A 56,682-nucleotide genomic window follows, 5' to 3' on the forward strand; every position below is an offset into this window, starting at 1 on the left:
GCCCCTTCCGATACGTCGGACAATGCGCCAGTCGCTCACCATCTGGCCGGGCTTCAAGTCCAAGGGATCAAAATCCGCGAACATGCCGCGCACCTCTCGCCAGTGGCTACAGCGTCACCTCGGGAATGGACAGACAGCGGCTCCCATCACCATTACACACCCGCACCGAGTGCTGCGCTCGCAGCCATGCTTCCCACTTACGCGCGGGCATCTCCACTTCCACGGCCACGCTCATCACACCGCCCGGGGAGATGGTTGCTTGCCCTGATAGCACCACGTGAGCGCGGCGCGGCTCCCCTCCTGTGGGCGTGACTTCGGCCCACGCAGGCGCCCACGGCTCCTCCCCAGTGTTGTTCACTTCGAGGACAACCACGCTCCACGTTGTCCCTCCGAGGCCCCAGCACTGTACGGGGCGAAGCTCCCCCCCGCGCGTCTCAAGGCACGCTTTCTCAAACTCTGCTCCCCTCATGCCTTTCTCGGTCACGAAGCCCGCGAGCGCCACGGCTGCCGGGCTCAAGGCAGCGGGCCGTGCCTTCAACGCCTCCAGCTCCTTGGCTTGCGCCTCGCACCGCTCGCGCGTGGCCGACAGTTCCACGCGGCACGCCTCGACGGTTTGCTGCGGGCGGCTCACGTTGACCAAGCCATCCGCTGTGCCCGGCTGCCCGGTCAGCAGGAACACGACGCTTGCGGGTGAGCCCTCGCGGTAGGTGACTCGCAACGCGAGCCATTCGCCAGTCCCGAGTGCCACGGCGGGCGAGAGCGTCACGCCTGCATCCCCCACCTCGAAGACAGCGAAGCGGGCGCGGCCCTCCACCTGGACAGACTCACGCAGGATCGGAGCGCCCAGGAGGAGCACCGTGACGGTGCCAGGCGCGACGTAGAGCACCGGGGACTCGCCCGACTTGCCCGTGAGAACGACGGAGCGTCCTGCGGGCGCGGCCTGTACCGTCGCTGTAAGGCCCACCAGCAGGGAGGCGAGCGCAAAACTTGGGGTGAAGGGTCGGAACAAGGCGGGGGAACCTCCCGGGTAGGCCCCCAGAGTAGCAGACAGGGGAGCGCCCCCGCGTCGAAGTCAGGCGCTGTCCATGCGCCATACGTCGGCTTCCTTTCCGCGTGCCGTTCACGGCCCCACCGCGCACGCCACGACTCATCTGCGAGGGTTCCACGCGCCGAGCAAGTGAGCCTGGACGCGGGAGACTCCACCGGGCGCAACTTCACCCGTCCGACGCGCGGGTTCCACTGGCCCACAGGCCTGACCCGATACGCGCATGGTGGCGCCGGGCGTGGGCCGTTGGTGGGCTCCGGTGGCACCGGGCGTGGTGCCGGTGGTGGGCTCCGGTGGTGCCGGTGGTGGGCTCCGGTGGTGCCGGTGGTGGGCTCCGGTGGTGCCGGTGGTGGGCTCCGGTGGCACCGGGCCGTGGCGCCGAGCTGCACCCCGTAGAAGTCCCGTAGAAGTCCCGTATGAAGTCTCGTCACCGCTCCGCGTCCGCCACGGTTCAGCCGCACCGTGCCCTGCACCGCGCACGCTCCATCCACCCGCCCGCATGGGCCCTTGGTTGCCCGGCCGCACGCTTGCCAATCACCGCTCGCGCTTCGCCCCGCGTCTGGACACAAGGCGCTGCGCTGTGTCACTCCTGCTGTGGGTAGTTCTGGGCAGGTTGGCGAGTTTGTGAAGGGCGGGCAGGGCGATGGGTGGGATCAACTCCCTGGAGGGGCAACCCTCCATGTGCGGCGCAGTCGTGCGCCGTTGGCTGGCCGGTGACACCACCGGCAGAAACGCCGAGAACACCGGCGAGAACACTGGCAGAAGCTCCGGAGACAACGCTGGGAACTCCAGCAGCAACGCCAGGGCGCGTCGCTGGTCACTCCAGGCGACGCCGCAGGAGGGGGAACGGCCATGAGCGTGTCCCCTCTGGCTGCGAACACCGCGCCCGCGTTTCTCACCGTGGAGGAAGCCGCCGAACTTCTGCGGGTGAACCGGAAAACCCTCTACGAGGCGATCCGGCTCGAACAGGTGCCCGGCGTTGCACGGCTCGGGCGAATCCTCCGCATCCACCGGGACACGCTGCTAACGTGGAGCCCCGGTAACAGCAGACCTGCGCTCGGAGAGACGAAGTCATGAGCGTCAGACTGCGGCAGTGGAAGACCCAGGAGGGCAAGGTGCAAGAGGCGTGGTGGGTGGACGTCAAGTACCAGCACCCCAGCGGCAGGGTGGAGCGCATCCGCAAGGCCTCGCCCATCAACACCCGCCGTGGGGCTGAAGAGTACGAGCGACAGATACGCCATGCACTCCTGACCGGAACCTTCGGAAAGGAGAACGGCGCGGGTCGGGTTCTCACCCTCGGGGAGTTCGTCCCGCGCTTCCTGACGTACAGCGAGAACAACAACAAGCACTCCAGCGTCGTCACCAAGCGGCAGATCCTGGACGATCACCTGATCCCCGTGTTCGGCAACACGCCCCTTGATGCCATCGGTCCAGCGGAGATCGAAGACTTCAAGGCGGCCATGCGTAAGAAGCCCTCGGGGGCGAGAGCACGGAAGGAAGCTCCCACGCGGGCGGCCCTCCTCAAGCGCAAGGGCTCCGGTGCGGTGAAGCTGCTCTCCCTCAAGTCGAACAACAACGTTCTGACGGTCCTGCACAAGTTGCTGCCACTGGCTCAAGAACAGGGCGTGCTCCAACACGTCCCGCGCGTCAAGCTGTTCAAGACGGACAAGCCCGCCTTTGACTTCCTCTCCTTCGAGGAAGCCGAGCGCATGAGCCATGCCGCTGAGCCGGAGTGGCGGACGTTGATCCTCGTGGCGCTCAAGACGGGGCTGCGGCTTGGAGAGTTGATCGGGCTCCAGTGGGCAGACCTGGACTTGCAGCGCGGCAAACTCAACGTGCGGCGCACCATCTGGCGCGGCGTGGTGGGACTGCCCAAGGGTGGACGGGAACGGACCGTGGACCTGCCCACGTCGGCGGTGGAAGCACTCAGAGCACATCGCCACCTGTGCGGCCCATACGTGTTCTGCCAGACGGACGGTCGCCCGCTCACCGCTGGGATGACCAAGCACCCGCTCCTGCGAGCGCTGTGTAGGGCAGGAGTCAGCCGCCCGAAGGGTTCCATTGGCTGGCACGACTTGCGCCACACCTACGGCAGCCACCTCGCGATGCGGGGCGTTGCTCTCAAGGTCATCCAGGAATTGATGGGGCACGCGACCATCGAGATGACCATGAGGTATGCGCACCTGTCGCCCGAGGCGCGGGAGAGCGCGGTGCAGGAACTGGATCGGCCCAGCCCCCAGCCGCGCGCCGCTCTGGGCTAGAGACGCCAGAGGGGCACACTGAGGTCACATGAAGAAAACGAGGACAAAGAAAAACCCAGCAACCCTTTAAGATTGCTGGGCTTCTCGGGATGGAGGCGGCGGGAATCGAACCCGCAGCCGGGCGATGGAAGATGGCCGCTCGCCGTGAGGACCCGTCAGACCTCCTCGTCGGGCAAGAGCGTGCGGAGCAGCGCGTCGTCGGGACCCAACGGACGCCAGCCGGGCGGCGGTGGCGTCGCACGGAGTGCAGCCCTGACCTGAGCAGCTCGTGCCTGATGTGTTTCAGGGGTGTAGGCGGACCATGAACCGAGCGCCTTGGCCACCTTGAAACGGTTTGCGTCGTCCATCACGGCTGGCCAACCATCGGGGAGGCTCTGGGCCAACATGCGCAAGAGCACAGCGCGCACGAAGCGTGTGACCTGTTTGCGCTGCTCCGCCTCCGCAAGCAACTCGCTCAGCACCTGTACTCCGACGACATCCTCCTTGCCCAGTTCCTCGGCCAACGCATACAGCGGGACCGCAGGGCGCGCCTCGGCGAAAGCGGTGAGCGACTCGTAGCCCGCTCGCGTACCGCTCAGACAGTCGGGTCTTCCAGTTGCCCTGCCAGGCACGTCCGTCGGTCATCGCCCTCTCCAGGGGGAATTCATCTTCTCCGAGGCCACCAACACCTGCCAGCGCGTGAGCGGGCCTGGGTACAGCTTCCCCGTGGGCGGGAGCACGTTCTCCGGCATCAGCCCCGACCGGAGCAAGCCGCCGGATGGGGTGGGGCCTGCTTCGACGTGAACACCGAGCGATGGACGGTGATCGGCCAGCCCTGAGCGCACACGCCAGCCCTGGCCGCACCCGGTCAACCCCGCCGGAGTGCGAGCCATGCGGGATAGTGTTCCTCGACCCAACCACATTGCATTCCCCAGGGCTTCTTCGCGGGGACCTTGGGGCTTCCGTTCGGGTTGATGTCCATGAGGCTCGCCATCGTCAGGTCCACGTCGAGCTGGATGGTACGAGGCTCGAGCGCACGGTGGATCTCCTCGTGCGGCACCGCGTCGTTCATCATCGCGAGTACCTGCTCGAAGCGCTCGAGGTGGCTCCGCATGTGGAGGAGCCACCACTCATCGAAGCGCATCGGCCGCTTTTCCGCATTTTCTGCGGGCGTGATGCCGGATTCGTAGCGCGCGTCGATCCAGACCTGTCCACTTGCTTCGCCGTGCACGACCAGCACCACCTCGATGCCGCAGCCGTAATCGGCGATCGTCAAGGTACCGTCGAGCGGTGCTTCCAGGGCCTCTTCCGCGAGCTCGAACGTGCTGACGTGGGGGAAGGGCCGGGCGACCCATCGAGACCGCGGATCGATCGGAAACACGCCGTAGTAAGGGCCGGGGCCGCCGTTCCCGATCTCGGTGAGGAATGCACGGTAGGGGGCGGGCAGCTGGATGCCATGCTCGGACTCGAACGCGGAGAGCTCGCTCTCCGACGCACGAGGGTTCGGCTTGTACTGGTGCCTCGACGCACCGAAGACCACCCGGCGTGCATCGAGCACGCTGAGCCTCTCGATGATCCGCTTCACCTCCGCCGTGAAGCCGTCGCTGCTCATGCGAGGAGAGTAGCCGCGGATGGCGCAGGGCTCAAAGGGGCTCGATGGCCGTCCTATTCGCGGCTGCCGCAAGCGCTGCGGCTGCCGCAAGCTTGTGTCTGGCCTGCCAAGGCGGCCCGATCGATCGTCCCATCGCACGCAGGAAAGCTTCGATATCTTCGCCACCGAGCGCCGCCGCCGCGTCGCGGAACACCCTCTCGCGATCGTACCAATACACGAACCATCCGCGCGCCTGCGCCGCGGTGGCCAGAGCCTCGCGATACATGACGGAGTCCGCGACGTTCGCCGCGCGGGTGTCGGCGATCCGCTCCTCCGTCGTCGGTGGAAGCCGCGGGCACACGCGGATTGCGATGCTCGCTATCGGCACGGGCACCGCCGCGGCCAGCGTCTCGAGGCTCTCGCGCGCGCCGAGCGTGGCGGCCTCGCGCACGCGCTCGACGAGCGCCACGGCGTCGGCGAGTGAGATCGCTCGCGCCCAAGAGCTGTTCAGGTAACGGCCTACCGCCCACGACCCTTCGTGGTGATACGGGTGCGTCGGCAAACCGTGGGTCAGGTCGATGCGCCGGCGATCGAGGAACTCACCGCTGGACGCGACCGTGACGAGCTCCGCCGAGTTACCGTGTTCGGCGACGCCGACGGTCGCTGCAGGCCGCACTCGCGCTCTCGCCACGTGCTCCTCCTCTCTGCCGTTCGTCATGGGGTACAGCCAGAACGTCTGTCGGATCCTTCATGTTCTGGTTATGTGCAGCAAAACATGCAAAACGAGCCTATTGACATAAAAATGTAAAACAATAGGGGCGCTCAGGAGGATTTCCTCGTGACGCCACACCGCCGTCGCGCCCTTGGCGCATCCATCGCGTTCGTCGCCTGCCTCAACGTCTCCCTCAACGCAGACGCTGCTCCCCGGCCCGTGTACGCGCCGAGCGGTGGGTTCGCGGCCCCGTCCGTGGAGAGCCGCAACAGCCAGTTCTACGGCATGTCGACTGGAAGCCTCGTCCCGTCGGCCCAGGGGAACGTCGCCACCGGTCCCTGGACCGCCGAGGGGCCGGCGCTCACCTCGAAGCACTCATGGGCCACGGGCGGCGGCATGTGGGCCCCGGACCTGGAGCGGATCAGCGCGGCCGAGTGGGTGCTCTACTTCGCAGCCCCCGTGGATGGGCTGGATGCCAACCAGCGCTGTATCGGAGCAGCCACCGCCAGCTCGCCGCTGGGGCCGTTCACCCCGGTCTCGGGCGGGCCGCTGGCCTGCCCGGGGCTGGCGGACGTCTCCACCGCGGATGACCGACAATGGGGGCCGCCGAGGCATGTACGTGGGCGTGCTCGGCTGGGACTCCAATGACAACCCGGTCGTCAACAGGTCGCCTGTTGCTGGCCGCTCCCGTTGCTCATGGCCTGTGCGGGCGAAGAGGACGGGGGCTGCATCAGATACGAACCCGAGTCAGCGGGGTATTCGACCCGGGACCTGCTGCAGGATGGCCGGCAGCCCACCAACGAAAACTGCATGGAGCTGTGCCAGGCGAAGAGCCTGCCCGACGTGGAGCGGTGCGGCGCGCCAGCTGCTGCCGGGGCTCCAGGTCCTCATCGCACAGGGACAGCGTGCACGGAGCCCCTCAGGGGGTCATGCCATGGGGCTGGGTTGCAGCCTCGTCCACGAACACGAAGGTCGCCTCGGCACGACAGATCCAGTCACCCGGATTGCCGGTGCGTCCGGGCGACACCGTGAGGCGCACACCGCGCAGCATCGCGCCACCGCCGTCCAGCACCCCACGGTGCAGCCGATCCACGGCGGAAAGCGGGAAGGGTGCTGGAGCGGCCCCCGAGCCTTCGACGGCGAGCGGCTCCGCGGTGATCGTCACCGGCGGGATGCCGCCATGGATCGGTACGAGCACCAGGGCTCTCGGGCGAGGGGTCAAGCTCAGCGTGAGCGAAGCTCCCGGCATGCACAGGTTCCAGTCGGCGAGCTTCGGCTCCAAGGAGTGCGGCTCGCCTTCGGTGAGCGCGTTGCGGTAGAGCGAGAACGTCCGTCCGGCGCCCTGCTCCCAGCGCGGCTGCACCAGGCGAAGGAGCGTGCCGTACTGGAAGAGCCACGGTGCGGGAGCCTCGGCGGTGCCAGAGGCGGGGAAGTCCAGGTGCTCCACCACCACCTCGGGGTGCTTCTTCAGCTCGCGATCCCACCATACGGTGCGGCGGTACTCGTACTCATGCGGGACGGGGATCAGCGCGCCCTCCCCCTGGAGCGACCGCATGAGGTAGGTCGTCCAGTAGCCCCCGAGCAGTGGCACTCCAGGCTTGTGCTGCTCGAGTCGGTGGGCGGTGGTCTCCAGCTCGAAGAAGTGAGGGTTGAGCACCGGCGGGGGCAAGGCCCATGCGCCGCCCGCCAGCGCCAGGGCCCCCAGTACGACGAGCACCCGAGGGCGCCAGCGAGACAGCCCCGGCAGCACCGCCACTCCGAGCGCCACCGTCAGGGCTCCACTGAAGGCTCCGAAGAGGTACAGCGGCGCGAAGTAGCGCGTCGCGTAGTCATTGAGCCGCACGTGGTTGATGGCGGTGAGCAGCACCACATGCGCTACGGCGAGCAGCCAGGTGGCCAGCACCAGCACCGCGCCTTCCAACAGCACGGCATCCCGCGAGGCGCGGGTGCGCAGCGTGCGCCACAGGAATCCAGCGGACAAACAGGCGCCCACCGTCCCCGCGATGAACCACGGCAGGAACGGCGAGCTCCACAGGTTGTCGGCCATGTTGCGCGCGTTCTGCCCCAGGTACTCCCAGTCGATGTGCAGGACGGTGCGGTTGTTCAGGCCGAACCGGTACCGGGCGAAGTCCAGGTAGCCGAAGCGGATGAGGTACTCCACCACGACGGCCGCCACGATGAGCAGCACCGCTCCGCCCCAGCGCCGCCAGAAGCGACCACCCGCGAAGACGTCTGGCGCGAGCAGTCGCGCACGCACCGCCTCCCCGGTGGCGAGGATGAGCAGGAGCGGGCCGCTCACGGTGGACGTCCAGATGGACAGAAAGGACAGCAGGAAGGTGCGGGCGCGGAACAGGCGGACCGTGCGGCGGGGGAGGGGACTGCCCTCCACCTGATCGTTGTCCCGCCGCAAGCTCCACCACGCGAGGAGCAGCGCCGTCAACTGCCACGGGTACACCTGGGCCAGCTCGAAGAGGGTGGCGCGCAGGGGCGTGTTCGCGAGGATGACGGCGGTGTAGAGGCCGGCTCCCAGCAGGCGGAAGCCCCGGCTGAGCGCGCCCATGACGAAGGCGCCACCGAGCAGCCAGGTGGTGAGCCACGCCTGCAGGTGCATGTACGTCCAGGTGAAGCCGAAGAGTCGGCCCACCAGGCGCGCGGAGAGGAAGGGCCAGGCGCCGAAGCGATCCTGGCCGTAGAAGTAGAAGTCGAAGAGGCTCCGCCCCGGCTCGTTGCACATCATCACCGGGATGGCGCAGTCCGAGTTGTAGAGAGGGACCTGCACCGTCTGCGGGCTGAGCACCTGGGTGCCGCGAGCAACGAACACGGCGAACAGGAGGATGGCGCCCGTCCCCCACAGCATCCGTGAGCGCCGCGAGGCGTGAGCCTCGGCGGCGGCAGGCGGGCGGGCGGGCTCTTCCGGGGACTTCATCGGGGCTGAGCGTGTACCACCGACCGGCCCCTGCTCCAACCGCGCCTACCGCGGGCCCACCGAGGTGGGGCGCCCCTGCTCACCCGCGGGCTGCAACGCTCCGTCGAGGGAGAACCTCATCGACCGTGAGGAGCCGGGGCAGGGAGGGATTCAGGAGTCGGTGCAGGAAGAGCCCCACGCCCGCGCTGCCCCCGCCGAAGTCACAGCTGATCCGGGCCAGGTCTTGCGAGGCAAAGGCGTATCCATTCTTGCGGGACATGCGGTGCGGAAGGATGGCCTCCGCCAGGTAGAACGCATTGTTCAGGTACCGCTCGTCTCCGAGGAACAGGTACATGTCCAACAGGAACTCGCCGTACCCGGCCAGTCCATACTCCCACCACAGCTTGTTGGTGTGCCGCTCGCTGACCGTATTGGCGCAGCGGTCGGCGAACCTGCGCAGCCGCTCATCCCCCGTGGCCAGGTAGCCGCGGAGCAGCGCCGTGCCCACTCCCGCGGAGCCGTGCCGCATGTGGGGTGACTTGGGCGCGGCCGCGGGAGCGTTGACCCGGGGGAACCAGAGGACCGACCCTTCGAGCTGCTCGCAGTGAGCCATCTCGAAGTCCAAGGCCTTGAGCGCGGCATCCAGGAAGCGCTCCTCCTTGCAGGCCCCGTGGAGCCCCAGGAGGAACAGCGCGACGCCGCTGTTCCCGTGGCCGAAGCCCAGGGGCATCGTGTCGTTGAGCTCCCAGTAGGCCCCCTGGGCATGCTGCTTCTGGGTGCGCAGCATGTGCTCGCCCGCGTCCATGGCTCGCTTCAGATACCGGTCCGCGCCCGTCCGCTGCCAGAAGGCGACGTTGGCCAGCCCCCAGCCCGCCGTGCCCCAGAAGAGGTCCGGGTGCTCGTAGAGGAGCTTCGACTCCGCGGCGGCGTCCATCGCCGCATGGGCCTGCTCCTCGAGCCCGAAGTCCAGGAAGGCCCAGGCGATGCCCGACAGCCCGCTGAACAACCCCGGAGGGTAGTCGGAGGGCTTGAAGTGGGCGCGCATCCAGTCCAGCACGGGGCGGGGGACTTCCCCGGTGGTCCGCTGGAGGAAGTAGGCCGTGCCCGTCGCGCCGTACGAGAGGTGAAGCGGGTTGGTCCAGTAGAGCTCGGGCCTCGTCGGCCACAGCCGGTCATCCCGGGTGTAGTCCGCGCTGCCGAGGATGAACGTCTTCAACCCTTCCACCGTCTTCGAGATCTCCTCGCGCAGCGCGGCGGTGGGGGCAGGGCGCTCGGGAGGAGCGTCACCCAGGATGACATACGGGCGGGTGCTCTCCGGGACCCGGCAGCCCTCCAGCACCTCCAGGACGCGATCCAGGTCCCAGCGCCGCTTCCTCTCGGGCTCGAGCAGCCCCACGGTGATGTCGTAGAGCTCGCCTGGCAGCTCGTAGTCCTCGAGCGTCTGCTTGTAGGAGGCCAGGATGCCTTCCCGGTTCAGATCGAGCCCGGGCGCGGTGAAGGACACCATGTCGAGGATGAGCGCGCCCATGGAGAAGTGATCATCCGCGGGGTGCGGTAGCCCGTTCTCGCGCTGCTCGGGTGAGGTGTAGCCCGGCGTCCAGTTCTCGATGGGGGCTTCGTTGCGATCCAGCTCGTAGGCGAACTCGAGATCGATGAACTTCATCTCGTGGGACTTCGTGAACATGACGTTGTTGCGGGTGATGTCCCGGAGAACGACGTCATGCGCATGGACGACCTTCAGCCCCGCGATGATCTTCCGGATGGTGTCCCGGATTCGCGTGAAGAGGTGCGCGGGGACCAGATCCGTGGAGCCATGGAAGAACCCCATGGAGTAGCCCCACAGGGACTCGGCGGAGAGCTGCTCCTGGACCAGGAACAGGTGCTCCCACTCCTTGAAGAGATCGACGAAGTTCGCGGTGTAGCCCGTCGGCCCGAGCTTCGAGAGGATCCGGCCTTCCTTGTGGAGCAGGCGGAAGCCCTCTTCATCCTCGTCGGTGCCTCCCTGGACGGGGCGGGCCTCGCGGATGACGACGTTCTTTCCCGTCTGGGTGTCCACGCCTCGGTAGATGCCCCCCGCTCCATGGAACTTCAGGGCCCCCTGGACGCGGTAGCGGTTGTTGAGGGGCACGCCAGCCCCTTGCTTCGGGCGCTCGATGGGCTTCCAGTCCGAGAACGGATCCGTGATCCACGGCGGAAGCTTGAAGTAGCCCTTGCGCTCATCCGAGACCCACTTTCCCTCTGGAGAGCGGATGACGGCCGTCCGCCGGCCCGAGGGATGGAGCACGTCGTAGCCATAGTGCTCGCCGTAGCGGTAGTAGACGACCTTGCTTGCCTTGTAGGGCCGGTCCGTCAGCAGGAAGGGACCCTTCATTCCCTGGGTCGCCGCGTCCAGCTGCTCGAGGAGCCGCTGGAACGATTCCTGGCTGTCGGGATAGATGGCGACGAACTTGCCCGCGCCCGTGCGCGGCATGTTCTTGTGTGAAGACAGCCGCAACATGCGGCGATCCGCGCAGAACTTGAAGGCGACCCGCTCCCTGGCCAGGATCGGCACGACCTTTCGCAGCAGCTCCACATCACTCAGCTCGGAAGCGGCCAGGTGGATCTTCCAGCCCTCGGCGAGCCTCGGAGCGCCCTCGGGAAGTCTGCAGTAGGTCCAGTATCCGCCTACCTGGAGTCTCCAGCTGTCATCCAGGTGGGGACGGACCAGATCGAGATACTCGGAGGACGAGACGTAGGACTCGATGCTCTCGTAATAGTCATCGTCGAGCAGCGAGTAGAGGAAGTCGGGGCGGTCGCTGAACATGCCTGCTCGGAGCTCTTTCTTCGTTCGTGAAGCGACCTGCCAGCGCTGGGCTCCAGGCTGGCAGGTCGGACCAACGGCTAGGTCTTGCTGCGGTGCGACGCGCAGCTCGCGGTCGAGGTGCAGCTGACCGACGAGGTGCAGGCGTCGGAGTCCGGCAGCTCGAGTTCGTCGTCGAAATACTGAAGCGCGAGGACCTGCTCCATGGCTCATCTCCTTGGGACTGGGGGAAAACTGCTGGGCCTGGGGCTCCCTTGAGCGCTCGTGCGATCAAGTTGCCCCGCACTCACTCTACGCGTAAAATTCAATCAGTGAAAGACGATTCTGAGGGAAAAGCTGGGTTTTGGGTTTTCCTGGGGTCCGTAGGGTTGGCGCGGACATGAGAACGGCCGCCGAGTGGCGTGCAAGTCTGGCCCATGTGCCAGAGACGCTGAGGCTCGTCTGGCGAAGCGCCCCGGGGGGCACCGCCGCGCTGGCGGGATTGACCCTGGTGGCGGCAGTGCTGCCGGTGGCGGTGGCCTGGCTGGGAAAGCAGATCGTCGACGCGGTGGTGGCGGGTTCGCGGGAGCGGACCCTGCGCTGGGTGCTGGCGGAGCTGGCGGTCGTCGCGGGGCTGGTGCTCTCGCAGCGGTTGCTGACGCTGGTCCGCGGCGGGCTCGGCTCGCGAGTCGCCCTGGACATCAACGTGTCCATCCTCGAGAAGGCGCTCACGCTGGAGCTGCAGCAGTTCGAGGATCCCCAGGTGCAGGATCAGCTCACGCGCGCTCGGCGTGAGGCCTCCTCCCGGCCCGTCTCGGTCGTCAGTCGGACCTTCGGCATCCTGGAGAGCGTCGTGAGCCTGCTCGGCTTCGCGGCGCTGCTGGTCACCTTGTCGCCGTGGGCGGTGGGGGCACTGCTCCTCTCGTCCATGCCGGCGACCCTGGCGGAGATGCGCTTCTCGGCGCGGCTCTTCCGGCTCAAGAGCACTCGCGCCCAGGACAACCGGCGGCTGTTCTACTTCGAGTACCTGCTGTCGGCGGAGGAGCACGCCAAGGAGGTCCGGATCTTCCGGCTCGGAGACACGCTGCTGTCGCGCTACCGGGCGCTGGGCGAGCGCTTCTACGAGGAGGATCGCGTGCTGGCGCGCCGCCGCGCGCTCTGGGTCTTCCTGCTCTCGCTGCTGGGCACGGGCGCGTTCTATGCCAGCTATGGGGCAACGGCCCTGGCCGCGGCGGATGGGCGCATCTCCCTGGGAGAGATGACGCTCTACCTGGTGGCCTTCAGGATGGGGCAGCAGGCGTTCCAGGCGCTGCTGGCGGCCGTGGGCGGCATGTACGAGGACAGCCTCTACATGTCCAACCTGTTCGGGTTCCTGGCCCTTCCGTCCACCCCGGCGCGCGGGGCGAGTCTCCTCCCGTCGGAGGCTCCTGGGGCGGAGCAGGGCATCCGCTTCGAGTCGGTCGGGTTTCGCTATCCGGACTCGGAGGCGTGGGCGCTCAAGGGCCTCAACCTGTTCATTCCCGCCAGCCAGAGCCTGGCGCTGGTGGGGCACAACGGTGCTGGCAAGAGCACCTTCATCAAGCTGCTGACGCGCCTGTATCGCCCCACCGAGGGGAGGATCCTCCTGGACGGTCGCGACCTCAACGACTGGGAGGAGGAGACCCTGCGGCGGCGCATCGGTGTCATCTTCCAGGACTACAACGAGTTCCAGTTCGTCGTGCGCGAGAACGTGGGGTTTGGGAGCATCGACCATGTCGCGGACACGGAGCGGGTGCAGCGCGCCATCGAGAAGGGCGGGGCGGCGGACTTCGTGACACAGCTCTCCCGGGGGCTCGACACCCAGCTGGGGCGCTGGTTCAAGGACGGGACGGATCTGTCAGGCGGGCAGTGGCAGAAGCTGGCCATCTCTCGCGCCTTCATGCGCGAGGAGGCGGACATCTTCATTCTGGATGAGCCGACCGCCTCGCTGGACGCGGAGTCCGAGAAGGCCGTGTTCGAGCGATTCCGGCTCCTGGCGGCGGGCCACACGACCATCCTCATCTCGCACCGGTTTCCCACGGTCCGGCTGGCCGACCGGATCGTCGTGCTCGAGGGGGGGCAGATCATCGAGCAGGGCCGCCACGAGGAGCTGCTCTCGGCGGGAGGGCGTTACGCTCGCCTGTTCAAGCTCCAGGCGGAGGGGTACCTCTGAGGAGGCGCCCTCCGGGGCTCTTTCCAGGCCTGGCCGAAGGGGTGCCCGGCGGCCTCGGCCATGCGGGGCACCCGGTCTCTGGTAGAACGCTCCTGCTTCTACGAAGATGGCCCGGACGGCTCGAAACCAGGACACGGGTGTCGCGGTTCACCGCCTCGAATGGGGACACCCAGACAATCCATGGCTCTAACACGGCAGACTGGCGCGATTGTTGCTCGGGGACCGCGCGTGCTCCCTCACCCTCTCAGCACACCTCCTCCCCAGGTTCATGGGTGGCTCCGCGTCGGCGTGCCATGTCTGCTGGCCCTGCTGGCCTCGGGGTGCGTGACGGTCTACCAGCCCCTCGTCTCGCTGCAGCGGCCGGTGGCGGTGGATCCGCAGCTGGCCAACTTCGAGGGTCAGCGCATGCTGATCCGCTGCCTTCCCGGGGAATACCTCCAGCCTGCTGACGCGGATCAGCTCTGTCGCAACGTCCGCTCACTCTTCACGAAGCAGGGCGCCGAGGTCGAGGTCGAAGTCCCACGCACGGGCGTGTCGACCCGGGACGATGGAGAGGCGGCCAGGGCCGACCTGATCGTCGAGATGAAGGCGCGGCTGGTGCACGAGGAGAACAGCGCGCTCCTGTGGACCCTGTCGGCGATCACCTTCACGCTGGTGCCCGCCATCACCGACTACACGTTCGCGCAGGATGTCCTCATTCGGGACTCCAGCGGCTTCCAGCTCGCCTCGGCCACCTTGCAGGGGCGCTTCGTGCGCTACTGCGGTGCGGGCCTCTGGGCGGTGAACAGCGCGCTGGATCTGCTCGTTCGCTCCGACGCGGAGGACCTCACGGGCGACGCGGCCAAGAAGGACTTCTCGCGAGACTTCCACGCGCAGCTCACCCAGCTCGCGTTCAACGCACGCATGCGCTCGCTGGTGATGCGCGGCTTCGAGGAGCCGAGCCGCGCTCCAGCGAGTGGAGCTTCCAAGTAGAGGCGGACGCCGATGGAGACCATCCTCATCATGCTCCTGATGCCTCTGCCGGTCTTCATGGGACGGGCGTACGACCCGGCCCCTGGGATCTTCCAGAGCAAGGAAGAGGCCCGGAACCTCGAGTGCTCCCGGCTCAGCCAGGCCGAGGCGCACGAGCGCTATCCGGGGCAGGTCCCCGAGCCGCCAGCCCGGGGCACGTGGGAAGTCACCGACGCGCTCGCGTGCACGCGGCGCTTCATGCGCAACGGCGAGCGGCCGGCCCGCGACGAGGTGGTCCTGTCGTCCCTCCGCCGGTCGGTGGGGGACATCACCCAGGCCGCGAGCGCCGTCGAGGCGGGGGAGCTCACCTGGCACGTGGATGCCTTCTATCCGGAGCCGGCGGTGGCGGCGAAGATCGCCGTGGCCGCCAAGACGGAGCTCGTCGAGCGCGGCCACAAGGTCTCGGACCGGGTGCCGGTGCTCGCGGCCGGTGACATCGCGGTGCTGTGGAAGCTGCCGCCGAAGCAGGCCTACCCGCTGGCCTGCGAGCGATACTTCGCCCAGGGCGTGCTCACCGAGCGGGACGTCTTCCTGGGGCTGATGATCGTCGACCCCCGGGAGACCGGGCTCCATGCCGGGCTGTGCGTACGGGGCGAGTGGAAATGGCTCCAGTGAAGCCCGCGCTCCTGTGCCTGCTGCTCGCCCTGCTGCCGACCGTCGTCGGCGCGGAGGAGTCGCCGCTCTCGGACGCCCAGAAGGCGCAGATGGAGGCCCTGCGCGCGGAGATCGCGGCCCAGATCCAGCTCCAGGCCTACGATCTGCTCGACGAGCTGGTCTTCGGCTGGACCGAGCAGCCCGTGTTCGCGCTGGAGACACCGGTGGTGCTCGCGGACGTCAGCGTGCCCGTTGGCTTCGGCAGCGGGATGCGGGCCCTCATCGAGAACCACTTCGCGTCCCTCATCGTGAACCACCCGAACACCCGGGTGGCGCTCACGCACTGCCCGCAGTGCACCTCCGTGGTCGTGCACTCCGGCGCGAAGGGCACCATCCTGGCGCGCGGGGTGGACGAGCCGGAGGCCCTGTCCAAGGCGGGGACCCTCTCGGGGGGCCGTCACGCCCTCTTCCTCGACTTCGAGATCGAGGGCGCCGCGCTGGTGCTGCGCGCGCGCATCACCAGCCTCGAGCCGGAGCTGCCCATCATCTATGCGAAGACGCTCTCCACCTCGACCTCCTCGCCGGCCCTGCTGCGCAGTGGAGACCGTCTGAAGAGCGCCTCGGAGGCGCGTCGCGAGTATGTCGATGCGCTGCAGGGACGAAGCCTGTACCTGATCCCCATCCGGATCGGCGTACGCACCTACGCCTCGAGCTCATCGGCTCCCGTGAGGGTGACGCCCTTTCCCTGGCTCCAGCTGGGCGTCGAGGGTTCGCTCACGCAGGCGCGCTCATGGCTGGGGAGCTTCTCGGTGGGGTTCAGCTGGGCGCCTGAGCTGCACACCGGCTGGCTGGCACAGGGGCGCCTCTCCCGGCTGATCTCGGGCTCGGCGAGCTCGTTGACGGGGCCGGATCTCTACGCGTTCGTCGGCGGGTCGGTGATCTCCATCCATGGCAACAACGCGCTCACCTTCCAGGATCAGATCCCGGATCTGAATGCGGTCCTGCAGCAGATCACGGGCCGGCAGCCGCAGGCGACGTTTGGCGCCTTCCAGCTGGGGCTCGAGCTGCGCCTCAAGAACCGGATCGGCGCCGGGTTCTACCTGGAGTCGCTGCCGGGGATGGGCAGTGCCCCCGCCATCGGCGAGTACCTGGATCTGGGCCTCATCAGCTTCCACTCCCTGGGCGTGGAGGTGTCGTTTTGCTTCTAGCGCGCCTCGCCCTGCTCGCCGCGTTGCTCCCCACGGTGGCCCTCGCCCAGCGCGAGGCGAGCCGCGAGGCGCTCTCACGCCTCGAGGAGACCCTGGCCATGCGGCTGGAGGACGGGGGCGTCGGGACCAAGGATCTCCTGCCGGCGATGGTCGTCAGCGTCAACCCGGCGTTCGAGGAGACGCGCACCTGGTACCCGACCGAGGCGCTGGGGACGTTGGTGCGCGTCTTCGGCGCCGCGGGGCTCCGCTCCTGCGAGGCCTGCATGGCGCCTCGCACCTATGTCCAGGAGGGCGTGGTCGAGCAGGTCTCCACGAACCTGGGTGCCGCGGAGATCGCCCGCCTGGATGAAGCGAACCGAGGCACCTCGGCGCCCGCGCGGACCGCTATCTGGCTCGATGAGACCGCCCAGGGCGTGTCGCTACGAATCATCGATCTGCGCAACAGCCGCATCCTGCTCGCGGAGAACTTCGACGCGGCGATGATCGGCCAGGCGCGTACCCGTCGGAACCTCTCGCTCGTCCGGGAGCTCGACCGGCGGTCCCGAGGCGACAGCATCACGCACGCCTTCTTCGACGTGACGGTGTACCCCGGGCAGCACGTCTCCCTCGACTGGGTGGAGCAGTGGGGTGACACCAACGCCAACCTCTCCGGGTTCTCGCTGTCCCTCTTCGATCCGGTGCTGGGCGTGGGGGGCTCCTACTACCGCGTCATTCCGAGCGCCTTCAACATCTCGGTGGGCGGCAAGCTGCTGATGAGCCTGCCCACTGGCCTGATTCGCGGCATCAGCGGCGAGGACGTGGATGTCATCGACCCGCTGCTCACGGCGGTCTTCATGGTCCGCGTGCCCATCGCCAGGTCCAACTACGGCATCACCTTCTCCGCCTCCACCAGTGGACGGGTGGGGGTCGGCTTCTCCCTCATGAACGTCTCGCTGCTGCCCTTCCTGCCATGAGTCGACTCCTCGTCCTCATCCTCAGCCTTCCACTCCTCGCGGCCTGCTCGGCGCGCAACTACACCTACTACCTCATCGAGCCCGCGCCCCAGAAACACCCGGCGCTCCAGGAGGAGGGGACGCTGACGCGGCCGCTCGGCTTCGGCTCCACCACGGTGATGAAGGTCCGGTGGAACGACGGCAACATCATCACCGAGGTGGATGTGCCGGTGCTGTCCACGGGACAGCGCGTCGTCATCGAGCATGGGGCCGGCAGCCCCGAGGTGAAGACCATCCCCGCGTCGCGGGTGGTGCCTCCGCCGCCGACCCAGGCGGACTCCGCGCTCATCGAGGCCTATCGCGCCCGGGGGCTGCGCATCGATGAAGGCGCTCCCGAGGTGAGCATCACCCGTGCTCGCACCCTCATGCAGCAGGCGGTCAAGGAGGGCAACTACCACCTGGCGCTCGAGTGGTGCGAGGCGGTGCTGCAGCGCTACAAGTCCCATCCGGAGTTCCTGCGCGCCAAGGCCTCGCTGCTCCTGATGATGGGGGAGCGCGACAAGGCCATCGAGATCTACGAGCAGGTCGAAGCGATCGAGAGCGATCCGGAAGTCCGCAAGAAGCTGGAAGAGCTCCAGCGCCAACGAAAGTAGGAGTCGAACGTGCAGATCATTGGCCTCGTTCTTCTGGGATTCATCGTCTGGTTCGGGTTCAAGGACCGTGGAAACGCGCAGGTCATCTCCGCGTTCGACGCCCACGCCCTCGTCATGGTGGTGGTGGGCTCGTTCTCGGCGGTGCTAGTGGGCTCCAGCCGCACGAACGCGCTGCGCACGCTCCTCTGCCTGCGAGAGCTCATCCCTGGCCTGCAGACCTTCGGCAAGCAGACCTCCGCGATGGAGCTCGAGCGGGAGCAGTTCTGCACGCTGTGGCGAGAGGGCAAGCGCGGCCAGGCGCTCGCGCTGGCCGAGAAGAGCCGCTTCGATGCCATCAAGCAGCTGGTCGATCTCATCCTGAACCGCGCGCCCGAGGTCGCCAGCTCCAAGGAGTTCCTCGAGCTGCGGCACGAGGAGATCAGCCGCTGGCAGCCGGCGATCCACAACTGGGAGATGCTCTCCAAGCTGGGGCCGGCGTTCGGGATGGTGGGCACCATCACCGGCATGATCCAGCTGTTCCGCAGCATGAGCGCGGACAACCTCAACATCGGCGCCGCGATGTCCCTGGCCCTGCTCGCCACGCTCTACGGAGTGGCCTTCGGCGCTGGCATCGCGGGGCCCATCGGACACCTGCTCAATGGCCTGCTCGATGAGCGGCTGGGGTTCCTGGAGCGGTGCGAGAAGAGCGCGAACGAGCTCATTGCGCGCGGCGGAGGCTTGTCGCGGGCGGAGTCGAGGGCGGGGTAGACCATGCAACGGCGCCGGAACGGAGGCGAGGAGAGCTGGCTGCTCAGCTACGCCGACCTGATCACCAACCTGCTGCTCTTCTTCGTGGTGCTGCTCACCGCGGCCAACCTCAGCAAGGGCAAGATGCAGCAGATCGTCAAGAGCATCTCCGGGAGCGAGAGCCCTACGAGCCTCGAGTCCATTCGCAAGGAGATCGACGCGCAGATCGCCCAGAAGCAGATGCAGGAGCTGGTCCGCACGAACGTCACCGACGACGGTCTCGAGCTCTCGCTCAACTCGGGGCTCGTCTTCGACTCGGGCAAGGCGCAGATCCGTCCCGAGCTCGAGCAGACCGTCACCTCGATGCTGCAGGTGCTCGCGCCCTACTCGATGAAGTACTCCTTCGCGGTCGAGGGACACACGGACTCGACCCCCATCGTGAGCGGCGGACCGTTCGCCACGAACTGGGAGCTCTCCAGCGCGCGCGCCATCGTGGTGAGGCAGCGGCTCGAGGCCGCTGGGCTCTCGCGCTCGCGCATTCGCGTCGAGGGCTACGCCGATACCAAGCCGCTCCCCGAGGAAGAGCTCACGGGGCTCAGCCCCCAGGAGCGTCTGGCCCGGCACCGTCGTGTGGTCGTGAGGATCTACTGATGAGAAGCCTCGTTCTCTGCCTGCTCCTCGCGCTGTCGTCCAGCGCCCTGGCCCAGGAGAGCACCGTCCCGGTGCCCCAGAAGCACATCCCATCCCCCGTGCTCCTGGAGCTGCGGGCCCTCGAGCGTCAGTTCGACTCGGCGCTGCTGCGCGACTGCGCCCCCGAGCGCTGCGTCTCCAAGGGGTGCGTCTACCGAGACCACGTGGTGGTGGACATGCCGCGCTCGTCCTCGCTGCCGGGCATCGGCCAGACCGAGGGCCCCGGCAGCGTCCCGGCGCAGGAGTACCTCACGGAGGCCTCCTGTGACTTCGCGCACGAGAAGTCCGTCTCCTCGCGGGATGTCCAGGGGCTCGTCCGGCGGCTCGAGCAGCGCCTGTCGAAGGGGTGGCTCAAGGTGACCGTGGGCCGTCAGGTCCTGGAGCCGATCTCCGCGTCGCTGAGCGAGCCCCCCGCCCCCAAGCCGGAGCCGGTGCCTCCGCCCCGTGAGGAGGCTCCTCCCCCCGCCCCCGTCGCCCCCGCGCCGCCCGCCCAGTGGGAGGCGGGTGTGGCGCTCCGCGAGCTGTGGGTGAGCCTGTTGCCACACTTCTCGTGGATGATCGCCCTGATCCTCGGCACCCTGGCCGCGCTGATCATCATCTGGGCGCTTCGCCGCCTCGGGAAGGAGTCGCTCGAGGAGAAGGCGATGCTGGCGCAGCTGGCGGCCGGCACGCTCGACAAGTCGGCGGCACCAGCGGAGGCCGTGGCCGTGGGCTCCGTGGGTGGAGCCCCGGGGACGGCCAGCCCGCCCGCGGAGGATGCGGCGTTCGTCGCCGAGCAGCGGCGGCTGTGGGCGGGCCGGATGTCGGAGGCCGAGCTGGCGAAGGAGCAGAGCGTCGCCGTGGCGCTCCTCCGCCAGTGGATGAAGGCGGGAGAGTTCGAGCTGCTCGCCAAGGCGATCTTCCTCTTCGGCGACAAGCTGTCCGCGGCCTTCTCTTCGGAGGGCGAGCTCGCGATGCGCAAGGTGGGCTTCGCGGAGTACCTGCGACATGTGGACGAGCAGCAGCTGCCCTCGGACACGGAGTTCTTCCGCAAGCTCAATCACCACGCCATCTCCGCGTCGCTGCTCTCGCAGGCGGATGCGGAGAGCTTCCGGAGCATTCGCGAGGAGTTCGGAAGCGGCGGCATCGCGCACCTGATCGAGAGCCTGACGCCGCGCCATGCGGCGCTCCTCTTCGCCCTGGCGCCGGCGGACTCCCAGCACGAGGTGGCGCGCACGCTCTCGCCCGAGCTGCAGCGGAGGATCGCCAGCCAGCTGCTGCTGTCCAACCGCATGTCCCCCGAGGAGCAGAGCTATCTGTTCGAGGCGCTGGACGCCGCGCGGGCCGGCCGCTCGCTGCCGGCTCCGCCGAGGCCGGCCCAGGACACCATCCGCGACAGGGGACAGGAGTTCGACGCGGCCGGGGCGCTGTCCATCCTCCTGACGTACATCGGCGCGGAGGAGCGCCAGTCGCTCCTGACGGGCATGCTCCAGCGCTCGAGCGGCGCCTTCCCGTCCTGGTACCAGGACATCCTGTACCCGGACATGCTCATGAAGCTGCCCCAGGACGTCCAGGCGGACATGCTGCTGGAGGTGGACGTCAAGGGGCTGGCGGGCTGGTCCTCGGTGCAGCAGCCTGCGTGGCGGGAGAGCTTCATCGGCAGGCTGGCGCCGTCCATGCAGAGCGCCGTCCGCGCCAACATGACGTTCAGCTCCCAGGCGGATCAGTACCGCATGGCTCGGCGTGGCCAGGACGAGCTGGTGTCGGCGTTGAAGCGGTTGGTGGCGGGGGGCCGGGTCTCGTTCACGGAGATAGTCACCTGAGTGGATGCCATGGCCCGCATAGGTGTGCTGCTCGCGCTCGTCGCGTGCTCGGCCTGCGAGAAGGTGCCGATCGTCGACATCGAGGCCGGGTTCACGCTCGCGGATGCGGCGTGGTACTCGGAGGAGCAGACGCTCTTCATCTTCTATCGAGTCCAGGCCGAGCAGGGCATCGGGCTCGAGAGCCAGATCGAGATCTCCTACCGCACGGACGATGGTGAGGTTCCCTGGACGCCCATCACCGAGCTCACGCCGGTGCACACCCATGTGCCCGTGGACTGTGGGAACAAGGGCCGCTGTGGCAGCACCAGCCTCCAGGTCGCGCGTGCGCCCCGGAATGTCGGAGTGCGCCTGCGCTACCACAGTGATGGAGAGGTGACCCTGCCTGCCTCGGTGAAGCTCAACCTCGTTGGCGCGGGGCCGGCCCACTCCCACCGCAGCCTGGTCGTCTACGGCGTCTTCGACGAGGCCAACACCCATGTGCAGTGGCGTGCCCGCCACCAGTTCCCGACCCTTCGCAATGAGGAGGTGCAGGAGCTGGGGCTGCGCCGCACCTTCAGCGTCGGCGATTCGCGGTACGGCCACTTCGAGCAGGCGTTCGAGGTGAGCCCCTACGGCTACGCGGCCACCCCCGCGTGCCCTGGAGCGCTGACTCCGCTGGCATGGTCTCCGGTGGAGACGTTGGAGCGAGCGGTGCCCCAGGCAGAGGAGCTGCCGGCGGCGGCTTCGGCGGCGTCCATCGTCTGTGCCAGCTCGACGGTGACGGACGCGAAGGGCACCTTCCAGGCGGTGGCGCTGGCACGGAAGAACCCGGAGGTGCGCTCCGCCTTCCCGTCCTTGCGCAACCCCATCCGCCCCAACACCGTCCTGGGCTTTTTGCTGAAGCCCTGTGCGCGGTCGATCTCCGACCAACATCGGGCGATGCAGGTCCAGCGGCTCCAGCTCGCGAACTCCCCGGAGATCTGCATCGACAACTGGCGCGCTCCGGGCTTCGCGAACCAGCTCGCCGCCCGCTTCCGCGAGCGGATCGACGAGGTGCGTGCTCAGGGAAAGGACATGGTGCTCTCCTTGTCCCTGCACCACGACGATACGAGCGGGCAGCTCGCGGCCGTCCTCGAGGATGCGCTGGAGCAGGTCCTCCCCTTCGAGCGTGACAAGAGCACCCCCCGAGTCAGTGGGGCCTTCGTGTTCGACAGCTTCGGCTATGAGCTCGTGAGCTCGGAGCTCAAGCACCTCGTGCTCTGGTGCCCCGCGTCGCTGGGGGATGATCTCGACGAGCTCCCATCGGCGGCCCAGCGCTCGTGCCCCTTGCTGCCGGACACCCCCGACCTGAAGCTCGGGCCCTTCCGCTTCTCGAACCTGCCCATTCTTCCTACCCGCGCGCAGTACTTGAAGTTCATCGACAAGTACTCCGACGGTCAGGCAGGCCGGATGCGCGAGCTGCTCTTCCTGGCGCCCGAGCGGACTCCGCTCTCGCAGAACGCCCAGGTCGGGGAGTTTGGGGTCGCCACCTTCTTCAACAATGAGATCCTCACGGCGGCTCCGAGCGACGCGTTCTCCTATTGCCAGCCCGAGGATCCGCGCGCGTCCGCGGTGATCTTCCGCACCTCCTTGGATCCCAATCCCCTGCCGCTGGAGATCCTGCCCGAGCTTCACGAGCAGCTTCCGCAGTCAGCCTACGCGCTGGGGCTGTTCTGGGACTTCCCCTTCCTCCTGCGTGCCGAGTACGAAGTCATCGTCGCCGGGGCGGCCAGCGCGTTCTCGCTCACGGTGCCGTTCGGCATCTCGAGCTCGGACCAGGCGTATTACGGCACCGACCTGTGGGAGGGTGGAGAGTTCCCGCTCAGCACGACGCTCTTGCAGTGCACCCGCTTCTGCGACCACCCGACCTTCGACTCCGCCGGGGTCTACAATGTCGGCGCGAGCTTCCGCGGGAGCTACCGGAAGCAGTGCTATCGACCGCGCTACCCGGTTGCCGGCGCAGGAGGCTTCCCGCTTGATCCGTAGCGCGCTCCTCATCGCCGTCCTGGGGCTGTCGTCGGCGACTCTGGCCGCCGAGGAGCCTCCTCCTGCCTCCGCCGAGCCTGCTCGCGGCGAGGCTGGAGCGTCGCCAGACTCGGACACGCCCCAGCAGCCCGAGCAGCCCGAGCAGCCGAAGAAGGAAGAGCCTGCTCCCGAAGTGGCCGAGGAGGACGAGTCTCTCGAGCGTCATCGCACGCCCTTCGAGGTGCTCAATGAGCGGATGATTGGCGTTGCCTCTCGCTCCGTGCGCTTCGACTGGCGCAAGAGGACGGTAGGCGTCGGACTGATTGGCAGCCAGCTCCTCGAGTACAACAACTTCAGCACCACGCGGTTCGGAGCGCTCGTCCGCAAGCCGCTGGGCAGCTTCATGGGGGAGCTCGCCATCACCCGGGTCGTGACCTGGGGGAGCAGGAGCACCGAGAAGCTGGCGCTGACTCCGTATCGCCAGTCCGGGCGCCCCAGTCGATTCGAGCTGGACGTCAACGTCGGCTATCCCCTGGCGGAGGGGGTGGCGACGTCGCGACCCGGGTTCTTCCCCGCGACCGAGCTCGTGTTCTCCGCGAGCGCGGGTTTCCGGTATGCGTTCTACCCGGGGGCGCTCTCGGGCGCGAGCTTCGGCCAGGTCGCCAGGTCCGTCATCGCTCCGCGGCTGTCGCAGAAGGAGGTGGAGAATCTCGAGCGCAAGCTGCCACCCGGCATGCAGCTCGATGAAGCGCGTTACAACCTGCTCACGGGCCTCAACCTGGACATCTACTTCCAGAGCGGGGGCTTTCTCACGCCACGCGCCATGATCGCGCTGCCCATCACGGGAACCGAGCTGGGCTTGTGGTGGGAGCTGACGTTCAGCGCCGGGTGGATGTTCTGATGTCCCGGGCGGGCTTCATCCTCGCGCTCGTCCTGGCGACGGCCGCCTTCGCGGGCGACGCGCTCCCGAAGCAGACCCTCGTCTTCTACAACGCGCGGCTGGCTCTCCGGGAGGATCAGCCCACGGAGGCGCTCAAGCTGTGGCTGCTGCGAAACGGCCTGGTGGAGCAGGGCGAGCGCGGTCTCCATGACGAGGACTTCCGCTCGGTCGTCTGGGCCGCGCTGGGCGAGCTGGGCCTGTGCCAGGACGGCTTTCCCAAGGACGATCACGGCGCGGGGCTGTGGCCGATCGCGCTGCACAACCAGATCGTCTACTCGATGACGAAGGGGGCCCCCCCGGACGTGCCGCCACCGTTCGACGCCTTCGAGGTGGGGCGCCAGCAGCGGTTCGTCTCCCTGAATGACGTCCTCTCGACGGCGGAGCTGCGCTCGGTCACCTTCCATCGCACCTTCTGCGTGCTTCCGCGCCTCACGCTGCTGGAGGCGGGGGAGGTGCCCTGGAAGGATCTCAGCGATCGACTCTCCGCCGGGCTGCTGATGCGGCGGCTCCTGGTGAAGTCGCTCGACACGCTGGTGCGCGAGAAGGTCCAGAACGTCGCCGCGGTGGAGGCGCGCATCTTCGATCTCGATCTCGCCATCTCGGAGCTGATCTCTCGCCAGACCCGCCAGGCGGGCTTCGCGGCGAAGCAGCATGCCAGGAGCCTCGGAGTCTCCGAAGTGGGCGCCCAGGAGGCGCGTGACGCGGCCTCGGTGTGGCCGGCGAACTCGGCGCAGGCAGACTTCCTGCGGAGATCCCTGACCTGGCAGGCCAGGGAGTGGTTGATGTTGAGCCGGGCCCGGCGTCTCTCCCTGTTCGCGCAGGCGCGCTCCCACTCCAAGGATCCGGAGGCCCTGGAGCGGCTGGTGCTGTCCGTCATCGACGGGCTGATGGAGCGAGGGGAGGCGGAGGAGCTGGAGGCATGGATCGGCTTCCTGGACGCGCGTGACGTGCCAGCCCGGCGCAACGCCCTCATCGCGGGCGAGCGAGGCAAGCGGCTGCTGGAGCTCGACCCCAGCAAAGGCTTCCGGGAGCGCTCTGTCATCGCCCTGCACCGAGGCGTCGCGTTCCTCGAGGCCGGGCAGCTCGAGGAGTCGCTCCGCTCGTTCGCGTACGCGATGGCGAACGCGGAGGTGTCCCGTGAGTCCGCCACGACGCTGGCGCTCTCCCGGCGATGGTTGTCGTATGTGCTGTCGCGCTATCGGACCAGCGAGGAGATCCTCGCCATGCTGAAGGCGCTGGTGCCGAAGCAGGAATACAACTCGATCGCGGAGGACCTCGTCTGGAAGGCCGCGCTCCGAGCGGATGCGGCATCGTTCGATCGGGTGGTGGAGAGCATCCGGCGTGGGACCGCGCTCGATGCGCGCGTGGAGAGGCTCCGGCCGCTGGCGCATGGGAAGGCAGGGGAGATGGTCGCGGGGCTGCGCGACGCGGCCGCCGAGGAGCCCTACCTCACGCTGCGCTTCATTCGGCAGTTCCTCGAGAACCTCGAGGCCGAGGAGGCGGATGTGCGCTCGGCGAACATCCCCACCTTGAAGCTGATGATCGGTGTGCTGGACTCGATCGCGGCGCAAGGAGGCGAGCGCAGCTCCCACGCGCGCACGGCGGAAGAGCTCGTCCAGCGCGCGCGAGCCATCCTCGAGGGGTTGGGCTCGCTGGAGCAGTCCGTAGCCACCAAGGCCCAGGCGCTCTCGCCGCGCCACGAGGCGTTCGCGGGGGCCATCCGGCTCGCCCCCGCGGACCCGCTGCCATGGCCGTTCCGTGCTCCGGAGCCCGAGCGGCTGTCGGCGTTCACCCCCCTCATGCTCGAGCCCGTGGAGTGGCGGGATGCGAAGGGCGCCCTGGTCCTGGGGTGGAGGGTCACCGAATGAATCCCCGGGAGCTGCGCCAGGCGATGCGCCAGCGCCGGCTCGAACTGCGCCAGGCGATGCGGCTCGCTGGAAAGCAGGCTCGCGAGCGCCTCGAGCAGGAGCCGGCGGTTCGCCGCGAGCGAGCCCGCAGGCGGCTGCGGCGCGCGGTGGGCCTCGCGGTTCTGGTGCTGCTGGCCTCCTTGCTGCGCTGCGACTGCGGGCAGCCGCCTCCACCGGAGGTGCCGAAGGTCGAGGCGAAGGAGGTGGTGGAGCCCAAGACAGCGACCCCCGTGCCGCCGCCGCCCCGGAAGCAGCCGCTTCGTGGGCAGATCAAGTCGCAGGATCGCGCCAGCTATCAAGGACCTGAGCGAGACTCGGCGGTCTGGATCGACGAGTTCCGTCTTCAGGTGGCGGCGCGCAGCCCCAGGCTCGCGCAGTGCTTCACGGGCTCCGAGCGACCCGGCGCCCTGCGCTGGACGGCCTCGGTGAATCCCAGGAGCGGCGCGGCTTCCGATCATGAGCTGGAGCCTGTAGGCGCCAGCGGGGAGCTGCGACGCGAGCAGCACGAGTGCATCGTCCGCGCCCTCTCCAGTCCCCTCTACAGGCTGTCCGCGCCGCAAGGGGACTCGCTGCCCCAGCGCGTCGGTATGGTCATCGAGTTCTGACAGTGTCCGAGCGGCAGATAGAGATGTTCTGGCGGTGCTCGAGCTGTAAGCACCGCAACCTTGGCCGCCATCAGGCGTGTCAGGGCTGCGGCAACGCCAAGGACGGCAGCGAGCAGTACGAGATGCCGGAGAACCCGGAGGCCGCGGCGACGGTGACCGACGAGGCCCTGCTGCGCATGGCGACCGCGGGCCCCAACTGGCGATGCGCCTACTGTGACAGCGATCAGCGGGCGTACGATGGCAAGTGCAAGAGCTGTGGTGCCTCGTCTCCAGGAGCCCAGCCCCAGGCCCCGTCCGCTCAAGCGCCTCCCGTGACTCCCGGCGCGACCCTCTTTAGCTGCCTGCTCATGCTCCTCGTGGTAGGCGGGGGAGGCTACTGCTCCGTCAGAGTGGTGCGGAGCCTCGTGGACGCGGGGGAGACCGCGGCCCTGCGAGCGGAGTACGAGCCGCAGAGCGTGTCCATGCGGGTGGAGGCCGTCTCCTGGGAGCACTCGGTGAGCGTGGAGCGCTACCAGGTGCTCTCGCAGGAAGGCTTCGCCGAGAATCGACCGGCCGGGGCCTTCGCGGTCCGCGCCATGGGAAAGCGGCACCACCACCACGAGAAGGTGTTCGACCGCAACGAGACCGTCTACTTCACGGAGAAGGTGCGGGACGGCTACCAGACCGAGAAGTACACCGCCCGCGAGTCCTGCGGCGAGGACTGCACCACCACGCCGCGCAGCTGCCGCCAGAAGTGCACGAGCAACAACAACGGCTTCGCCACATGCAAGGAGGAGTGCAGCGGCGGCGACAGGCGTTGCAAGACGCGCTACTGCTCGGTGACGAAGACGCGGCAGGTGCCTCGCTACGTGAACGTGAAGCGCTCGCGCCAGGAGCCGCGCTACCGCCAGGAGTCACGCACCGCGGAGTGGTACTCCTGGAAGGTGTGGGACTGGAAGCCGAGCCGGCAGCTGAAGGCCGAGGGCATCGCGACAGGCGAGCTCCGCTGGCCGACCGAGGCCGAGGTGGCCCTCGGCAGGAATGTGGGGAAGGGGGAGCAGGAGCGGCAGTCCACCCAGGCGCGCTACTCCGTGTTGTTCGTGGGTGAGCGGGGAGAGACCTTCACCTACGAGCCTCGAACAGAGGGTGAGTTCCTCCGCTTCCCCCTCGGCACGACGCACATCCTCCGGCTGGAGCAGGGCAAGCCCGTACCGCCCGCCCCGTGAGCGAGGCTCCCTGCGCTGCCGCGCGAGCAATTCACGTGCATCGCGGTGGCGAGAAGAGCCACCCCTCAGGGCAATGGTGGTGTCAGCGGATGACACCTGAGCTCGGCTGACTGCTCAGCCATCGACGCGAGCTCATCGTCGCCTTCCGTCCGTGCCCGTTCCCACGGGACGCTGGGATTGCACGTGTGGTGGTCCTCCCCGCAAGCCCTGCATCTGCTCCAGGAGCTGACGTGCCCGGGCGCAAGCGGCACGGGACTTGCGCTGACTCTCGTTCAAGCCGTCCCCCTCCGGAGCGTTCATGAACCATCGATCCCCCTCGACCTTGATCCTCCTGGCGCACCTTCTCTTGCTCGCGACCGCCTGTGGCGAGCCTGTCTCCCGCCGCCTGGACCGGTTCACCACCAGCCCGTCGGGTGCTCGGGACAGCCCGGTGGCAACGTTGAACGTCGCGCCCATCGCGACGGAGCTGTCTTTCCTCGGCAACGAGGACTTTGCCATCGACATGCACCTCGAAGGTGAGGACCCGGATGGAGATCCGCTCACCTTTGCCATCGCCTCGCAGCCGGCGCACGGCAGCGTGAGACTCGAGTCGCCGATGGCAATCTATGCTCCCGCACGGAACTACCACGGCCCTGACAGCTTCACCTTCACCGTCTCGGATGGCCAGGCCACCTCGGCTCCCGCCACCGTCTCCCTCACCATCCTTCCGCTCAATGATGTGCCGGTTGCCGTCTCCCGTGCATTCAACCCACCCCAGGACCAGCCGTTCCCCATCACCCTATCCGCCTCCGATGTGGAGGGAGACCCGCTCACCTTCGCCATCGTCTCCCCGCCCGCGCATGGCACGCTGGCGGGCACTCCACCCGATGTCACCTACACTCCCACGGCGGGCTTTCACGGCACGGACAGCTTCACGTTCACCGCCTCCGATGGTGTGGCCACCTCCGAGCTCGCCACCGTCTCGCTCTTCGTGGGACTGGTGAACCATCCTCCCGTCGCGTTGCCCCAGTCGATCACTGTCGCGGAGGACTCGCGTGTGGACTTCACGCCCGTGGGCTCCGACGTGGATGGAGACATCCTCACCTTCGCCATCGCCTCGGAGCCTCTTCACGGCACGGCCTACGGGTTCCTGGAGGGCAGACTCGGCTACCAACCCGCTCCGAACTACAACGGCCCGGATCACTTCACCATCACTGCCTTTGACGGTCTGGTCAGCTCGGAGCCCGTGACGGTGACGGTCACCGTCACGCCGGTGAACGATCCACCCAACGTCGATATCCATTACTTCCACACCCAGGAAGACTCCTCCGTGGAGTTCACGCTCACCGCTGAGGATCCAGAGGGAGATCCGGTGAGCGTCGAGCCGGTGTCGAGCCCTCGTCACGGCACGCTGACGGGCACGGCCCCCCACTTCATCTACACGCCCGAGCCGAACTTCCATGGCGAGGACTTCTTCGACTACGTAGCCTCGGACGGGCAGGCGACCTCGAGCCCCAGTCGCGTCGTGGTGCGGGTGGTCCCGGTCAACGATGCTCCGGTGGCTCAGGGACAGGCGCTCACCGTCGCGGCGGAGGACGTGACGTCCATTGCCCTCCAAGGCACCGACATCGATGGAGAAGAGCTCACCTACACCATCCTCTCCCATCCCGAAGCGGGCCGGCTCAGCGGCGCGCCGCCTGATGTCCTCTACACGCCCCCGCACGGCTTCACGGGCACCACGCGCTTCACCTTCTCGGTCAGCGACGGCAAGGCGTTCTCCTCCGCGGAGGTGCGGCTCACCGTGGTGGAGCGCTCGTTGACGGTCAGCGCGGCGGCGGACACGCGGCGCCCAGCCAGGGGCGAGCCGGTGCGCTTCTACGCCAACGCCGTGGACAGGGCTGGTGCTCCCATCTCCCTCCAGTGGGACTTCGGTGACGGCCAGTCCTCCCAGGAGGAGAATCCCATCCACACCTTCTCCGCCTCAGGCAGCTACGAGGTCCGGCTCGTGGCCTCCACCGACACCGAGGAGGCCACCACCTCGATCGTGATGCGGGTCCGTGAAGATGTCATCATCGTCCAGTTTGGCGATGTGCCCCCCTTGAGTGGTGTCGAGGGCGGCATGATGCTTCTCGATCTCTACGACACCTCTCCCAAGCGGGGCTTCACCTGGGACTTTGGAGACGGGACTTCCGTCGACGTCGGGGTGTATCCCTACCGCGTCTCCCATACGTGGCTCGATGATGGGAGCTACACGGTGACGTTGACGAGCAGGAGAAGCGACCTGCCTTTCTTCGGCGCTCGCCCCATCCTCATCCACAACGTGCCGCCCGTGCCATTGCCGAGAGAGCGAGCGTCCGCCACCGTCGGCGAGCCGCTCTCCCTTCAGCTCACGGGCTCGGATGCCGCTGGCGAGAAGGACCCGCTTCTCTGGGAGCTCGTTCGCGGCGAGGGATCGCTGCAGCCTGACGGGAGCTTCACTTGGACTCCAGAGACGGAGGGTCTTGCCACCATCGTCACCAAGGTCCTCGACGGGGACGGCGGCGAGGCCCCGTTCGCCTTCCAGATCGACGTGAGCGGAGCCGCTCCCCAGCCGCCCAAGCACTGCGGCTGCGGCACCAGCGCGGGAGAGGCCTCGGCGGCGCTCGAGCTGGTGCTCCTGATCCTCTCGCTCGTCGCCTCGAGGAGCAGGGGAGGGCGCTAGCGCGCGGCTCCGCCCTCTCCATCGACGTGGCACACCCAGAGCCACAGGGGCCAGGCGAGCACGGAGAAGAAGAAGACGTGATCGTTGATCACGCCGAGGGGCACGAAGAACAGCCGCGAGCTCATGCGATGGGCGAAGCCCGTCGTGTCGGTGGCCGCATAAACGACGAGACCCACCAGCAGGTAGAGCACGCCGAGGATGATGAGCACGGTTTGCATGAGTCCTCCTTCTTTTCTCCGTGAAGCCTACCTCAGCGTCGGCCGGGCAGCGTGCTGGGAAGCACGCCGCAATCCCTGCGCGCCTCCGGGGCCTCCCTGCAAATCGTGCCTGCGGATCCCGCTCTCCCCCCTGCGAGAGGGCCTGGGCATCTCCATTGCAGCGGGCCGGGTGACGCGGGGCCGTACTCGTGCCGAGGGATGCACGCGCCTGCTCCGTAGCGTGAACCCGACCAGCCAGTGAGGGAACGGCCATGGCCTACACGGTGAAGTGCGGCGACGTGATTGTGGTGAAGTCCCAGCAGGGGAAGTTCCTGACGGTGGGGAGGGATGGAGTCACGGGCGCCAACGCTCCGGCCATCACCGACCACGAGCGGTTCTTCATCCATGACGCCCAGGGCGCCGTCACGGAGAGGGAGCTCGAGTACGGCGAGAGCATCATGCTCTTCAGCCAGCACGGCTCCTATCTGCTGGCGGATCCCACCGGCAACGTCCGAGGAGGCAGCGGCAACATCGGAGCCTGGGAGAAGTTCAAGCTCATCAACCCCGAGGATCCCAGCTGCCGGACAGCCATCCCGTACGATGGGAAGATCGCGCTGCAGTCGGACCACGGGAAGTACCTCGCCGCGGAGGCCAACGGGGCTGCCAGGGCGGATCGCACCGCCGTCGGCCCTGCGGAGAAGTGGACGATCCTCAAGGGCCGTCACGTGGCCGAGAACCAGCTGACCCTGGGCGACACGCTCTCCTTGAAGTCCTACCACGGCCTCCATCTGGTCGCCGAGAGCACCGGTGAGCTGAATGCCAACCGCGAGGGAGTAGGGGACTGGGAGCGGTTCGTGGTGCAGAGCGCCACGGGCCCGAGCCGGGTGAAGCAGGTGCACTACGGCGACGTCGTCTCCCTGGTCACCGCGCACGGCAAGTACCTGGGGCTGGACGAGAACGGCAAGCCGAGGGCGGACCGGACGGCCATCGGAGTGCCGACCCGGTGGGTGGTGAGCAATCCATCGAGCCCCAGGTCGAAAGCGGGCGTCTACTACGACGACGCCATCGCGCTGCGCGCCTCCAACAACAGCTACCTGACGGCGCAGCCGGACGGGAGGACCACCACCGATCAGCCCAACCTCGGCCCGTGGGAGCGCTGGAAGCTCAAGTCCACCCGGCGCTACCTGACCGGGGGCAGGGTGCAGCAGATCATCCAGCAGCAGCTGAGCGGCAAGTTCGCGGGCGACTTCCGGATGTACGTGGCGGACGGCGAGTACTACTGCCCGTCGGTGAGTGATGCTCACGAGGTCATCCGCAAGACGCTCGTCGAGCACAACCAGTACACGCGGGAGAAGTTCGACTGCGATGACTTCGCCCACATCCTCAAGGCGGAGTTCATCAAGGACGGCTACAACAACGGGGTCCGGCGCGCGCCGCACTGCTTCGGCATCATCTGGGCGGGCAACCACGCCTTCAACTGGATGATCAACGACGACTTCAACCTGCGCTTCATCGAGCCCCAGAGCGACGGCATCTTCTACCCGAATGAAGGGGTGTCCAGCATCTACCTGATGACCTGCTGAGCCTCCTCGAGCCCCCGCTCAGCGGCCCCCCTTGTCGCTCGTCGCGAGGGGGCGTTGCCGCAACAATTCGCGCACCAGCTCGCTGAAGGCCGTCACCTTTCGTGGCAGGTGCTTGCGCCCGGGATGCACCAGGTACACCGCTCCCGTGGAGGACACCCAGCGCGGCATCACGCGCACCAGCGTTCCGGCCGCCACCTCCACGTCCGCCATGTGGGAGGGGAGCATTCCAATGCCCGCGCCCGCCTTCAGCACCTCGCGCGCGAAGAACATGTCGTCACAGGTGACGCGGGTGCGGGCATTCACGTCCGCCATCGAGCCGGGCGCCACCTGGAGAATGGGCGGAGCCCCACGGAACCCGATCCAGTCGTGGCTCTGGAGCTCCTCGGGCGTGCGAGGCGTTCCCCGGCGCGCCAGATAGGCCGGCGATGCATAGAGCTGGACGGCGACGGGGCCCACCTTGCGCGCCACCAGCGACGAGTCGCGCATGGCCTTGAGCGAGATGCGCAGCGCCAGATCGAACCCGTCACGGACGAGATCCACGAGCGTGTTGGAGAGGTACACCTCCACCTGGGTGTTCGGGTAGCGGGTCGTGAAGCGCTTCACCGCCTCCGCCAGCACGATCGTTCCGAGATCGACGGTGCTGGTCACCCGCAGGGTGCCGGACGGCTCCTCCTCGCGCTCCGGGAGCTCCGCCAGGGACTCCACCAGCGAGCTCACCGAGGGCGCCACCCGATCGTAGAGCGACACGCCAGCCGTGGTGGTCGACACCTTCCGCGTCGTCCGATGGAAGAGGCGCACTCCCAGGGACTCCTCGAGCGTGGCCACCGCCCGGCTCACGGTCGAGCGCGGCACTCCCAGTCGCTCGGCGGCCCGGGAGAAGCTGCCGGTGTCGTGCACCGCGACGAAGGCATGCATCAGGTTCAGGTCGATTGTTGCCATGGCGCACCACAGATGCGCGATTCGGAGCATTGTTTCAAGGGTGGAAGAAGCGCAGGTTCCTGGCGTCGTCATCCTCAAGGAGCCGCACATGTCCACCACACCTCTTCTCGTTACGGGCGCTTCGGGTCACCTCGGGCGTCGAGTGCTCGAACTCCTGCTCGCTCGCGGGGCGGGCCCGATCATCGCCACGACGCGCAACCCCGACTCGCTGAAGGACTTCGCCGCCCGGGGCGTCGACGTGCGCCGCGCGGACTTCGACGACGAGGCCAGCCTGTCCCAGGCCTTCCGGGGCGCCGGGCGGGCGCTGCTCATCAGCACGGATGCCCTGGACCGTCCGGGCCGTCGCCTCGCCCAGCACCAGGCCGCCATCCGGGCCATGAAGGCAGCAGGCGTCCGGCACATCGTCTACACGTCGTTGCCCAACCCGCATCCCGGCTCACCCATCAGCGTCGCCGCGGACCATCGCGAGACCGAGGCCGCGATCCAGGCCTCGGGGCTCGACTTCACCTTCCTGCGCAACAACCTCTACACCGACCTGTTCCTGCACTCGCTGCCTGCCGCCATCGCGTCCGGGCAGCTGGTCGACGCGCGGGGCACGGGCGCCACCGCCTTCGTCACGCGCGAGGACTGCGCTCAGGCGGCCGCCGCCGCGCTGGCCGAGCCCACCACGGGACGGCACACGCTCGACGTGACGGGACCCGAGGCAGTGACCAGTGACGAGCTCGCCGCGCTCCTCAGCGAGCTGGCGGGCCGCAAGGTCGTCCATGTCTCCGTGCCCCCGGACGCGCTGGTTCGCGGGATGGTGGGGCACGGCCTGCCTCAGCCCGCGGCGGAGCTCTACGCCTCCTTCGACGCCGGCATCCAGAAGGGAGAGCTGGCCACCGTGACGGACACGGTGAAGCGCCTCTCGGGACACGCGCCTCAGTCGGTGCGCGACTTCCTCACGGCCCACCGAGCGGTCCTGCTCCCGGCTCGGAATACTTAAGCCGAGGCTTGACAATTGGCGGCTTGGCGCCAATACTCAAGTCCGTGCTTAACCAACGAAATGTCGACCGCGTCTTCCACGCGCTGGGCGATCCGACCCGAAGGGCGATGCTGGAGCGGCTGAGCCGCGGCCCGGCCTCGGTCAGTCAGCTGGCCGAGCCGCTCCCGGTCTCGCTCGCGGCGGTGGTCCAGCACCTCCAGGTCCTCGAGGAGAGCGGGATGGTCCGCACCGAGAAGGTTGGACGGGTGCGCACCTGCAGCCTCGCTCCCGACGGCCTGAGGCTCGCCGAGCAATGGCTCAACGAGCGCATGTCGCTGTGGGAGCGCCGCCTGGACAGGCTGGGCGACATCCTCGCCGAGGAAGAGGAAGCAGAAGAGCCACCCCCAAGCAGAAAGAAGAAGCCATGAGCACGCCATCCATCGTTCACAGCACCTTCTCCATCGAGCGCACCTATCCGGCCAGCCCGGCGCGCGTCTTCGCCGCGTTCTCCACCCCCGCAACCAAGCGCCGCTGGTTCGTGGAGGGGGAGGGCTGGCACATCGACGAGTTCAAGATGGACTTCCGCGAGGGAGGGCTCGAGATCAGCCGCTTCCGCTTCAAGGACGGGCCGCCGGTGAGCAACGACACCGTCTACGTGGACATCGTCAAGGAGCAGCGCATCGTGTTCTCGTACGTGATGGTCGTGGGCGGCAAGCGCATCTCCGCGTCGCTGGCCAGCATCGAGATCTTCCCTTCGGGCAAGGGCACTCGTGTCGTCTACACCGAGCAGGGGCAGTTCTTCGATGGCGCCGATCAGCCCAAGATGCGCGAGCTGGGCTGCAGCGAGCTGTTCGACAAGCTGGGCGAGGAGCTGAAGCTCAACGGCTGAGCCGAGGACGACCCGAGGCTTGCTTGGGTCGCCGGCCGCGCCGGGCCGCCTGACTAATCGGCGTGCTCGGTGAGTGTCACCTTGATGTCGACGACCGGCGTGCCGTCGATGGCTTCGATGGGCCCGATGCGCAGCCGGGTTCCGGAGCGCTCTCGCACGGTCACTCGATGGATCCCTAGCGGGTTGGGGCGGTCGGGAGACCGCGTGGCGAACACGCCGGTGAGGGGAATCGCGGGATCGTCGCGCGGGTGCACCTCGAGCACGGTGCGATCCGCGAGATGAAGCCAGGAGATGACGAGGACTTCATGCCCTACCTCGAGCCTGGAGAGGGCTCGCTCGAAGGCCGGATTCACCTCGAGCCACGCGTCCGGCGCTTCCTCCGAGCCCTGTCGTGGCGCCTCGGTCAGCGTGCGAAGCGTCGAGCGGATGTAGCCGACAGGTTGAAGCGAGTACTCCTCGCGCTTCCGGGCCACGTCCGGGTTCGAGGACGCGCTGTCACTCGGTGGGGGCATGAAGCCTTCCTTTCGCAGCCTGAAACGGGCAGAGGGCCCGAGTCCGCCCCCCTGCCGGGCGCGGTCTGTCCGAACTGGTCTGCTTGTCATACCAGTTCGGAACCGGTTCGCCCGGCTGGCTGCGAGCCCACCTGTCACGGCCCTGGGTCAGGCGCGAGCCACGGTCTCGCGCCCGTTCTGCTGTAGGAGCGTTGGCGCTACCTCTTCCACGGCCTTCGCACCCAGCCCCAGCTGAGCGCGCACCTCGGAGAGCGGCGTGTTCCACAGCTGCTTCCAATCCATCCCGAAGAGCGGGCGGGCCTGTCGCCCCAGCAGCCACCCTCGGGAGATCTGCGTCATCCGCGCCCCGCTGTCCTCGAACGCATAGAGGAGGGTGTTGAGCAGGCCCGCGGAGAGGATGGACAGCGCGACGCGGTTGGGGAACTGGGCCAGGTAGAAGGCCTGGAGCCCCAACTCGCCGGCCACGTCCGGCCCGAAGCCCGTCACCACGTGCCACAGATCATGCGTCTCGCGCATGTGGGCCTCGATGAAGGAGACCTCGTCCTTCACGGGCCCGATGGGCAGGGCGGCGGGGTCCAGGCCGTGCCGGCGCATGAATCGGGAGTACTCGTGGCCGAGCGTCCCCTCCGGAAGCCGGCCGAGCGCCTCCAGATCGATGGCGCCGAGGCGCGGCTGGCTCCGCAGGGCCTCGACGCCTCGAGGCGTCTGTCGGTAGGCCTCCACGAGCTGCTGGCTGAGGCGGGGGTTCTCGTGGATGGAATCGATGAGGCGGAACACCTCATCCAGGCGGTTGGGGGCCCGGGTGAGCCTCAGGAAGGCGTGACCACCGCGGACGCTCAGGGGAAGGTTGAACATGGTGCTCCTCCAGCGAGGGATGTCGCTTCGTGACGGGATGCCAAGAAGGTAATGAGGGGGAGGGGTGTGCGAAATTCGCATCCCTGTTCAGGTTTCTGGCGAGGTGCTCATCAGCGAGGGGCTGCGGCTGGGGATGATGGATCGGCTGCAGGCGTTCGAGCGCCGCATCGAGGCCCTGGTGCGAAGCTACCTGGTCCACTTCGGCCGCGAGCTGCGCACGCAGCGCGTGGAGCTGGCGACGTTCCTGCTCACGCGAGCCATCCGAGGCGTCATCTGGTCCGCGGCCGTCGAGCGGCCAGAGCTCTTCGAGGATCCGCAGCTGGCGCACGAGCTGGGAGAGCTGATGCTCGGCTACCTGCTGCCAGTCGAGAGCGCCGGGCCCGCGACGAGCGCCCCTCGCGGGAAGCCTCGCTGAGGCTCTCAGGGCCGGAACATCACGTCCGTGCGCAGCACGTACTTGCACCCGCCGAGCACCGGCGCGCCCTGGTGCACCATCGAGTGCTCGAACAGCAGCAGCATGCCCCGGCGAGGGATGACGGTCGGACCGAACTGGAAGTTCGTCGTCCCGCCCTCGAAGTCATCGTTGAGGTACACCATCGCCGTGAAGAGGCTCAGGTCCTCCGGAGTGCGGATGAACGGGCCATCGCCGTGCCACTTGAAGTACTGGCCTCCCGTGTAGCGGTAGAAGCGGAAGCGCTCGTTGAGGCCGTGCGGGCGCCAGGAGCCCATGCGCCGGTGGGTGGTCGGCACCAGGTGCTTCATCCGCTCCCAGAGCCGGCCCGCCAGCTCCGGGTCGTCCTTCATCACCCGGGTGTTGTTGCGGATGTCCGGCCGCATCTGGAAGCCCCGGAAGGTGGTGATGGGGTCCGTGAGCGGGCTCGTCACGGGGCTCCGGACGCTGGGCTACACCGAGCGGCTGCGCGGCCGACTCATGAACGCGCGGCTGCTGCTCGAGCGCTCCCTGGCGGTGGCCCGGGAGCACGACGCGGGCTCTCACGTCGCGAAGGCCACCGCGCTCCTGGGCCTGGTGCTGCACGAGCTGGGCGAGGACGCCGCGGCGGACGAGCACTTCGAGCAGGCCCGCAGGCTGGATGGAGCGCCCATGGCCCGCCGCGCGCTGTGGCAGGCGGAGCGTGAGCTGGCCCTGGGCCGCCGTGAGCTCGCGCGCGAGGCGACGCGGCGCAACCTGGAGGCGTGTCGGCGCCTGGGCTGGCACGGTCATGTCGCGCACTGCCACACCGTGCTGGGGCTGCTCGCGGTGGAGGACGAGCTGGCGGCGGCGGGTGAGCACCTCGTGCACGCCCGTGCGTGGGCTCGCGCCTCCAATGAAGTGGAGATGCTGCTGCGCTGCCATGAGCTGGCGGCCCGGCTCGCGCTGGCGGCGGGGCAGCTGGAGCAGGCGCGGCACGAGGCGGAGGCGGGCTTGTCCCTTTCCACGGCCTGCGGGTTCGGCCTGTTCCGCAGCCGGCTCGCGTGCCTGGTGGCGCGCAGCATTCTGGCCCGCGATCCCCGGGGTGGGGTGGACGCGGCGCTGGAGGCCACCGCCGACGAGGACGCATGGGAGCGCAAGGAGGCGCTGGCGCTCGCGGAGAGGGCGCTGGAGGCCACGGGCCAGCAGGAGAGGGCGCGTGAGCTACGGGCGGCTCAACGCTCTGAAACGGCGCGATCCAGGAGGCGTTGAATGGCCGAGGCCTGTCGCGCCTCGTTGCCCGTGAAGCGCAGGCCCAGGCCCTGCTCCTCACCCTTCTTGCCCTGCCAGATCACCCGCGCCTCGAGCCAGGTGCCGCCCAGGCCGAACAGCCCGCCCACCACCTTCAGCCACACGGGCTCGCCCTCCTTGACCTTGCCGAGCTGGCGGGCCACGACGAACGCGCCCGTCTGGGACAGATCCCTCAGCTCTCCGGGGAGCTGCCGATTCGCGAGCTTGATCTGGCAGTTCTTGCGGATGGCGATGCGCTCGCGCGTGGCCGTGCCCATGGCCAGCGGACGCTGCGCGCAGAACGCAATCATCTCCGCGGCACGGCGCTTGTGGTCCCCGGAGAACTCCGCGAGGAAGCCGCCCACGCCATCGCGGCCAATCGCCCGTCCTCCGGTCAGCGCGACGCCGAGGACCTCGAAGCGCTGGTCGCTGTCTCCGAAGGTGATTGTCAGCATCACCCGTGTGCCTTGGAGGACCCCGCGCAGGGTGGGCACGAAGATCGTCAGCGTGCCGCGCTCGGTCTTCGCCGCGGTGAGCAGCGCGCGGCGAGAGGCGTACTGAACAGTGAGCGACGTGTCGTAGGCGTCGGCCATGGCCCGATTATCGGCAGGGCCCGTGTTTCGTTCAACGCCGGTGAAATTTCCCGATGTCGCCTGGGTTCGATGGGGACCGTTCACGTCCCTGGCGCCAGGGAACAGCTTCTTCCCTGGCGTCAGAGCGCCTCGCCTTGACGTAGGACGTCGGGACGCGTCAGTGCTTCAAGGGGTGTTGGTGGTCGTGCAGGTGGGTGTAGCTCGTGGGATTGCCCAGCCTGGCCATCTCCTGCCGGGTGGCATCGCGCTCGTACTTCCACGGGTTGGTCTCGGTGTCGCTGGTGTCCCCGGGACAGTGCACCGCGTCCACCCACTGGGTGTTGAAATAGACCTTCCCGTCGAAGATGACGTGGAAGCGCTCGGCCCGGGTGCTCTGTTGCCCATTCCAGGCCGCCAGCGGCTCATCGTGGCTGGACAGCTCCTGGCCTCTCAGCTTCAGCTCCTCGAGTGTCTCCGTCTTCCGCATGGGATTGCCTCCTCTGCGTTCAACGGTGGGCACTCTCCGTGAAGGATGGGACACGGGCGCAGAGCGCCCATGGCCAGCCGCGCCTCCAGCAGGCTGGCGGACAGGGAGTTGACATCCTGCCCGCCAGGAGGGGACGAGCACTCAGCGGCCGAGCTCGATGTTCTCCAGCACCCCCAGCGCGTCGGGCACCAGGAGGGCCGCCGAGAAGTAGACGCTGACGAGGTAGGAGGTGAGGGCCCTCTCGTTGACCTCCATGCGGCGCACGGAGAGGCTCGGCTCGACCTGATCCGGGACCTCCGTGTTGTGGAGCCCGATGACGCCCTGATCGTCCTCGCCGGTGCGGAGCACGAGGATGGAGCTCGTGCGCTCCCGGGTGATGGGGATCTTGTCGCAGGGCAGCAGGGGCACGCCGCGCCAGCCGAGGAACCGGCTGCCGTGCACTTCCACGGGCGTCGGGTAGATGCCCCGGCGGGTGCACTCCTGGCCGAACGCGGCGATGGTGCGCGGGTGGGCCAGGAAGAACCGCGACTTGCGGCGCCGGCTCAGCAACTCGTCCATGTCATCCGGCGTTGGCGGACCGCTGCGCGGCTGGAGGCGCTGCTTGAGGTCGGCGTTGTGCAGCAGCCCGAACTCCGGGTTGTTGATGAGCTCGTACTCCTGGCGCTCCTTCAGCGCCTCGATGGTCAGCCGGAGCTGCTGCTGCGTCTGGTTCATCGGATCGTTGTAGACGTCCGCGACGCGGGTGTGCACACGCAGCACCGTCTGCGCCACGCTCAGCTCGTACTCGCGGGGCCGCAGCTCGTAGTTCACGAAGGTGCCCGGCAGCTCCGGCTCGCCCTTGTGGCCCGCGGCCAGCTCGATGGCGGCCTGACCCGCCTTGTCCTGTGGCAGCTTCAGCCGCCGCTTGTAGCCCTCGACGTGCGCGCTGAGCGCCGGGGACTGGCGGATGAGGTTCTCGAACGCCTGCTGCGGCATCACCATCACCGTGCACGGCGTGAGCGCCTTCACCGTGAACGGCCAGACGTCGTTCGACTCCACCACCGCCTGATCGCCGAAGTGGTCACCGTCGCCGAGCACCTCGAGGATGATCGGGTCGCCGTACTTGCCCGTTCCCAGCTTGTGGGCCTTGCCGTGAGCCAGCAGGACCACGTGCTCGGCGGGCTTGCCCGCCTCGACGATCAGGTCTCCCGTCTTGAACTCCCGCTGGACGAACTGGCGCGCCAGGGCGTCCAGCATCAACGCCTCGCCGTCCATGCCACGCAGCAGCGGCAGCTTGAGCAGCTCCTGGGGGATGAGCTCCACCTTGGAGCCGATGTTGCTGAAGTTCAGCCGGTCGTCCCCCGCGGTATAGGTCAGCCGCCGGTTGACGCGGTAGGTTCCACCGGAGACCTGGACCCAGGGCAGCATCCGCAGCAGCCAGCGAGGGGAGATCCCCTGCATCTGCGGCTGCGTCTTGGTGGTCGTCGTCAGCTGCCGAGCGCCCTCGGTGCTGAGGCTCAATCGCTGCTCGTCTGCGTCCCTGCCACTGCCCATGTTCACGGAGTTCGCCATGAGGATTTCCTGAAGGGTGTCTGTGCCGCGTCCGGTGGGCTAGCTGCGGCCGATCTCGACGCTCTCCAGGATGCCGAGCGCGTCAGGGACGAGGACCGCCGCCGAGAAGTAGGCCGTCACCAGGTAGGACATGACGGCCTTCTCGTTGATGCCCATGAAGCGGACATTGAGGCTGGGCTCGATCTCGTCGGGGATGCCGGCCTGGTGCAGGCCCACGACGCCCTGGTTCTTCTCGCCCGTGCGCATCAGCATGATGGAGCTGGTGCGGCTGTCGCTGATGGGGATCTTGTTGCACGGGAAGATGGGGATGCCGCGCCAGGCGGGGACCATGTTGCCGTTCAGGTCCACGCTGGTGGGGTAGATGCCGCGGCGGCTGCACTCCTGCCCGAACGCCGCGATGGCGCGGGGGTGGGCCAGGAAGAAGGACGGATCCTTCCACACGGTGGCCAGCAGCTCGTCCATGTCATCCGGCGTCGGCGGGCCGCTCCGGGTGTGGATGCGCTGCTTGAGGTCGGCGTTGTGCAGCAGGCCGAACTCGCGGTTGTTGACGAGCTCGTGCTCCTTGCGCTCCTTCAGCGCCTCCACGGTCAGCCGGAGCTGCTGCTCGGTCTGGTTCATGGGATCGTTGAACAGGTCCGCCACGCGAGTGTGGATCTGCAGCACCGTCTGCGCCACGCTGAGCTCGAACTCGCGCGGGGCCGTCTCGTAGTCCACGTAGGTGCCCGGCAGCACGGGCTCGCCCCTGTGGCCGGCGGCCAGCTCGATGGCGGCCTGGCCCGACGTGTCCTGCTTCTTTCGCAGCCGCGCCTTGAAGTCGGCGATGTGCTTCTGCAGGGACGGGGACTGGGCGACCACCGCCTCGAACGCGTCCTGTTTGAGGAGTAGCACCGTGGCCGGGGTGACCGTCTTGACGGTGAACTGCCAGTAGTCCTGCGACTCCAGCAGCGCCTCGTAGCTGTAGTGGTCGCCGTCCGCGAGCACCTCGAGCACCGTCTGGTCACCGTACTTGCCGGCGCCGATCTTGTTCACCTTGCCGTGGGCGATCAGGCAGATGAGGTCCGCCTCCTTGCCCGCCTCGGTGATGACCTCGCCCGCCTTGTACTCCTTCTGGACGAAGCGCTCGGCCAGGGCCTGCAGCACCGCGGCGTCCTCGAAGCCGCGCAGCAGGGGCAGCTCGCACAGCTCCTGGGGGATGACCTGCACCTTCGCGCCGGTGGTGGTGAACGTCACCCGGCCGTCGCCGACGGCATAGCTCAGGCGGCGGTTGACGCGGTACACGCCGCCGGACACCTGCACCCACGGCAGCAGCTTGAGCAGCCACCGCGAGGAGATGCCCTGCATCTGCGGAACGGACTTGGTCGTCGTCGCCAGCTGGCGCGCCGCCTCCGTCCCAAGGCTCAGCTGCTGGTGCTCGGACTCCTCAATCGGCTTCGGGGAACTGGCCATTACGGATCTCTCCACTTCGGGCTGAAGGATGGGTGCTGCTGACAGTCATTGTTGGGGGACTACGGGCGGGGAAGCAGCGAGGCGAGGCGGGCGGCCGACGTGCCCAGCCCCCTGGGAGTCGAGAACGTCCGCCCCGCGTACCGGCTGTTGATCAGCTCGAACTCCTTGTAGCGATCCACCGTCTGGTGCCACCGGAGCACGCCGGCCATCCACTGCTGGAGCTTCTCGACGTAGGCGTGCAGCCGCTCCTGCGTGTGGCTGTCCAGCTTGAAGTCCTCGGCCAGGGCGGGCAGCTCCGTCTTGACGATGTGCTCGAACTGGCGCATGCGCGCGGTCATCAGCTCGTTGACGACCCCGGCCGCCTGCGCCTTGTCCACCCCCAGGAAGCGCTGGACGACCAGCACCATGTTGTGGACCTCGCCCTCGAACTCGATCTCCTTCTGGTAGGAGAAGACGTCATTCGTGAAGCAGGCGTAGTCGGCGGCGGAGTTCTCCAGCCCCTGCATGGGCCGGGTCCGGAAGAGGGCGGGGGGGATCCCCACGTCCTGGGCCAAGCGCGCCAGGCTCATCGTGAGATCCGAGCCGAAGGTCTTCCGGCGCATCTCCACGTAGTCCACCGGATCCGGGACACGGTTCTGGATCTGGTTGGAGAGCTCCCACAGCCAGCTCTCCGTCATGTCCATGATGGCCTTGCGGAACCCCCGCCGAGCGAACTCGGACAAGGGGCCGGCGGTGCGGGCCCACAGGTCCGCCAGGCCGAGCTCCACCGGGTTGAGGGGGACCGCGGTCATGGCCTTGGGATCGTCCGGCATGAACTGCGCCAGCCGGGCGTTGAACACCTTGGCTCCCGCCATGTCGCGCGTGTTCCCATACAGCGCCGGGAAGTAGTCGTCCGCGTAGGTGCCCCAGACGAGCCAGCAGGCGCTCAGGTCGAGCTGGGGGCCGTTGGCGGCCGGGTGGATCAGCGCACCGCACAGGGCCACGTCCGCCACGTCGAACTTGTGATCGTCCCAGATGAAGACGCCCGGGTGGCCCGGCAGCGTCTCCAGCATGCCCATGCGCCGCGCCCACTCCTTGGAGTTCTTGCGCGCGGAGTCCAGGTGCGAGTTCACGCGCGTCGTGTACGGCATGTAGAACTTGGGCAGCACCGAGGGGCCCACGGGCTGGTAGGGCACGTGCGTGTAGCTCTTGATGCGCTGCAGCCCCAGGGCTCCGGCCGACCAGGGGATGCGGGCCCCCGAGAGCCCCAGGCCCGACAGGCCCAGGGCGCTGCCGCCACCGGCCCCGGCCTCGCGGTTCATGTAGCGGCTCGAGCGCATGTGCCACTCGTGGCCTCCGGACTGCCAGTCCTGCAGGCCGCGCACGTAGGTGAGCACCTGCGCCTGCTCCACGGGGTTCAAGCCGAACTCCGCGAAGAGCATGGGCAGCTCCGTCAGCACGGTGTTCTCGAACTGGTGGAGCCGGGAGGTGAGGATCTCGTTGGTCAGATCCGCGGCGCGCTGCGTCGGCACGCCCAGGAACTTCTCCAGCACCAGGACGCAGTTGGCGAGCTCTCCCTCCTCCAGCTCGCGCTCGTAGGAGAACAAGTCATTGCGCAGGTGCACGGCGTCGGAGAAGGTGTCCTTGAGGACGCGCATGGGCCGCGAGGCGGCGACGCGATCCGGCACCTCCACGAAGACGGCGTGCTCCACGAGGTCCGCCGACCAGGGGGCTCCGCCCACCTTGCGGCGCATCTCGATGTACTCGATGGGGTTGGAGACGCGGTGCTCGCTGATGTTGGACAGCTCCCAGGTGGACTCCTCGAGCAGGGCCTTGGTGCTCTCGAAGAAGCGCTTGCGCCACTCCAGGGACTTGGTGGGCACGGTGCGCGCCCACAGATCGATCAGGCCGCGCTCCACCGGGTTCTGGGGCTCCGGCGGGGGCGAGAGGTCCACCGGCATGAACGCGGGCAGCCCGTCGAGGTACTTCTTCGCGCCCACGCGATCCCGCGTCTTCTTGTAGAGCTCGAGGAAGTGATCGTCGAAGTAGAAGACCCAGACGTACCAGTCGGTGATCAGATCCAGCTCGGGGCCTGGGGCCTCGGGATGGGTGTACGCGCAGAGCAGGGCGTAGTCCATCGCGTCGAATTTGGCCTCGCTCCAGATGAGGGGGATGCCGCTGTCCTTGGGCGGGTCGATGATTCCCATCTGTCGAGCCCACGCCTTGGAGTGCGTGCGGGCTCCTTCGAGATGGGGGTTCAAGCGCGCCGGCCAGGGGACGTAGAAGTCGGGGAGCTTGAAGGGCTGCTTGGCGTGGGCCTTGGCCATGGGTGCGCCAGCCTTGTGCACGTCGCGGGCCATGTCGCGGCCGGGCGGGCGGGGCCTCGCTCTCAGAGCGTGAACGAAAGGCCAGTGGATGTGTCGGCTGCTCGATACATCCGGGCTGACATGTCAGCGCTGTGTCTGACGTGTCAGGGCCTCGCCCTGACGTGTCAGCGGCGCTCACGTCGGGGCATGCAGGGGGAGAAGCTGAGGGCTCTACTGGTGGGGCTGCTCAAGCCGAACCAACTGGTCCTACAAGCATACCAGTTGGCTCCTCACGCGCGTGTCAGCTTCAGCAACGGGAGCTTGCGAGGGGGGCTCCATTCCGTGCCACTGACGGGGGATGCCGCGGGCCCCTGCACGCGCTGGCGGAGCGCGACGTCTGTCACTGAGGTTGGTGCCCAGATGGTGGTGGCTATGCGGGCGTTCCTGGTGGAGGGACTCATTGGGGCGGCAGGCCTGAGGGGGGCTCCTGGGCGGAGCTGGCGCCGAGGCCTTGCGCGGAAGGCTGCGCTCCCATCAGCCGCGGCAGGAGCTGGGACAGCAGCAGCATGGACAGCGGCGAGGTCTGCTCACCGTCGCTCTTCACCAGGACGGGGCGGGGCACGCTGGCCACCAGCCGCCCCGCCACCTCCAGTCGGCGCAGGGCCAGCTCGTACTGGAGCACCGCCCGGTTGTCCGCGTAGGCCTTGCCCAGGTGCTGGAGCGCCTTCGCCTCGTTCTCCGCCGCGGCGAGCGTGGCCCGGCCCCGCGCCTCTATCTCCCAGCGCACCCGCTGCGCCTCCGTCTCTCGATCCTGGAGCATCCGCGCCACGTCCTCGTGCGCCTTGTTGAGCGCCTCCCGCACCTCGATGCGCCGGGCGTCCCGGAGCTTCTTCGCTCGTTCGATCTCCATCAGCAGCGCGTCCGAGCGCTGCTTGCGGATCAGCTCCCACTCGCGCGCGTAGGCGGCCAGCTCCTTGGACACCCGCTCGCGCGTGGCCAGGTGCTCCTGGTACTGCTGCGGCAGCTGCACGTCCGGGATGTTCGCCCCGAGGATGCGCACCCCGTAGCGCGCCATCTGCCGGTTGAGGCTCTGCTGCATGCTGCCCACGTCGCTGCCGCGCAAGTCATACGCGCGCTCGGTCTGCACCTGGCGGCTGCGCTGGCGGATGGCGTCCTGCACCGCGCTGCTGAGCACCATGTCGAAGTTGCTCGCGCCGATGTGCCGCACGAACAGCACCGGATCGACGATGCGGAACTTGAGGAAGAACTCGATGGACTTCAGCGGCACGTTCTCTCGCGTGGGGCAGGCGAGCACCGGCGCCGTGTAGGGGATCTCGGTGGAGGTATCGACGATGAACTCCACCTTCTGCCAGGGCCACCACAGGTAGTGTCGCCCGGGCGGCAGCGTTCCGGCGATCTCCCCGTAGCGCGAGATGATGCCGGTGGTGCCCTGTTCTATCTCCACGATGGAGCGGCGCCACCACCACAGCGGCGCCAGCGCCAGGGGCAGCAGGGCGAGCACACCCACCAGGGCACTGCCCAGCGCCAGCGCCACGCCCCCCAGGTACACCGCCAGCCCCAGCGGCAGCAGCCAGGCCTGGCCGCGCCGATCCCTGGGGATGACGACCGGCACGACGTTGCCCTGATCGCCCGAGCGGATGAGCTGGCGCACGGCGCTCCAGGTGGAGACCAGCTCCTTGATGCGGGAGAAGGCCGGCTTGGCGGGCGTGGCGATGCTCATGGCTGGGTCTCCCGAGGGAAGGCGGTGAGGGGCTCCTGCTCCGAGAGCTGGCGCAGGCGGCCCGCGCGCTCCTCGATACGGGCCTGGATCTCCTGCATGCGCAGGCGGAGCGTCTGCAGATCCTCTCGGGTGAACAACGGCTGATCTCCCAGGCCGAGCATGCGCCGGGCCAGCTCCATGTAGTCGAGCGCCTCCTGGGGCTCTCCGCTCATATCCACTACCTGCGGCAACCTTCCGGCCGTGGCCTCCAGCTTGCTGAGCACCTCCTGCTGGAAGCGGTACTCGAGGATCTGCGGCGAGGCGGCGCTGCTCAGGGCGCGGATGTCCAGCGCCTGCGCCTCGAGCAGGGCGGCGTTCGCCTTGGCCTCGCTCTCCGCCTCGATGAGGCGCTGGCGCGCGTAGGCGTTGGCGCGGTGGATCTCCTTCTCGCGCGCGGTGTCGATCCGCGCCTGGAAGGTGGCGATCTCGGCGCGGATGCCCGACAGCGTCTCGCGCAGGGAGGCCAGCTCCTTGCTCAGCTCGCCCTCATCCTGCTCTTTGCGGAGCTTCAGCTCGTACTGGTAGGTGTAGGCCTCCTTGGCCACGCGCACCATCTCCGGAGAGGCCAGATCCATCCGGTATTCCTGGCTGGAGGGCTCGGCGTGGGTGATGTTGGCATTGACGAAGCGGACGGCGGGCAGGAACTGGCGGTTGAGCGTCTCCAGCAGGGGCTGGGTGCTCTCGCCCACCAGATCATAGATGTCCTCGGCCTTCTGCTCGTAGAGCAGGGCGCGTGTCACCTCGCTGATGGCGTTCTGCAGCTTCTCGGAGAAGCCCTTCACCGCGCCCAGGGTGAAGATGAATTCGGCGGGCTCCTCGATGCGGAACTGGAGGAAGAGGTCCACCGAGGCGTTGACGCGTCCAGAGGTGGGGGCCTCGCGGATGGGCGCGTTGTATGGGTACTCCTTGGTGGTGTTGACGATGTAGCTGACGCGCTTCCAGGGGTTGAGCATCCAGGTGCGGCCAGGGCCGACGACGGCCTCGAGCTTGCCGAAGCGGGTGATGAGCGCCTGGCACCCGTCGGGCACCATGACGAAGCTGTTGCGCCACAGGTTGTAGGCGACGTAGGCCAGCAGCACGAGCCAGTAGTGTGGGCCGAAGAGGACAGGGGCGAGCTCCGAGGCGAGCGCCGCGTCCACCAGGCCGGCGGCGGTGCGGCCGATGAGGCCCAGCAGGGCGAAGCCCGCCACCACCGCGAGCCAGAGATAGGTGCGGTGGCGGCGGGGGAGCACCACCGGGGAGATGACGTGGGTGTAGTGGGCCTCGCTCTCGCGGGGCACACTGCGGTTGACGATCTCGGCGGCATCTTCCAGAGGGGAGACCTGCTGGTCGATCTGGGTGCCCGCGGTCGCACCGCGCTCACGCGCCGAGAGAAAGTCGCGCGCGTCGACCTGGAACTGCGCGAACCGCTCGGTGGCGGCATCCAGCCCCTGCTTCAGCCTGTCGATCATCGTCTGCACCCCCGAGACGGCTCAGATGGGCAGGGGAGCGGAGCGCGTGAAGGTGCGCACCGCGCGAAAGTCCCGGAGGAAGACAGAGCGGCGGCCGGGCATTGGCTGGAGGACGTTTCGCTACGACTTCCGGAGGCACCGGGGCAGCCGCGCCAAGGAGGCTGGAGGAAATAACTTTTCCGACTTGGACGAGAAAGTCGCTCATTCTCGCTCGGGGAGGCAATTCCTCTCAGAAAAACCTATTTCTTCCTGCCTCCTATCTCTGCTACTCAGGCGTATGACCTCGCCTACGCCCTTCGTGAGAGCGTTGATGAGCAGCCTGCTCGAAGACAGGGGCTATATGGCTGGAGAGCAACAGACGGTTCAACAAACCGACAACCGGGGCGTTCATGCAGCCTGAACCCTCCCATGCAGCGCAAACGACGCAACAGGAGACAACGAGATGAAGACCCTGAAGACTGGACTCATCGGTTTGGTGCTTGGTGCTGCCGTAGCCTTGGGGACCGCAATGGTGGGCAGCGAGGAGGCGTCCGCGGCGGAATGCTGCTCGTCGTGTGAGCCGGCTTATGAGGAGTGCATGGACGGCTGCTTCGGGGAGTCAAGCTGCGAGCTGTGGTGCGGCCGGGCGGGGGTCGCGTGCCACCGTACGTGCGTCTCCAGCTGCTGAGCGCTCAGCGGCCGGTCCGTTCCTTGAAGTGAAGGGCGGGCTGGAGATCCCGGAGGTCTCCAACCCGTATGCTCAGGGCGACATGCGGGATGACGAGCTCTGGCAGCGAGGGAGGGCGGCATGGAAGCGCCACCAGGGGGCACTTGCGCTGGCTGGCGCGGTGGTGACGTGCGTCGTGTTGCTGCGCACCTGTGTCGTGCAGCCGCGGCTCATTTCTTCGGACTCGATGCTGCCGACGCTGATGCGAGGCGACCGGGTGGTGGTGGACCAGCTGTCCTACCGCCTCGGTCCGGTGCGCGCGGGCGACATCATCCTCTTCGAGGCGCCGCCCCAGCTGGTGGAGAAGGACCCACGGCAGCGGGGCGTCACCTTCATCAAGCGGGTGGTGGCGCTGCCGGGGCAGCTCGTGGAGGTGCGGGAGGGGAGGGTGCTGGTGGACGGAGCGCCCCTTCGCGAGATGTACTTCGCCGAGGCTCCGGACTACGCCTGGGGACCGGAGCGCGTGCCCGAGGGAATGCTGTTCGTCATGGGGGACAACCGCAACAAGAGCAGTGACTCCCATGACTGGGGCTTCCTGCCGCGAAGCCACGTCCGCGGCCGTGCCTGGGTGCGCTTCTGGCCCCCCGTCCGCGCGGGGGGCCTCCAGTGACGCCCCATCGCAAGCCCCTCTTGCTCCTGGCCGCAGCGGCAGTGCGGGATGATGGGGCATGGGGAGGTGGCCTGAGGGGCGCGCTGTCACTCACCTCCCGAGCTCGAGCGCGAGCAGGTCGAACACCCGTCGGATTCGCTTGCTGGTGTTCAGCTCGCGGTGGGTCGTCAGCCAGATGGGAAGGAACAACGGGGCGAGGCTGGGGAGGGCCCGCCGGACGAGCGGCTCGGCGTCTCCCACGCGCTCGGGAGCGATGCCCACGCCGATGCCCTGCTTGACCATCTCCCAGTGCACGAGGTGGCTCCCCGTCAGCACCGGGAAGTTCCGTCGCGTCAAGCTCAAGCCCAGCCCGTTCAGCCCGTTGAGCATGGCGTCGGTTCCGCCAAGCCCGATGAAGTCCGCGCGGCTCAGTGCCTTCGGCGTACGTGGGTTTCCGATGCGCGCAAGGTAGCGGGTCGCCGCATACAGCCGCATTGGGTCGTCCCTGACCTTGGTGGCGATGAGGTCGGGCTGGGTGGGGCGGAAGTTCCGGATCGCGATGTCCGCCTCCCGCCGGCGCAGATCGACCGCGGTGTTGGTTGCGACGAGCTCGATGTCGATGCCTGGCGCCTCGCGCCGAAGCTTCTCCACGAGGGGCGGCAGCAGGAAGGCCGAGTAGATCTCGTTGGCCGTGATGCGGACCAGCCCGGTGACGCTCTGCGATTGTCCGCCGGCCGCGAGCGAGACACGCCCCGCGGCGTCGCCCATGGCTCGAACGTGGTCGAGCAGCTCGCGCCCACTCGGTGTCAGCGCGAGGCTCCGCCCCACGCGCTCGAACAGCACCACGCCCAGCTCCTCCTCGAGCGCGCTCACCTGACGCCCGAGTGTCGGCTGCGCCATGCCGAGCGCACGCGCCGCCGCCGTGAGCGAGCCCTCTTCCGCGGTGACCAGAAAGGCCCGCGCCCGATTCCAATCGAAATTGACCGCCCGCCAGTCCATGCATTTTCGCATATCAGGAGAAGGAACTCAGTCAATTCCGTTGGTGGTCGCGGAGGGCTATTGGTTCGCACGGGACGAGGCGTCGCCGTCGTCACGCGCGTTGCCCATCGTTCCGACACCGACAGGAGAAGAGCCTCCATGACTTCCACCACCCAGGCTGATCGGCTCGTGCCCGCTGCGCTGGTCGCGCTCTCGCTCGTGCCCATCCTGGCCGGCGCCGCCCGTCTGGCCGAGCTGGCGGGCGGCGCCGAGCTCACGCCGCGCAACGCGCGGTTCTTCGCATCGCCCCTACCGGTGGTGCTGCACGTCCTCAGCGCCAGCGTGTATTGCGCCCTGGGGGCCTTCCAATTCGCCCCGAACTTTCGCCGCCAGCGGCCCGGCTGGCACCGCGTCGCCGGGCGGGTCCTGGTCGCGTGCGGCCTCGTGGCTGGGCTCTCGGGCTTATGGATGACGCTGTTCTATCCCCGCGCCGAGGGCGACGGAGAGCTCCTCGACGGCCTGCGGCTCCTGTTCGGCTCGGCGATGGTCCTGTCCCTCGTCCTGGGGCTGGCCGCGATCCTGAGGCGGGACATCGGCGGCCACCGGGCCTGGACGATTCGAGGCTACGCTATCGGTCTGGGCGCGGGCACGCAGGTGCTGGTCTCCGTGCCCTGGTTCCTCATCGTCGGCACGCCGGGCGAGCTCGCCAGAGCGCTGCTGTTGGGCGCCGGCTGGGTCATCAACCTCGCCGTGGCCGAGAGGGTCATTCGTCGACAAACCGCCTCTGCCGTTCGCGCTGCCGAGATGCGCGAGGGGCTGCTCGAGGTACGCGTCAGCGTCGGGAACGCCTCACGCCCGACACAGGAGTTGGGGAGGAGCAGGTAGGAGTGCACGAGTGGGAGCACTGGCGGCGGCGGTGTGGCAGGGGAGGAGTGGGTGGAGGCGCGCGGGTGGGCATACCGGCGGAGGCGCGTGCCGCGGGAGGGCGGCGTGCGCTTCGAGCCGTTGCCTCCGCCCACGCCAGCAGAGGTGGAGCGACTGCCGCGGGTGGTGCAGTAGACCGGTAGAAATCCACGAAGAAGCCGGTCCTGGAATGCCTGGTGGGTCCTGCGTCTCTCGCCCGACGGGTCAGAGTCTTGCCCCTGCGGAAGGCGGCTCTCTAGACTTCGCAGCCCCATGGGATTCTCGGATCTGATCGCAAAACATCACGGAGCATTCAGCAAGTGGGACCAGAACGATCTCATCAAGCAGGTCCCGAAGCTTCATAAAGAGGGGGTGTGTGCCGGGGCTTGTGCTGTCTTTCTGTACACCCATGCCATCCGGAAGACGCACCAGCAGGTGGTCCCGTTGTTCGCCAAGAGTTCGGCGAGCTACGAGCAGTTCCACCAGGACTTCGTCACGAAGAAGTTCAGTGAACTCGAGGAAGACGACGAGGCAGACATCGCGGTCATCGACTTCCTTGATGGCGTGATAGGGAAGAACTTCAGCGAGAGTTTCGACAAGACCTTTCCCCAGGACTCGCAGGACCTCTGGCGCTTTCGGGGCAGGGATGACTCGAAGAGCCTGGAAAAGAAGCGCAGGCTGAAGGAGACGCACAAGAAGAAGAAAGAGTCGGGTTATGAGGTCAACCCGATGCTGTCCTTCAAGAATTTCGTTCAGTTCCGCGGCACCAAGCCCCTGGCCGTGGTCCAGGGGACACAGGGGGAGTTCCAGGGTTCGAAGGCCGAGCGGGCCCAGGGCCTGTTGAACGCGGTCTCCTATCTGTCGTTCGTGCCGAGCACCGACGGGAAGGCCCCACGGCGAGTCCAGCTGCCCGGGCAAACGCCGGAGCGGAATCTGTTTTCCCTGGCGCGGTCCGCTCATTTCAAGCGCAACCAGGCCCAAGACACCAACAAGGTCCTGATCCAGCAGTTCGTGGTCTTCCACGGGTACTATTACATCACCGTGCTCAAGCACGCGACCGCGGCCTTCGTGGACCACCACGCCAAGAAATACAAATACTTCGAGCCGAATCATGGCGTCGCGAAGTTCACCAACGTCAAGGATCTGGGCTCATTCCTGGCGGAGTGGCTCTACAGCAGTGAGTACGACACCACCACGGATGTCGACATGGTGCAGTTTCTTTGAGCCGAGGTTCCACCGGAGGCGAAGGTAGCGCCTCCGGCGGGATTCACTGCCTGGCCACGGCACTCCGAATGGAGGGCGGATTCAGGGATTGCAGAGGTGAGAGGTCAGGTACGTCTGACAGTCCTGAGACGTCGTGATAGGGGTGCCGTTGGGGTTGCCGTTACAGGTCCAGATGGCGCAACCGCCGCCAACCCTCCCACAGTAAGCGCCGTAGCCGTTAGGGCCACAGGGCGCCCCGAGAACCGTGACCTCGCCGCCATTGCAGTGGAGAGCGACCTTGGTGGACGACGGGGTAATGCACAGGCGTTGCTCCACGGTTCCCACGGAATCCGCTTCAGGCGTCTCCACGCCACCGCAACCCGTGGCACATGCGAGGAAGAGGGAGATGACGATCAGGGATTGAATTCTCACGTTTCCTTCCTTTCGTAGGGACAGCGCCGTAAGCCATACCTTTTCTGCCAGTGAAGGAGCAAGGACTGGCAGTGCTTTCCGGGTCCAAAACGACAGGGGGCTGAATTGTTGCATCGGCACGAGAACCCCCGCCCCAGAGCGCGGGGCGTTGAAGCTCCAGCCGTCACAGCCAGCCAAGACAGCCAGGCCCGTGCCGCGCCCCTCCTGGGAAAGCGGCTGGGCTGGGCAGGCGTGTGTCTGCTGAAGATGAAGGGCTTCTGCGCCGGCTCGGCGTGCGGCTCATAGGCTCCCCGTCAGCGTCCCTCGCCTCCCGCTCTGCTCCGCCCGCTACGCCCAAGAGGGCTCCTGTCCTTCCTAGAAGCTAGTTATCGGCTGCAGCCTTTTTCTGCTCTAGCCTGTTCCCCTATTGTTCAGGGTGTACGTGCGGGGTGGGACGTGGAGGGGCGGTCCGGGGACAGGGCTGGGACGTAGCACCTTTCCTTGAACAGCTTGCCGTTACCGAATGGCTCGCACTCCTCGCGCTCCATCGGAACCCAGCATGCCCCGTTGAGGGTGACCTGGCGCTTGTGAGGGCAGCGCCCTTGGGCATCGGGTTTGATCTGCCCCGGTTGCGGCTCGGGAAGGGGAGCCTCGGCGAGAGGCTTGTGCTCCGAAGGCTTTGGTGCCTCCGCTGCGGAGGCGGTGGATGCCGCCTCGGCGAGTCCCTTCGTGCCCGCGTCCTGAGTGCTCGCTGCCTCGGCTCTCTTCTGGGCTATTGGCGCCTTCTCCGCAGACGAAGTGGAGACCGCCCACCCTGTCCACACGACCAGGGGCAGGCTCGCCGCCAGCGCGAGCCAAGCTCTTCCTGAACGCATGGTCCCTGGCGGGTGTGAGGCTTGTTCCAGGGCCTCGGCGAAGGCCGCCGCGGTGCCTCGCTGCTCGGGCCTCACCGCGAGCAGGCGCAGAATCCAGGCGCGCACGGTGGGCTCCACCCCACGAAGCAAGGCGGGTGTGCGCACGGTGTGCACCTGCCAGGTGCCGTGCTCGTCCTGGGTCGGCTCTACCCATTCCGGGTACTCACCGGTCAACAGCCGGCAGGCCGTCATTCCCAGCGCATACAGATCATCGGCGGGCGTGTGGAGATAGCTGGCGGAGCGATGGCGCCGACGGTTGAGCTCGAAGAGGCCTGCCTCCGGGGAACGGTAGAGCGGGGTGCCCAGGCAGGCGGCCGGAGGGGTGAGCCGCTCAGCGCCCGGATAGGTGCCCAGGCCGAAGTCGGTGAGCATGGCGCGACCGTCGGAGCGGCGCACCAGCACGTTCTCTCCCTTGAGGTCTCGATGCACGGCACCGAGGTCGTGGAGGGCCTGGAGCGCCCTGGCCAGTTGGGCCAGCACGCGGAAGCACTCCCGGGAGGAGACGTCCGGATGAGAGGCCCAGTGGTACAGGGGCACTCCCTCCACCCATTCCATGGCCAGCCAGGGGTAGGGTGTGCCGTCGGGGGACTGCCACGTGCCGGAGCCCCGCAGGCGAGGAACACTCGGGTGGCACAGGCGAGAGAGCAGGTGCGCCTCGCGAGCAAACCGAGGGTCTTCGGGGTGCAGTGCCAGTTTAAGCGCCACAGGCGCGGCACGTACGGAATGGCGAGCCACCGCCTGGTAGACAGCGCCGTGGACGCCCTGGCCGGCCCAGGCCACCACGCGCCAGGGACCCACCTTCGTGCCGGGAGGCAGGTGGGCTGGGTCGAGAGAGGGTGGGGGAGCACCAGACACGGGAAACTCGGGACAGGGGGAGGCGCGGACCCTCCTCCGCACTCGTGAAGCCTACGCCAAGGAGCGTTCGGCGCCAGCCTGCTCAGCTCGCGCGCACGAGGCGGGCTCCCCACATGCCCACGACGGAACGTCGATGAGCTGTGGTCCCGTACCGCCTGGGAGAGTTTTTTCTGTGTATTTGTTCCCGAGGCCATTCGCCTGGGGCATTTAGTGACAAGCTTTTTCTGGTCCGTTGCGACCACACAGGAGATATGCTCTTTCTTGCGGAGAGTTCTCCGTCAACCGCATAGAGGTTCTGGTGATCAACCGTAGGGCACTTTCGCTGTTCGCGGCATCCATCTGCGGCGCGTTCATGATTCTCGGCTGCAATGCTCCGATGGATGAGGAGCTTCAGGCAGGAGCAGGACAGGGAACTCTGGAGCAGGGCGAAGAGCAGGCTGCGCTGTCCTGCGATCCGAAGGCAGGGATCCGAAGTTCGATCTGGGTGACCCATGACGCTTACTCGCAATTCATGCACAGCGAGGGTTGGTGTGGCGTCGGTAGTAGCCTGCCTGCGGGATGCTATGCTGGTAACGTTTACTGGAACCAGCAGCTCGTGCGCCTTTCCTGCGGAGTGCCAATCAATGGATCGTGCTACGACCCGCAGGCTTGGTGGCTCGTCACGTGTGAGTCGGAAATTGAATGCACGTTTGATTGCTCTGGGTATTGTCAGCCGACGAGCTGCTGAGCGAGGTCTGCGCCCACCTCCCTGGGGCTGATCAGCTCCCCACGGAGTAGATCGCTTTGATTTCCTAGTCGTGGCGATCGCGGTTCTCGCCTGTCCCGTCAGGAACCGCGACCCGCCTGGCCATGCGCTACGTGTGGGGCTCGGGCGTCGGCTCGGGCGGCGGCGCCGCCTCCGGATCCGCGTCCGCCAGCAGCAGCTCCCTCACCTTGCGCAGGCTCTCCCGCGTGCGGTCCACGAACGCGTTCTGTGAGCCGATGCGCTCGGCCGCCTCCAGCGTGCGCTCGTAGATGTTGATCGACTTGGTCAGCAGCACCCGGATCTTCTTGCGCAGCTCCTGCCGGTACACCTGCGCCTCCTCCGCGTCCAGCTCCGGCGGCGCCGGCGTGTGCACCATGTGCTCGTAGAGGTTCTCGTACATCGCGCCGATCTGCGCCCCCGCCGCCGTCGCCCAGTAGCCGTTGCCCACCCGGATCGAGCGCAGGTAGTGCCCCTGCGCCGACAGCAGCAGCTCCGCCTTGTAGTTCAGGTCCTCCGCCAGCTTGTCCGTGCCCTTCTTCGGGTCCAGCTTCACCGCCTCGTAGTGCAGCCGGTAGATCTCCCCCACGAAGAAGTGCGCCTGCGCCGGGAAGTAGTCCTCCACCTCGTCCTTGTCCGCCAGCGCCTCGTACTCGCTCAGCGCCTTGCGCAGCGTGGCCTCCGCCTGCTCCGAGCGCCCCGCCTCCAGCTCGCACACGCCCTGCTGCACCCGCGCCTCCATGCGGCGCCCCACCGGCAGGTCCTGCCGACTGGCCAGCGTGCCGAGCACCCGCACCGCGTCCTCGTAGCGCTCCAGGTGGTAGTGCGTCTCCGCCACTCGGAAGGCCGCGTCCAGCGCGTCCCCCGTGCCCTTCTCCGCGTCCGACAGCTCCGAGAAGCGGTGGTAGGCCTCCTCCCACTCCTTCAGCCGCTGGTGCGACAGCCCCGCGTTGTACAGCGCCTCGCGCCGGTGCGCGCTGCTCGGGTGGAAGTCCACCAGCCGCCCGAAGTACCGCGCCGCCTGCTTGAAGTCCCCCGCCGCGAACGCCGACGTGCCTCCCGCGAACAGCTCCTCGTCGTTCAACTTCTCCAGCTCGAGATCCGCCGTCACCTCCACCGGATCGAACTGCAGCTCGTGCCGAGGCGGCTTCCCCTCCTCTCGCACCGCCGTCCCCGTCGTGCGACAGCCCATCAGGCCCACCGCACCCACCAACACCCACCGTAGCCATGTGCCCGACATGTGCGTCCTCTTGCTCATGCTCACCGTCCAGGCCCTCCCGCGCCGACGCCCTGTCAGGACAGCGGCGGCGCGTATGGGGTTCCCTTGCGTTCGCGGCCCCCAGCTTAATGCGCCCGCGGAGTTCTGGCTCCCCTGGCTGCCTGGTGGACCGTGGAGCAATCCACACAAGCCCCGGAGCGGGCAGGCGAGGCCTCAGCGCAGCTGCTCGTCTCCCAGCAGGAAGCGGCCCGTGCGCCACAGCGCGGTGAGGTCATGCACGTCCAGCTCGAAGCGCGGCACCTGGATGAGCGGCACGTCCGGGCAGGCCTCCGACAGCTTCGCGATGGCCGCCGAGTCCTGGTCCGCCAGCACCTTCAGCTCGTCCAGCGTCTCCAGCACCTTGGCGCGGCGGCTGCTCGCCAGCCGGGCCGCGTCCTCCCACAGCGAGGCGGGAGGCTGGGGGTGGACGCGGTTCACCACCAGCGCCAGCACCTCCATCTGGTTCTGCTTCAGCAGGGCGCGGAAGTGCGTCACCTCGTCCAGCCGCTCCACG

At 67.8% G+C, this 56,682-nt stretch carries 49 protein-coding genes and 1 pseudogene (1 of these 50 only partly in view); 27 read left to right on the forward strand and 23 right to left on the reverse strand.

Going from position 1 to position 56,682, the window contains the following annotated elements; translation table 11 throughout:
- Positions 1–106: 106 nt before the first annotated feature.
- Complete coding sequence (locus KY572_RS17325; RefSeq protein WP_224243853.1) at positions 107–1,009, reverse strand: DUF2381 family protein; 903 nt, start codon at positions 1,007–1,009, stop codon at positions 107–109.
- An 888-nt stretch (positions 1,010–1,897) separates the two neighbouring features.
- Between KY572_RS17325 and KY572_RS17330 the strand changes: the two genes are divergently transcribed.
- Complete coding sequence (locus tag KY572_RS17330) at positions 1,898–2,122, forward strand: helix-turn-helix domain-containing protein (protein ID WP_224243855.1); 225 nt, start codon at positions 1,898–1,900, stop codon at positions 2,120–2,122.
- Positions 2,119–3,306, forward strand: coding sequence for a tyrosine-type recombinase/integrase (locus KY572_RS17335; RefSeq protein ID WP_224243857.1), 1,188 nt, complete (start codon positions 2,119–2,121; stop codon positions 3,304–3,306). Before KY572_RS17330 ends, KY572_RS17335 begins: the two co-directional genes overlap by 4 nt.
- A 155-nt stretch (positions 3,307–3,461) precedes the next feature.
- On the opposite strand, the pseudogene KY572_RS17340 reads toward KY572_RS17335, so the two are convergent.
- The 3 genes and pseudogenes from KY572_RS17340 to KY572_RS17350 form a co-directional block, all read right to left on the reverse strand.
- Positions 3,462–3,930, reverse strand: a pseudogene (locus KY572_RS17340) (NUDIX hydrolase).
- A 223-nt stretch (positions 3,931–4,153) separates the two neighbouring features.
- Positions 4,154–4,897: an SMI1/KNR4 family protein gene (locus tag KY572_RS17345; RefSeq protein WP_224243859.1), complete on the reverse strand. Its 744-nt coding sequence runs from the start codon at positions 4,895–4,897 to the stop codon at positions 4,154–4,156.
- A gap of 31 nt (positions 4,898–4,928) precedes the next feature.
- On the reverse strand, positions 4,929–5,567 hold the full coding sequence (locus KY572_RS17350; RefSeq protein ID WP_224243861.1) for a hypothetical protein: 639 nt from the start codon (positions 5,565–5,567) through the stop codon (positions 4,929–4,931).
- 147 nt (positions 5,568–5,714) lie between these two features.
- On the opposite strand from KY572_RS17350, the gene KY572_RS17355 reads away from it, so the two are divergent.
- The gene (locus tag KY572_RS17355; RefSeq protein ID WP_224243862.1) at positions 5,715–6,236 is read left to right on the forward strand and encodes a glycoside hydrolase family protein; all 522 of its coding nucleotides are present in this window, start codon (positions 5,715–5,717) and stop codon (positions 6,234–6,236) included.
- A gap of 271 nt (positions 6,237–6,507) precedes the next feature.
- Here KY572_RS17355 and KY572_RS17360 read toward each other — a convergent pair whose 3' ends face one another.
- The 3 genes from KY572_RS17360 to KY572_RS47240 all read right to left on the reverse strand — a co-directional run bounded on the left by KY572_RS17360 (position 6,508) and on the right by KY572_RS47240 (position 11,499).
- Positions 6,508–8,514: a hypothetical protein gene (locus tag KY572_RS17360; protein WP_224243863.1), complete on the reverse strand. Its 2,007-nt coding sequence runs from the start codon at positions 8,512–8,514 to the stop codon at positions 6,508–6,510.
- Between the two features lie 79 nt (positions 8,515–8,593).
- Positions 8,594–11,296, reverse strand: coding sequence for a class III lanthionine synthetase LanKC (lanKC, locus tag KY572_RS17365; protein ID WP_224243864.1), 2,703 nt, complete (start codon positions 11,294–11,296; stop codon positions 8,594–8,596).
- A gap of 77 nt (positions 11,297–11,373) precedes the next feature.
- The gene (locus KY572_RS47240; RefSeq protein WP_263451767.1) at positions 11,374–11,499 is read right to left on the reverse strand and encodes a hypothetical protein; all 126 of its coding nucleotides are present in this window, start codon (positions 11,497–11,499) and stop codon (positions 11,374–11,376) included.
- Positions 11,500–11,672: 173 nt separating this feature from the next.
- Here KY572_RS47240 and KY572_RS17370 point away from each other — a divergent pair, with 173 nt between their 5' ends.
- The 15 genes from KY572_RS17370 to KY572_RS17440 all read left to right on the forward strand — a co-directional run bounded on the left by KY572_RS17370 (position 11,673) and on the right by KY572_RS17440 (position 30,399).
- On the forward strand, positions 11,673–13,463 hold the full coding sequence (locus KY572_RS17370; RefSeq protein WP_224243865.1) for an ABC transporter ATP-binding protein: 1,791 nt from the start codon (positions 11,673–11,675) through the stop codon (positions 13,461–13,463).
- Between the two features lie 288 nt (positions 13,464–13,751).
- A complete protein-coding gene (locus KY572_RS17375; protein ID WP_224243866.1) occupies positions 13,752–14,435 on the forward strand; it encodes a hypothetical protein in 684 nt (227 codons plus the stop codon).
- Between the two features lie 30 nt (positions 14,436–14,465).
- Positions 14,466–15,089, forward strand: a complete 624-nt coding sequence (locus KY572_RS17380; RefSeq protein WP_224243867.1) for a hypothetical protein — start codon at positions 14,466–14,468, stop codon at positions 15,087–15,089.
- A complete protein-coding gene (locus KY572_RS17385) occupies positions 15,086–16,276 on the forward strand; it encodes a hypothetical protein (RefSeq protein WP_224243868.1) in 1,191 nt (396 codons plus the stop codon). Before KY572_RS17380 ends, KY572_RS17385 begins: the two co-directional genes overlap by 4 nt.
- Complete coding sequence (locus KY572_RS17390) at positions 16,267–17,229, forward strand: hypothetical protein (protein WP_224243869.1); 963 nt, start codon at positions 16,267–16,269, stop codon at positions 17,227–17,229. Before KY572_RS17385 ends, KY572_RS17390 begins: the two co-directional genes overlap by 10 nt.
- Positions 17,226–17,861 (forward strand): tetratricopeptide repeat protein, encoded by a 636-nt coding sequence (locus KY572_RS17395; protein ID WP_224243870.1) that lies wholly within the window; start codon positions 17,226–17,228, stop codon positions 17,859–17,861. The genes KY572_RS17390 and KY572_RS17395 overlap by 4 nt, the downstream gene beginning before the upstream one ends.
- Positions 17,862–17,870: 9 nt before the next feature.
- Positions 17,871–18,608, forward strand: a complete 738-nt coding sequence (locus tag KY572_RS17400; RefSeq protein ID WP_224243871.1) for a MotA/TolQ/ExbB proton channel family protein — start codon at positions 17,871–17,873, stop codon at positions 18,606–18,608.
- 3 nt (positions 18,609–18,611) lie between these two features.
- Positions 18,612–19,238, forward strand: a complete 627-nt coding sequence (locus KY572_RS17405; protein ID WP_224243872.1) for an OmpA/MotB family protein — start codon at positions 18,612–18,614, stop codon at positions 19,236–19,238.
- Positions 19,238–21,079: a hypothetical protein gene (locus tag KY572_RS17410; protein ID WP_224243873.1), complete on the forward strand. Its 1,842-nt coding sequence runs from the start codon at positions 19,238–19,240 to the stop codon at positions 21,077–21,079. The genes KY572_RS17405 and KY572_RS17410 overlap by 1 nt, the downstream gene beginning before the upstream one ends.
- Positions 21,080–21,088: 9 nt before the next feature.
- Positions 21,089–23,083 (forward strand): hypothetical protein, encoded by a 1,995-nt coding sequence (locus tag KY572_RS17415; RefSeq protein WP_224243874.1) that lies wholly within the window; start codon positions 21,089–21,091, stop codon positions 23,081–23,083.
- Positions 23,073–23,963, forward strand: a complete 891-nt coding sequence (locus tag KY572_RS17420; RefSeq protein ID WP_224243875.1) for a hypothetical protein — start codon at positions 23,073–23,075, stop codon at positions 23,961–23,963. Before KY572_RS17415 ends, KY572_RS17420 begins: the two co-directional genes overlap by 11 nt.
- Positions 23,963–25,870: a hypothetical protein gene (locus KY572_RS17425; protein ID WP_224243876.1), complete on the forward strand. Its 1,908-nt coding sequence runs from the start codon at positions 23,963–23,965 to the stop codon at positions 25,868–25,870. Before KY572_RS17420 ends, KY572_RS17425 begins: the two co-directional genes overlap by 1 nt.
- Positions 25,867–26,514: a hypothetical protein gene (locus KY572_RS17430; protein WP_224243878.1), complete on the forward strand. Its 648-nt coding sequence runs from the start codon at positions 25,867–25,869 to the stop codon at positions 26,512–26,514. Before KY572_RS17425 ends, KY572_RS17430 begins: the two co-directional genes overlap by 4 nt.
- A gap of 2 nt (positions 26,515–26,516) precedes the next feature.
- Positions 26,517–27,719 (forward strand): hypothetical protein, encoded by a 1,203-nt coding sequence (locus KY572_RS17435; protein WP_224243880.1) that lies wholly within the window; start codon positions 26,517–26,519, stop codon positions 27,717–27,719.
- Between the two features lie 298 nt (positions 27,720–28,017).
- A complete protein-coding gene (locus tag KY572_RS17440) occupies positions 28,018–30,399 on the forward strand; it encodes an Ig-like domain-containing protein (protein ID WP_224243882.1) in 2,382 nt (793 codons plus the stop codon).
- Here KY572_RS17440 and KY572_RS17445 read toward each other — a convergent pair.
- On the reverse strand, positions 30,396–30,617 hold the full coding sequence (locus tag KY572_RS17445; RefSeq protein WP_224243884.1) for a hypothetical protein: 222 nt from the start codon (positions 30,615–30,617) through the stop codon (positions 30,396–30,398). The genes KY572_RS17440 and KY572_RS17445 overlap by 4 nt on opposite strands.
- Positions 30,618–30,868: 251 nt before the next feature.
- On the opposite strand from KY572_RS17445, the gene KY572_RS17450 reads away from it, so the two are divergent.
- A complete protein-coding gene (locus KY572_RS17450; RefSeq protein WP_224243886.1) occupies positions 30,869–32,179 on the forward strand; it encodes a lectin MOA-related protein in 1,311 nt (436 codons plus the stop codon).
- 18 nt (positions 32,180–32,197) lie between these two features.
- On the opposite strand, the gene KY572_RS17455 is transcribed toward KY572_RS17450, so the two are convergent.
- Positions 32,198–33,118 (reverse strand): LysR family transcriptional regulator, encoded by a 921-nt coding sequence (locus KY572_RS17455; protein ID WP_224243887.1) that lies wholly within the window; start codon positions 33,116–33,118, stop codon positions 32,198–32,200.
- A gap of 88 nt (positions 33,119–33,206) precedes the next feature.
- Between KY572_RS17455 and KY572_RS17460 the strand changes: the two genes are divergently transcribed.
- Genes KY572_RS17460 through KY572_RS17470 form a run of 3 tightly spaced genes read left to right on the forward strand, consistent with a single transcriptional unit; the run spans position 33,207 to position 34,971 of the window.
- Positions 33,207–34,103 (forward strand): SDR family oxidoreductase, encoded by an 897-nt coding sequence (locus tag KY572_RS17460; RefSeq protein WP_224243888.1) that lies wholly within the window; start codon positions 33,207–33,209, stop codon positions 34,101–34,103.
- A gap of 44 nt (positions 34,104–34,147) precedes the next feature.
- Positions 34,148–34,510 carry an ArsR/SmtB family transcription factor gene (locus KY572_RS17465; protein WP_224243890.1) on the forward strand — a complete coding sequence of 121 codons (363 nt, stop codon included), beginning with the start codon at positions 34,148–34,150 and terminating at the stop codon, positions 34,508–34,510.
- Positions 34,507–34,971 (forward strand): SRPBCC family protein, encoded by a 465-nt coding sequence (locus tag KY572_RS17470; protein ID WP_224243891.1) that lies wholly within the window; start codon positions 34,507–34,509, stop codon positions 34,969–34,971. The genes KY572_RS17465 and KY572_RS17470 overlap by 4 nt, the downstream gene beginning before the upstream one ends.
- Positions 34,972–35,024: 53 nt before the next feature.
- Here KY572_RS17470 and tsaA read toward each other — a convergent pair whose 3' ends face one another.
- Together tsaA and KY572_RS17480 are read right to left on the reverse strand one after the other, a co-directional pair.
- Positions 35,025–35,483 carry a tRNA (N6-threonylcarbamoyladenosine(37)-N6)-methyltransferase TrmO gene (tsaA, locus tag KY572_RS17475; RefSeq protein WP_224243892.1) on the reverse strand — a complete coding sequence of 153 codons (459 nt, stop codon included), beginning with the start codon at positions 35,481–35,483 and terminating at the stop codon, positions 35,025–35,027.
- Between the two features lie 147 nt (positions 35,484–35,630).
- Positions 35,631–36,338 (reverse strand): Coq4 family protein, encoded by a 708-nt coding sequence (locus tag KY572_RS17480; RefSeq protein ID WP_224243893.1) that lies wholly within the window; start codon positions 36,336–36,338, stop codon positions 35,631–35,633.
- A gap of 64 nt (positions 36,339–36,402) precedes the next feature.
- Here KY572_RS17480 and KY572_RS17485 point away from each other — a divergent pair, with 64 nt between their 5' ends.
- Positions 36,403–36,753 carry a hypothetical protein gene (locus KY572_RS17485; protein WP_224243895.1) on the forward strand — a complete coding sequence of 117 codons (351 nt, stop codon included), beginning with the start codon at positions 36,403–36,405 and terminating at the stop codon, positions 36,751–36,753.
- Between the two features lie 5 nt (positions 36,754–36,758).
- On the opposite strand, the gene KY572_RS17490 is transcribed toward KY572_RS17485, so the two are convergent.
- Positions 36,759–37,223, reverse strand: a complete 465-nt coding sequence (locus KY572_RS17490; protein ID WP_224243897.1) for a 2OG-Fe(II) oxygenase — start codon at positions 37,221–37,223, stop codon at positions 36,759–36,761.
- Between KY572_RS17490 and KY572_RS17495 the strand changes: the two genes are divergently transcribed.
- The gene (locus KY572_RS17495) at positions 37,207–38,019 is read left to right on the forward strand and encodes a hypothetical protein (RefSeq protein ID WP_224243898.1); all 813 of its coding nucleotides are present in this window, start codon (positions 37,207–37,209) and stop codon (positions 38,017–38,019) included. The genes KY572_RS17490 and KY572_RS17495 overlap by 17 nt on opposite strands.
- Here KY572_RS17495 and KY572_RS17500 read toward each other — a convergent pair.
- The 7 genes from KY572_RS17500 to KY572_RS17530 form a co-directional block, all read right to left on the reverse strand.
- Positions 37,983–38,630, reverse strand: a complete 648-nt coding sequence (locus KY572_RS17500) for a PilZ domain-containing protein (RefSeq protein ID WP_224243900.1) — start codon at positions 38,628–38,630, stop codon at positions 37,983–37,985. The two genes, KY572_RS17495 and KY572_RS17500, sit on opposite strands and share 37 nt — an antisense overlap.
- A gap of 157 nt (positions 38,631–38,787) precedes the next feature.
- Positions 38,788–39,096, reverse strand: coding sequence for a hypothetical protein (locus KY572_RS17505; protein ID WP_224243901.1), 309 nt, complete (start codon positions 39,094–39,096; stop codon positions 38,788–38,790).
- A 141-nt stretch (positions 39,097–39,237) separates the two neighbouring features.
- A complete protein-coding gene (locus KY572_RS17510; RefSeq protein WP_224243902.1) occupies positions 39,238–40,647 on the reverse strand; it encodes a family 2B encapsulin nanocompartment shell protein in 1,410 nt (469 codons plus the stop codon).
- Positions 40,648–40,686: 39 nt separating this feature from the next.
- The gene (locus KY572_RS17515; RefSeq protein WP_224243904.1) at positions 40,687–42,093 is read right to left on the reverse strand and encodes a family 2B encapsulin nanocompartment shell protein; all 1,407 of its coding nucleotides are present in this window, start codon (positions 42,091–42,093) and stop codon (positions 40,687–40,689) included.
- 59 nt (positions 42,094–42,152) lie between these two features.
- Positions 42,153–44,399 (reverse strand): family 2 encapsulin nanocompartment cargo protein terpene cyclase, encoded by a 2,247-nt coding sequence (locus KY572_RS17520; RefSeq protein WP_224243906.1) that lies wholly within the window; start codon positions 44,397–44,399, stop codon positions 42,153–42,155.
- A gap of 436 nt (positions 44,400–44,835) precedes the next feature.
- A complete protein-coding gene (locus tag KY572_RS17525; protein ID WP_224243907.1) occupies positions 44,836–46,119 on the reverse strand; it encodes an SPFH domain-containing protein in 1,284 nt (427 codons plus the stop codon).
- Positions 46,116–47,609 (reverse strand): SPFH domain-containing protein, encoded by a 1,494-nt coding sequence (locus KY572_RS17530; RefSeq protein WP_224243908.1) that lies wholly within the window; start codon positions 47,607–47,609, stop codon positions 46,116–46,118. The genes KY572_RS17525 and KY572_RS17530 overlap by 4 nt, the downstream gene beginning before the upstream one ends.
- A 695-nt stretch (positions 47,610–48,304) precedes the next feature.
- On the opposite strand from KY572_RS17530, the gene lepB reads away from it, so the two are divergent.
- On the forward strand, positions 48,305–48,925 hold the full coding sequence (lepB, locus tag KY572_RS17535; protein ID WP_224243910.1) for a signal peptidase I: 621 nt from the start codon (positions 48,305–48,307) through the stop codon (positions 48,923–48,925).
- A 90-nt stretch (positions 48,926–49,015) separates the two neighbouring features.
- On the opposite strand, the gene KY572_RS17540 is transcribed toward lepB, so the two are convergent.
- Positions 49,016–49,903 (reverse strand): LysR family transcriptional regulator, encoded by an 888-nt coding sequence (locus tag KY572_RS17540; RefSeq protein ID WP_224243912.1) that lies wholly within the window; start codon positions 49,901–49,903, stop codon positions 49,016–49,018.
- A gap of 138 nt (positions 49,904–50,041) precedes the next feature.
- Here KY572_RS17540 and KY572_RS17545 point away from each other — a divergent pair, with 138 nt between their 5' ends.
- A complete protein-coding gene (locus tag KY572_RS17545) occupies positions 50,042–50,767 on the forward strand; it encodes a DUF2306 domain-containing protein (protein ID WP_224243913.1) in 726 nt (241 codons plus the stop codon).
- 291 nt (positions 50,768–51,058) lie between these two features.
- Positions 51,059–52,009 carry a hypothetical protein gene (locus tag KY572_RS17550; protein ID WP_224243915.1) on the forward strand — a complete coding sequence of 317 codons (951 nt, stop codon included), beginning with the start codon at positions 51,059–51,061 and terminating at the stop codon, positions 52,007–52,009.
- 821 nt (positions 52,010–52,830) lie between these two features.
- Here KY572_RS17550 and KY572_RS17555 read toward each other — a convergent pair.
- The 3 genes from KY572_RS17555 to KY572_RS17565 all read right to left on the reverse strand — a co-directional run.
- The gene (locus tag KY572_RS17555; protein ID WP_224243917.1) at positions 52,831–54,096 is read right to left on the reverse strand and encodes a serine/threonine-protein kinase; all 1,266 of its coding nucleotides are present in this window, start codon (positions 54,094–54,096) and stop codon (positions 52,831–52,833) included.
- 926 nt (positions 54,097–55,022) lie between these two features.
- Positions 55,023–56,150 (reverse strand): tetratricopeptide repeat protein, encoded by a 1,128-nt coding sequence (locus KY572_RS17560; RefSeq protein WP_224243918.1) that lies wholly within the window; start codon positions 56,148–56,150, stop codon positions 55,023–55,025.
- Positions 56,151–56,342: 192 nt separating this feature from the next.
- Positions 56,343–56,682, reverse strand: the 3' end of a protein-coding gene (locus tag KY572_RS17565; RefSeq protein WP_224243920.1) for an ArsA family ATPase. 779 nt of this gene lie beyond the right edge of the window; the window shows 340 of its 1,119 coding nt (coding positions 780–1,119); its start codon lies beyond the right edge, outside the window — the gene reads right to left on this strand; its stop codon occupies positions 56,343–56,345.

Source organism: Hyalangium gracile (assembly GCF_020103725.1).
Lineage (GTDB): Bacteria > Myxococcota > Myxococcia > Myxococcales > Myxococcaceae > Hyalangium > Hyalangium gracile.

What these genes read in the sequence shown, in the direction of transcription:
- KY572_RS17330 (WP_224243855.1), top strand. Translation starts at nt 1,898, where the DNA reads ATGAGCGTGTCCCCTCTGGCTGCGAACACCGCGCCCGCGTTTCTCACC.
- KY572_RS17335 (WP_224243857.1), top strand. Translation starts at nt 2,119, where the DNA reads ATGAGCGTCAGACTGCGGCAGTGGAAGACCCAGGAGGGCAAGGTGCAA.
- KY572_RS17345 (WP_224243859.1), bottom strand. Translation starts at nt 4,897, where the DNA reads ATGAGCAGCGACGGCTTCACGGCGGAGGTGAAGCGGATCATCGAGAGG.
- KY572_RS17360 (WP_224243863.1), bottom strand. Translation starts at nt 8,514, where the DNA reads ATGAAGTCCCCGGAAGAGCCCGCCCGCCCGCCTGCCGCCGCCGAGGCT.
- lanKC (WP_224243864.1), bottom strand. Translation starts at nt 11,296, where the DNA reads ATGTTCAGCGACCGCCCCGACTTCCTCTACTCGCTGCTCGACGATGAC.
- KY572_RS47240 (WP_263451767.1), bottom strand. Translation starts at nt 11,499, where the DNA reads ATGGAGCAGGTCCTCGCGCTTCAGTATTTCGACGACGAACTCGAGCTG.
- KY572_RS17370 (WP_224243865.1), top strand. Translation starts at nt 11,673, where the DNA reads ATGAGAACGGCCGCCGAGTGGCGTGCAAGTCTGGCCCATGTGCCAGAG.
- KY572_RS17380 (WP_224243867.1), top strand. Translation starts at nt 14,466, where the DNA reads ATGCTCCTGATGCCTCTGCCGGTCTTCATGGGACGGGCGTACGACCCG.
- KY572_RS17395 (WP_224243870.1), top strand. Translation starts at nt 17,226, where the DNA reads ATGAGTCGACTCCTCGTCCTCATCCTCAGCCTTCCACTCCTCGCGGCC.
- KY572_RS17405 (WP_224243872.1), top strand. Translation starts at nt 18,612, where the DNA reads ATGCAACGGCGCCGGAACGGAGGCGAGGAGAGCTGGCTGCTCAGCTAC.
- KY572_RS17410 (WP_224243873.1), top strand. Translation starts at nt 19,238, where the DNA reads ATGAGAAGCCTCGTTCTCTGCCTGCTCCTCGCGCTGTCGTCCAGCGCC.
- KY572_RS17415 (WP_224243874.1), top strand. Translation starts at nt 21,089, where the DNA reads ATGGCCCGCATAGGTGTGCTGCTCGCGCTCGTCGCGTGCTCGGCCTGC.
- KY572_RS17425 (WP_224243876.1), top strand. Translation starts at nt 23,963, where the DNA reads ATGTCCCGGGCGGGCTTCATCCTCGCGCTCGTCCTGGCGACGGCCGCC.
- KY572_RS17430 (WP_224243878.1), top strand. Translation starts at nt 25,867, where the DNA reads ATGAATCCCCGGGAGCTGCGCCAGGCGATGCGCCAGCGCCGGCTCGAA.
- KY572_RS17440 (WP_224243882.1), top strand. Translation starts at nt 28,018, where the DNA reads ATGAACCATCGATCCCCCTCGACCTTGATCCTCCTGGCGCACCTTCTC.
- KY572_RS17445 (WP_224243884.1), bottom strand. Translation starts at nt 30,617, where the DNA reads ATGCAAACCGTGCTCATCATCCTCGGCGTGCTCTACCTGCTGGTGGGT.
- KY572_RS17450 (WP_224243886.1), top strand. Translation starts at nt 30,869, where the DNA reads ATGGCCTACACGGTGAAGTGCGGCGACGTGATTGTGGTGAAGTCCCAG.
- KY572_RS17455 (WP_224243887.1), bottom strand. Translation starts at nt 33,118, where the DNA reads ATGGCAACAATCGACCTGAACCTGATGCATGCCTTCGTCGCGGTGCAC.
- KY572_RS17460 (WP_224243888.1), top strand. Translation starts at nt 33,207, where the DNA reads ATGTCCACCACACCTCTTCTCGTTACGGGCGCTTCGGGTCACCTCGGG.
- KY572_RS17470 (WP_224243891.1), top strand. Translation starts at nt 34,507, where the DNA reads ATGAGCACGCCATCCATCGTTCACAGCACCTTCTCCATCGAGCGCACC.
- tsaA (WP_224243892.1), bottom strand. Translation starts at nt 35,483, where the DNA reads ATGCCCCCACCGAGTGACAGCGCGTCCTCGAACCCGGACGTGGCCCGG.
- KY572_RS17480 (WP_224243893.1), bottom strand. Translation starts at nt 36,338, where the DNA reads ATGTTCAACCTTCCCCTGAGCGTCCGCGGTGGTCACGCCTTCCTGAGG.
- KY572_RS17500 (WP_224243900.1), bottom strand. Translation starts at nt 38,630, where the DNA reads ATGGCCGACGCCTACGACACGTCGCTCACTGTTCAGTACGCCTCTCGC.
- KY572_RS17505 (WP_224243901.1), bottom strand. Translation starts at nt 39,096, where the DNA reads ATGCGGAAGACGGAGACACTCGAGGAGCTGAAGCTGAGAGGCCAGGAG.
- KY572_RS17510 (WP_224243902.1), bottom strand. Translation starts at nt 40,647, where the DNA reads ATGGCGAACTCCGTGAACATGGGCAGTGGCAGGGACGCAGACGAGCAG.
- KY572_RS17515 (WP_224243904.1), bottom strand. Translation starts at nt 42,093, where the DNA reads ATGGCCAGTTCCCCGAAGCCGATTGAGGAGTCCGAGCACCAGCAGCTG.
- KY572_RS17520 (WP_224243906.1), bottom strand. Translation starts at nt 44,399, where the DNA reads ATGGCCAAGGCCCACGCCAAGCAGCCCTTCAAGCTCCCCGACTTCTAC.
- KY572_RS17525 (WP_224243907.1), bottom strand. Translation starts at nt 46,119, where the DNA reads ATGAGCATCGCCACGCCCGCCAAGCCGGCCTTCTCCCGCATCAAGGAG.
- KY572_RS17530 (WP_224243908.1), bottom strand. Translation starts at nt 47,609, where the DNA reads ATGATCGACAGGCTGAAGCAGGGGCTGGATGCCGCCACCGAGCGGTTC.
- KY572_RS17540 (WP_224243912.1), bottom strand. Translation starts at nt 49,903, where the DNA reads ATGGACTGGCGGGCGGTCAATTTCGATTGGAATCGGGCGCGGGCCTTT.
- KY572_RS17545 (WP_224243913.1), top strand. Translation starts at nt 50,042, where the DNA reads ATGACTTCCACCACCCAGGCTGATCGGCTCGTGCCCGCTGCGCTGGTC.
- KY572_RS17550 (WP_224243915.1), top strand. Translation starts at nt 51,059, where the DNA reads ATGGGATTCTCGGATCTGATCGCAAAACATCACGGAGCATTCAGCAAG.
- KY572_RS17560 (WP_224243918.1), bottom strand. Translation starts at nt 56,150, where the DNA reads ATGTCGGGCACATGGCTACGGTGGGTGTTGGTGGGTGCGGTGGGCCTG.